Origin of the sequence: Staphylococcus ratti (assembly GCF_020883535.1) — a bacterium.
GTDB lineage: Bacteria > Bacillota > Bacilli > Staphylococcales > Staphylococcaceae > Staphylococcus > Staphylococcus ratti.
This window is the reverse complement of record NZ_CP086654.1, coordinates 1960832-2018502: the sequence shown is the minus strand read 5'-3', so window position 1 is coordinate 2018502 and position 57671 is coordinate 1960832. Positions and strand designations below refer to the sequence as shown.

Sequence of the window (57671 nt, the reverse complement as noted above, 5' to 3'; positions counted from 1 at the left end):
GTGCTCAGTTTGCTTTTCAAGACGTTTTCATTCTTAGATTCTGTTGTTTTAATTGCGATTATTTCGTTTCTTAGCTCTGTAACAATTTCGCGCTTCATTGAAGGGGGGAACGTGTTTAATGGAAACAACAAACGAAATCATTAAACTGTTCGCTGCTTTCTTGATTTTTGCAGGGAGTATTATTGCTTTAATAAGTGCGATAGGGCTTGTGCGTTTTCAAGATGTATTTTTGCGCATCCATGCAGCAACTAAAGCATCGACCCTTGCGGTATTGTTAACTTTAGTGGGCGTATTTATTTATTTTATTTTTGAACAAGGTTATGTTAGCGTCAGAACGATATTAGCATTAATGTTTATCAATATTACTTCTCCGGTTGGCGGACACTTAATTTCACGTGCTGCATATCGTACAGGTGCGTATATGTATCAAAAACATACAATTACGGATGATGACTCAGACCTTAATAAAGCAGATTTAGATCCTGAAGAAAGAAGAAAAATGCGTATTGAAAAGCGCGCTAAACGACGCAAAGAAATTTATTCACGATTAGATGATGATTGATACAGAGGATAGCGTCATAGATTTAAAGAAAATAGTAATAGAAAAGAGGTAAGGAATTCAAATTAAATTCCTTACCTCTTTTTATGTTTATTTCATGCTATCATGAATTGTTTTAATGTTCGACGCCATCATTTTGTAGTATGAGTCTCCGTCGCTACCTTCTTTACCTATTGAATCTGTATAAACAGTACCATATATTTTAGCACCTGTGTCTTCGCTTAAGCGTTTCATGGCTTTATCGCTAACACTTGTTTCTTGAAGGAGGTGTTTCATGTTGTTTGATTTTACAAAATCAATGGCTTGCTTCATTTGTTGTGGTGTACCTTGGTTTTCTGTGTTAATTTCCCAAATGAAACCTGGTTTGATGTCATATTGTTTAGCGAAGTATTTGAATGCACCTTCACTTGTAATCATGACGCGTTTTTCTTTTGGAATGTCATTAAATTCATTATGACTCTTCTTGTTAAGAGATTTGAGTTCATCTAGATATTTGTTACCTTGCTTTTGATAGTCTTTTTGATGTAATTTATCAGCAGCTTCTAAACCTTCTTGAATACGTTCAACATATTTAATACCATTTTCTAAGCTTAACCAAGCGTGTGGGTCAATGTGTGCTTCTGATTTTTCGTTACCATTTAAGTAAATCGGCTTTACTTTTTCTGATGCTTGAATAACATTTTTATCTTTTAAAGATTTATTTGCTTCTTTTAATGCTTTTTCAAACCAACCGTTACCACTTTCTAAGTTGAAGCCGTTATAAATAACAACATCTGCGTCAGCAAGTGCTTTAATATCTTTTGGTTTAATTTCATATTCATGAGGGTCTTGTCCAATTGGAACAATACTGTGAATTTCCGCACGATCGCCGGCTACATTTTTAGCCATATCGTAAAGAATAGAGTTCGTTGTCACTACTTTAAGTTTGTCATTTTTTTCTGTTTTGCCGAAGCCACAAGCTGTAAGCATGACTGCAACAAGTAAAACAGCAAGAATACGTTTAATCATGTTTGTGGGGTCGCTCCTTTATGTATTTTAGATTTGATTTTAATGTAAATAACACTCAACACGTAAAGTGTTGCTGCAATTAATACGATAACTGCACCACTTGGTAAATTCAGCTGGAAACTAATATAAATGCCAACCGTTGCACTAATCACACTACAAATACAAGAAATCAATAGCATTGTGGAGAGCTTATTCGCTACCAAATATGCAGTAGATGCAGGCGTGATTAATAATGCGACGACTAAAATGACACCTACAGTTTGAACACTTGTAACAATAACAAGTGCCAATAGCAACATTACTAAATAATGTATAGCGCGTGTAGGGAGGCCATTCATACGACTAAAGATTGGATCAAACGTCGATATCTTTAATGGACGATAAAGTAAAAGTATAAGAATGATGACACAAAGACTAATCCAAAGCGTCGTATTAAAGGCATCATCTGTTATCGCGAGAATGTTACCAAATAAAATATGGTAAAGGTCCGTAGTGGACTGTATCGCACTAATTAATATAATCCCTGTAGCAAGGAAGGTTGTAAAAATGATACCGATGGCGGCATCTTTTTTAGTTTTGGTTGTGTCTGAAATATAACCAATACATAAACTACTTAAAACACCTGTAACTAATGCTCCAATAAACATAGGAATATTTAGGAGGAATGAGATGGCTACACCGGGTAGCACCGCATGACTCATTGCGTCTCCCATTAAGGAAAGACCTCTTAACAATATAAAACACCCAACGACACCGCAAACAGCACCTACAAGTATGGCCGTTAATAAGGCACGCGTTAAAAAAGGGTATTCAACGAGATGTTGAAGGAATGCCATGATTAGAATGCTCCTTTAATTGAAATTGATGTGTTCTATTTTCATTTGCATGCAAAGATGCAAGAAATGTTTGCTCTATGTTTGCAGGCGTTAACACATCACGGGTAGGTCCAAAAAATTGGATACTTTGATTGAGTAATAAAACGCGATCAAAATAATTTGAAGCGGTAGATAAATCGTGATGAACGATAATAATTAATTTCCCTTCGCTTTTAAGGGCATTTAATTTTTGTATAATCATTTTCTCACTCTTAAAATCTATGCCTACAAAAGGTTCATCTAAAATGTAGATATCATGTGTACGCATTAAAGTACGTGCTAAAATGACACGTTGTAATTGCCCGCCACTTAATGTGTGGAGAGGACGTTTGCGTAGATCAAATAATTCTAATTCTTGCAATAATAGATGACACTGTTGACGTTTTTGGTTCGGGATACGCTTAAACCACCCTATTTCATCATAGCTCCCTGATAACACTAAAGATTCAACATCAATCGGAAAATCAAGGTCTAAAGTCATTTTTTGAGGAACATAAGCGATACGGCGTTTTTGATTGCTTAAAGGTTTCCCATTTAATTCGATGCGCCCTTGGTAGCGCAGTTCACCAACCAATGTTTTAACTAATGTTGACTTACCACTACCATTTGGACCCATTATACCTACTATTTCTCCTTTTAAAGGTAACTTTAAAGAAATGTTTTTAAGTACATGTTTATGTTGAAGGGTAAGGTTTAAGTTGTTGATTTCAATCATGTTAACACAACCTTTCAAATAATTTAGGTAACCCTAATAAAACTATATTATAAAGTGAAATTTGTCAAAGTCAAGTTGTTTCGTGATACAATAAGGTGAATATTTTTAAGAGGTGAAAATATGTTAACTGAGGAAAAAGAGGATTATCTCAAAGCGATATTGGGTCATGGTGGTAAAACGCACTACGTTTCAAATAAGACACTCTCTCAGTTTCTGAATATAAAACCCCCATCTGTAAGTGAAATGGTGGGGCGATTAGAAAAAGAAGGTTATGTTGAAACTAAGCCATATAAAGGTGTGAAGTTGTCTGCAAAAGGTTTGTCAGCAACACTTGATATTATTAAACGCCATCGTTTAATCGAGTTGTTTCTTATAGAAATTATGAATTATACATGGGAAGAAGTTCACGAGGAAGCGGAAGTTTTAGAACATCGAGTGTCAAACTTATTCGTCAAACGTTTAGATGAGTTGCTTAATTATCCAGAAACTTGTCCGCATGGCGGTACGATTCCGAGAAGTCATGATTTTGAAGAACGTTACAATACCCCTTTAATTGATTTTGAAGCGGGTGATAAGGTAATTTTAAGACGTGTAAGAGATAAATCAGAACTTTTAATTTATTTGTCTAGCAAAACAATTCAAATCGGCGATACGATAGAAATTGTAAGTAAAGATGACATCAATCAAATGCTTGAAATAAAAAATGGCCAACAAACAGTCATTTTAAGTTATCAAAATGCGCAAGTCATTTTTGCAGAAAAAATAGCATAACAATGAGGGGGACAACGAAATACATCAGATTTCGTTGTCCCCCTCGTTATTAAGCAAATAATTGTTGAAAAAGAAAATAGAGACTCGTGAAGTTCAGTATCACCCAAATACTTGAATAGAATAGTGTTGGAATGTGCGTCAATGCGCTTAACGCGCTACCATCCCAAGACGGTTTTGGCCTTGCGAATGTGAGTTGGGCAATCGATACAGTTGATTGTATCACTTCCCCTAATAATGTACCGAGTAAAAAATGATAAATTAACATATAAATGAAAGAATAATTCGTTAAGTTTTCAGATTGTATACCTAGATACGTCGTTAAACTTAAAAATAATATAATTAGGATAGGTGTTATTTTACGTGAAGTAACAAAGGTAAAATAAAGAAATATGAATATATAAAACAATATAAATAAAGCGCCGTAACCTTTACTTTGAAGAATTAATCCTACGCTTAACATAAATGGAGGCATGACATAGCCCCCTAAAGTGGTCCATATTTGGCCTAAACGTGAACGTGATTTTGTAATAGCGTAGCCTTGTTGGCCTGTAGCTTTTCTTTCGCTACGTTTCACTACCACAACAAAATCAACTGCTTTTCCGCCACTTAAACGATTAAAAAGAATGTGACCAAACTCGTGTGTTAAAACAGGAATATAATTTAAGACAATATCTATAACAGAAAATATTGGGCGATTTTGATAATAATGACTGATTAAATAGAGCAGTGTGACAACGAATAACAAAATGATAGATATTGGAACAGGTGAGATGAGCCATGTTTGTTCTGGCATGTAGCTCGTCCTTTCTAAACATAATTAGATTTAGTATATGAGAAATTAAAACATTTTGACTATAGACTTCAGACGTATTTTCTGGAAGCTTTATTAATTTAATATATCGTCCTTGATAGCTTCTTAAGACAGTAAGCGTGAACTTACAGTGAGTGTATTACGTCTTCTCATCATTATATTCAACTATATCATCAATTCAAAATAATTTTTAATCACTTAAAGCAGCGGCTTTAATCCATTTTTAGCGTTTAACAGAGAGGATAGTACAGTTTTTAGTTGATATGGATAAGATTGAATGAATTTGAAATTGTGATTAAGAGTAACAATAAACTTATAGACCTTTTATTTTAATAGCTCATACTTTAGTATTAAAAATGTTTATTTAACTTGATTTAAGTATAAAATATGTTAAAGTTACATAAATGATATGTAAAAATTATGTAAATATATCGAAGGAATGAAGGTGAGACTGTGGTGAAAGTGTTGCCAGATATAAAAAAAGAGCACGCTTTACCTAGTCATGAAATCGTTTCGACACAAAATGAATATCCACTTGAAAAAGCTAAAGCACAAGTTCAAGTATTAGATATCATGTTCGATAACGTCACATTACTAGATATGCGTGAACACATTTTACGGTACATGCACACATCTACAACACACAATCTTTTTGTAGTTACAGCGAATCCAGAAATTGTTCATTATGCTTCTGAAGAGCCGATGTACCAAAGTATTATTAACAAAGCAGATTATATTATTCCCGATGGTACGGGAATCGTAAAAGCTGCACGTATTCTAGGGCAACCATTGCAAGAGAGAGTGCCTGGTATTGAAGTGATGGAACATTGTTTAGACATAGCTGATATTGAACATCGAAAAGTTTTCTTACTTGGGGCAACATCTCCAGTAGTGGAGAAAGCGGCACGCCGTATTAAACGCAAGTATCCTAATTTAGAAATACAAACACATCATGGTTTTATCGATGTTACAGATTTAGAAGTTGTTGAAGCCATTCGTGCGTTTAATCCAGATTTTATTTTCGTTGGAATGGGATACCCTAAACAAGAACAATGGATTCAACATCATCGCCATCATTTTGATCATACAATGATGATGGGAGTTGGAGGCTCGATTGATGTCTTTAGTGGCGAAGTAAAGCGTGCGCCTTACATTTGGCGCGCATTAAACCTAGAATGGGTTTACAGAGGCATTACAGATATTAAACGAATCCATCGTTTTAAACGTATTCCAAAATTTGTACTCGCTGTTTTTAAACAAAAATATTTTAAAACATAAAAAACGTATTTCCGTTTAACTTTGTGGAAATACGTTTTTGTTATTGATGCTTAAATGTATGATCGTGACTGTTATAGGGTAAAGCGTAATAGATAAGGTGTATAGAGAGGCGAAGTGCGAAAACGCAATATGATGCGTCATTATCTTAGTTGCGCTTACGTATTCACCTTATTTGATTTCAAAACGATTTTCGTCTAATTGCTTTCTAAATGCTTTTTGTTCAGCAACGGATTTTTTCTTAAAGTCTTTCAAGAAAGCTTCATATTTAGGCAAGATATCATCTACTGAACCAAAATCTTTCAAGCGACCTGCCTCAATCCACGCAATCTTTGTGCAGAATTCACGGACTTGTCGGAGGTTATGGCTAACGAAAAAGATTGTTTTCTCAGCTTCTTTGAACTCATATATTTTCTTTAAACTTTTTTGTGTGAATGTTTGGTCACCTACAGAAAGGGCTTCGTCTATCACTAGAATTTCAGGATTAATGGTTACACTAATAGAAAAACCGAGTTTTGAACGCATACCGCTTGAATATTTTTTAACAGGTTGATAAATAAATTCACCTAATTCACTAAATTCAACGATTTGCGGTGTAAGAGCTTTAATTTGATGCTTATTAAATCCCATGCATAACATTTTAAACTCAATGTTTTCCATCCCAGTTAAGTTACCATTTAACCCTGCATTAATTGCGATGACACTGACATCGCCAGCTTTATCAATGCGACCATGCGTAGGGGTGAGTGAGCCACCTATCATGTTGCTGAGCGTTGATTTTCCGGAGCCATTAATGCCAACTAAGCCGATGACATCGCCAGCATACGCTTGTATAGAAATATTTTTTAAAGCATAAAAGGTTTTGTTTTTATTTTTTGGCCATAAAGCATCTTTAATACGCTCTTTATTGTTACGATAGATGCGATATTCCTTTGTGACGTGATCAATATTTACTGTTGGTTTCATTGTTCAACATTCCTAACTTAAAATGTTTAATCCGCGTTTGCACCTCGCGGATGAATTGTGAGTGAAATTGAATGCGGTGTGTCTCGTGTTAAGAGACCACATGGTCTAGTTGAAATGGTGAGAGAATGCATTGTACATAATTTTTACAATATCATGAATTTGATATATATAGATTTAATAATCTTTGTTTGTTTGACTTTCATCTAACATTAATTTTAGATTATAATCATATTACTAATTAGTTGTTTATTTTGTAAAGCTATTGTAAATTATTTAAGGATACAATGATTAATTTTACTTAAAGCAATTCATTATTTCAATTAAAGAATATGCGATATACACGAGTGGGTCAAACTAAAAATAAAGTGGGAGTTTATTTTTGTGTATTGGACGTCCATGCATTGTCGCATGTGAAAGCGTGGTCAGTTATGAAATCTGTTTTAACCGTGCTAACAGAGCACGTAAAGAGTTTTTATCTTGTTCAACGTTTAGCACAGTTCCAACTGAAAATCACAAACCATAATAATTATCTGGGTTTAGCGTGGGAAATCATAAACCCGGTTATTCAAATTATGGTATATTGGTTTGTCTTTGGTTTTGGAATTCGAAGCAATCATCCGATTGATGGCATTCCATTTATTTATTGGTTACTCGTTGGCATTAGCATGTGGTTCTTTATCAATCAAGGGATTTTAGAAGGGACAAAATCCATTACGATGAAGTATGGTCAAGTGGCGAAAATGAATTTCCCACTATCCATTATCCCGACTTATATTGTGACAAGTAAGTTATACGGACATCTTGTACTGGTGTTTGCGATTGTTGCATTATGTACCGTTGTTGGGATTCCACCTTCTATATATATTATCCAATTAATTATATATATCCCGTTTGCGTATTTGATTACAACTTCTATCGCATTGTTGACTTCTACATTAGGTGTCCTCGTGCGAGATACGCAAATGGCGATGCAAGCTTTATTAAGGGTTCTTTTCTATGCGTCACCGATACTTTGGGTACCTAAACCAGGTTCGTTGCCAGAAAAGATTATGATGTTTAATCCAATTTATTTCATTGCAGAGAGTTATCGTGCGGCAATATTATTCCATGAATGGTATTTTATTGAGCATGGGGAACTCGCTTTATATAACATATTTGTTACAGTAGTATTCTTTGTTGTTGGGTCGATGTTGCATATGCGCTACAGAGATCACTTTGCAGACTTTATGTAATGATACAAAGAAGCATAATAATGAGTAGGGATGGGTAGAAATTTTATTTATAAATGGAATTTCGTAATGCCATACCGGCAAGGATGACTCGAAAAAAAGAAATTTAAGCGCAATTTTGTTCAGTCATTCATTGTCAATACTTTAATGAAGGCTGGCGCACATGTTGTCCAGCTTTTTTCTATAAACAAATCATATAAGGCGGTGCATCGAAATGATACGCTATTGGCTTAAAGAGTGTTACATGAATGTGCTTCGTTTTTTGATGCTTTTCTTTCAAAAACGAAGTATAGATGCCAATCATGTCGTAGTATTAATGAGCTTTAAAGAGGATCTTTTTCCTCTCATTCAAAAATTAAATGAGCAAGGATTTCGAGTGACAGTATTTGCTAAACGAGAGCATCTGAATGCATTAAAAAATATTGAAGGTATATCGAGCTATAAAATGCGTCCAATTAATGTTTTAAGACAGTTATGTGCAATGGCAAATGCCAAAGTCATTTTTATTGATAATTTGTATTTATTAATGGCCGGTTTTGCGAAGAAAGAGGGTCAAACGGTTATTCAAACATGGCACGCAGCGGGCGCTTTGAAACAATTTGGTTTCAAAGATCGTGCAGTTAATCATGATAATGTTAAAATGGTCAGGCAATACGAAAAAGTCTATGAAGCGACGGATAAATATTTGGTTGGAAGCGCTCAAATGGCGACGTGTTTTCAGCATGCATTTGGTGCTAACTATGAACAACTTGTCAATTTTGGGGTCCCCAGGCTATCTCGATATTTCCAAACGGATATAGAAGCACATCAAGAACAGCTTAAGGCTGAATTGGGGCTTGGTGGAAAAATTGCGGTCTATTTGCCTACATATCGAGAAGACGGCATGACCAATCGAATTTTAAATAAAAAAGCGTTTGAAGCAGCGTTGCCAGAATATACACTTTTAACGCATTACCATCCAGCTGTTCAAACAGCGTCAGACGATTATGGATTGTCTGTGTTTGAGCTAATCGTACTCGCAGACGTTATCATTTCAGACTATAGTTCATTACCAATTGAAGCGAGTTTAATTCAAAAGCCGACGTTGTTTTATGTGTATGATGAACAAACTTATGAAAAGGCACGAGGATTAAATACGTATTTTTATAATATCCCTATCCGTTACAAAGTGTATAGAGAAAAGGATATTTACCAACGCCTTAAACAATATAACTTAAAACCATTATTTGAAGATTGGCATGAATATAACAAACCGTCTACATTGAACCAAATCGCAATTTATGTGGACCGTCTGACAAAAATATAAGTCGTGTAGATTCAAAATATGCAAAAGATTTCACGTGAATAGTATTGACTCGATTAAATAAATACTTACATGTAAAATAATATAATTATAAATAGAGATTTCTAATTGTGTATGTAATTTTCACATGCTATACTTTTATCATATGTAAAGATTAGATTAAAAATATTAAGGAGGCGTAAATGTGAAACGAGTCATAACTTATGGAACGTATGATCTTTTACACTACGGACATATCGAATTATTACGCCGTGCAAGGGAAATGGGAGACTATCTCGTTGTTGCACTATCTAGTGATGAATTTAATCGCATTAAAAATAAAAAATCTTATTATAATTTCGAACAACGAAAGATGATGTTAGAATCTATTCGTTATGTAGATTTAGTCATTCCTGAAAATGACTGGTCTCAAAAAGAAACAGATGTTGAAAAATATGAAATTGACACCTTTGTAATGGGACACGATTGGGAAGGTGAGTTTGACTTCCTTAAAGATAAATGTGAAGTTATTTATCTTAAACGTACAGAAGGTATCTCAACAACACAAATTAAAAAAGAATTATATGGCAAAGATGCAAAATAGAGTTAGGACGGGATTCCTGACTCTATTTTTTTATTAAAGATTGAAGTGTTATTCTTCGGAAAATATGTGAAAGATACGAAATAATTGAAGCAAAGGCATGTGAAAATTATAAACAATAATAGAGTGATATCATTATAGGTTAAATATCAATGAGGAATTTCTGGACCTGTTTACTGATGAGGAAACAAATAAAAGAATGAAATGTAGCAAGATTTGTTATTTAATTTATGATTAGAGAGTGAGTTAGTTATAATAAAAAGCCATCAAAATTTTGATGGCTTTTATTAGAATACGTAATAGTGTCCTGAGTAGACGTTATTTGCGACGATTAAATATTAAAGAGAGTAAATAATAAATGATAACAGATAAGAAACCGACTAAGAATAATGATCCGAGAATCGTTAAGATTGGATGAGCTTGCCATGAACTCATGACAAAAGACTTGGATTCATAAATAATAGGCTTTTCTACAGTTACTTTTGGTGGTCCGTACGCTTTCGAGATAAATTGTCGCTCATATTGTAAGTGCACTTCGCCTTGTTCAATCATAAGGTGATAAGGTTTGGACATATTTTTAGGGACGACGTCATATAAATCTTCGGTAACGTAATAGTTTTTGCCATTGATTTTGTGTTCGCCTTTAGACAAGATTTTCTTATATGCGTACTGGTCGAATGAAGCATTAATTGTACTGGCGCTCATCATGTTACGTTCTTTTTCTCCGCCAAGATTTTTGTAATCGCCAGCGCCCATAATGACATGGAAAATACGAAATTTTCCACGTTTAGTCGTTAATGTGTTATTGTAATCTGCAAGGTCACTTGAGCCAGTTTTGAGTCCATCAGTACCAGGGAGACTCATATCGCCACCCTCCAACAAGTCATTAAATGTGTAATAAGTCACGCCATGTTGTGTGGGTGCAATTTGTTTTGTAAAGTCTAATATCTTAGGTGTATCTTTTACTGTATGTTGGGCTAAAATAGCATAATCATGTGGCGTAGATACTGAGGAAGTTTCGTGTTTATATTTTTCAGGGACGAAGTCCAGTAAGCGATAGTTTTCTGCGCCAGTGGGGTTAACGAAATGCGTTTTCGTCATCCCTAGTTGTTTAGCAGTTTGGTTCATATCATCTACAAATTTTGACGTAGAGCCAGATACTTTTTTAGCAAGAATTAAAGACGCTGCATTACTTGAAGCTGAAACTGTAATTTGTAGCAATTCTGCAATCGTGTAAGTTTCACCAGGATAGAGTTTGGTATTGCTTAACTCTGGCAATGTAGACATTCGGTAATGTGTGTCCGTTATCTTTACGGTATCATTAAGGCTCAAGTCGCCAGCTTTCACGGCTTTTAAAGTGAGATACATCGTCATTAACTTTGTCATTGACGCAGGATACCATTTTTGTTGGTCTTGATATTGATAAAGAATTTGTCCAGTTTCGCTAATATTTACAAGACCTTCAGGCTGAAAAGCATAACTAACGCCGTAGCCATATTGATTAGCGATATCTACAGGTGAGGCTGTATTTGCTTTGGTAAAAGGTGTTATAATAGTTGTAGCGAAGAATACAACTAAAATACTCAGAATTACTTTTTTCATTATGTACTCCTTCAACGGTGATGGCACTTTTTTTATAACAACTGAAAGTCTATTTTACCACAGTTTTTTTGCAAGAGGTATGTCTCTAGAGAGATAGTTCGCAAAATAACATAGGGAGTAACATAGACATTGATTTTAAAGTAATTTTGTCGTCATAATCTAGAGCGCGATAGAGACGTATACTATTCGAAAGTATCACTTAGCTCTACGCGTAGGTTAGTTATAATAGGTGTGTACGGTACATTTCCTTTGATAGAAGCATACTTTCAACTAAGACAACGGCTACACATTTATAGCGCGATGAAGCGTGTTGAATCACTGGGCAGTAATATGAGATTCAAAATGTATGAGACGTCTGTTAGTGCGACGTCTGTGTGAGGGAAGACTTGCTCTCCTATGAAAAATTATTGACGAGGTATTGAGTTATGAATAAAAAAAATCCACTGATCTATTTACTAAAGAAAATTTCCTGGCCAGTAGGTTTGATTATTGTGGCGGTGGCAATTGCATCATTGGGAAGTTTGTCAGGGTTACTCGTGCCTTGGTTTACAAAGCGCATGGTAGATGATTTCACCTTTACTTCACTTGATCCAAAGTTTATTGTCACGCTCGTGTTCGTTTTTCTTCTCAATGCGATATTAAGTGGTCTAGGTTATTATTTATTAAACAAAATAGGTGAAAAAGTGATTTATGCTATCCGTTCAGTATTGTGGAGACACATCATTCACTTAAAAATGCCTTTTTTTGATAAAAACGAAAGTGGCCAATTAATGAGTCGTTTAACAGATGATACAAAAGTAATCAATGACTTCATTTCGCAAAAATTACCTAGTTTCTTTCCAGCGGTTATCACAGTGATTGGTTCTTTAATTATGCTGTTCGTCTTAGATTGGCAAATGACACTTTTAACATTTATTACTATCCCACTTTTTGCATTAATCATTACGCCATTAGGTAAAATCATGCAAAAAATTTCAACGAGCACCCAAAATGAAATTGCAAATTTTAGTGGTTTGCTTGGACGTGTATTAACGGAAATGCGTTTAGTCAAAGTGTCTAATACAGAACACTATGAGTTAGATAAAGCGCGTCATAATTTAGATGAAATTTATAAACTTGGTTTAAAGCAAGCCAAAATTGCGGCGATAATTCAGCCGATTTCTGGAATTATCATGTTGATCACACTTGGCATGATTTTAGGTTTTGGTGGTTTACGTATTTCATCAGGGGCGATTTCTGCAGGGTCACTTGTAGCCATGATTTTTTATGTGCTTAACCTGTCTATCCCTTTAGTTAATCTTTCAACATTAGTGACAGATTATAAAAAAGCGGTAGGGGCAAGCAGTCGTATTTATGAAATACTACATGAACCTTTAGAAATCATTGAAGCTAAAGATAAAACGTATCAATTAGCTCATGGTGATCTCACTTTTGAACATGTATCATTTCGATATGATGTCAAACCAATATTAGAAGATGTTTCATTTAATATTCAGCGTGGTGCGGTAACAGCGTTTGTAGGGCCATCAGGATCAGGGAAGAGTACTTTGTTTAGCTTGATTGAACGAATGTATGAAATTGAAGCTGGTGACATTAAATACAATCAACAATCCATTTATGATATTAGTTTAAGTGATTGGCGCCATAAAATAGGCTACGTCATGCAAACTAATGCCATGATGAACGGCACAATTCGAGATAATATGTTATATGGCGTAGAGCGAGAAGTATCGCAAGAAGAGCTTGAACATTATGCGAAACTTGCCAATTGTCACGAATTTATTTCTGCATTTGAACAAGGCTACGACACGATTGTAGGAGAACGAGGATTGAAGTTGTCGGGAGGACAAAGACAACGTATTGATATTGCTCGAAGTTTTATTAAAGACCCAGATATTTTATTATTAGATGAAGCAACGGCCAATTTAGACAGTGAAAGCGAGCGTAAAATCCAAGAAGCACTAGATGTTTTAATGGAAAATCGTACGACTGTGGTTATTGCTCATCGCTTATCAACGATTAAAAAAGCAGGTCAAATTATATTTTTAGACCAAGGTCGTGTGACAGGAACAGGAAAACACGAAGAACTCATGAAAACTCATGAGAAATACCAACATTTTGTAGAAACACAAAACTTAACAACTTAATTGAAAAGAGTGATGATTGCATATTGAATTTTGCTGGTAAATTCAAAGATTACAATCATCACTCTTTTTATTTTTGTAGATGTTTAGGCAATGAGGAGGTGTCACAGTGACCATCCATATCGCAAGCACGACAGTGGCCTTGTTTGGCTTTTTTAAAGTGACGTACTAAAACGTAAATAGAATAACTGATGATGACAAGAACGAATAATAGATTAATTAATACAGTCATTGTAATAACCTCCTAAAAAATGAGTGTACTTACTTGATAAATAATGAAAGATAAGAGATAGGCGATAGTGATCGGGTAAATAACGCCAAGTAATGTCCATTTCCAAGAAGTCGTTTCTTTACGAATTGCTGCTACTGTAGCTAAACAAGGTGTATAAAGTAAAATAAAGACCATAAAGCTATAAGCAGAAAGTGCTGTAAAATGTGATGAAACTGTGGAAACTAAAGCGTCGTCATTGACGGCATAAATAATGGCCATAGCGCTAACAATAACTTCTTTTGCAAGGAAACCTGGAATTAACGTTGCAGCCGCTTGCCAACTGTTAAAGCCTAAAGGTGTTAACAGAGGGGAAAGTATTGTGCCGATGGAATGTAAAAAGCTCTGGTCTACTGGAACATCTAAACCGTGCGGACCTACATAATTTAATAACCAAATAATAACCGAACCTGCAAAGATAAATGTGCCGGCTTTTTTAACAAATCCTTTTCCTTTTTCCCATGTACTTCGCCATAATGTTTTAATCGATGGCATGCGATAAGGGGGGAGTTCGACGACAAAAATAGATGTATCTTTTTTCAACAGTGTTTTGGACAAGATATAACTCACGACTAATGCCGCAACAATCCCCAAAACGTAAAGACTTAAGACAATGAGCGCTTGATGTTGTGCAAAAAATACAGCTACAAACAAACCATACACCGGTAAACGCGCAGAACATGACATAAATGGTGTAATCAATATCGTAATCAATCTCTCTTTTTCTTCTTCAATGCTACGTGCTGCCATAATTCCTGGGACGTTACAACCAAAGCCGATAATCATAGGAATGAATGATTTTCCATTTAAACCAAAATTTTCCATAATTCTATCCATAATGACTGCAATACGCGCCATATAACCGGAATCTTCTAATAATGAAATAAAGAAAAACAAAACGAGTATTTGAGGAACGAAAACAAGGACACTTCCGACACCTGCGATAATTCCATCTGTAACCAATGCTTGAATCGGTGCATAAATGCCTAGAGTCTCCATTGAATGTTTCACGAAATCAGTTAATGGCCCTCCAAAAAATTCATCTAATTGATCTGAAAGTGGTGTTCCAACCCAAGTAAACGTAATTTGAAAGATTAACCACATTAAAGCAAGAAATATAGGGATGCCTAGAATTTTATGCGTTAATAATGCATCGATACGTTCAGTAAGATGATATTTTGATTGTGTAGGGTAGGCTACAACATCTTGTAGTAAGGCTTCAATATAGTTTTGGCGTTTGGATAATATTTCTTTTTCGACATCAATAGCGTGTGTTTGCACAAAAGATGAAATATGTTGATCTAACTTATTTTGAAGCGGCTGATCAAAAGAATTTTTAATAATTGGATTGTCTAAGATGTACTGGATGGCTATGAAACGATAATGTTTACGTTCCAATGGATAATTTTCTGGGATGTGTGCGATAACTTCTGAAATTAGAGCTTCAAGTGTAGGACCATATTGGATGACTAACGGACGACGTGGCGTCATATGTGTATCGGTTAATGCGTGCAGCATGTCACTACTTCCTTTTCCTGTACGAGCAATAACAGGAATGACAGGAAGATGGAGTTTGCGCATAAGCTTTTGATAATCAATTTGAATTCCACGCTGACTTGCGACGTCCACCATGTTCAATCCAATGATTAAAGGTGCGCCATATTCTAAGAGCTGTATTGTTAAATTAAAATTTCGTTTAATTTGAGCGGCATCAATAATATTAATCATACCGTCAAACGTGTCATTGAGGAGCGATTCAGTAACTACAGTTTCATCACGTGAAATAGGTACAAGATCATAAAGCCCTGGTAAATCAATCAGATGACCCACATGGTCTTTTAATTGTCCTACTTTCTTTTCGACAGTAACACCGCTCCAGTTGCCTACGTAGTCGTAGGAGCCTGTTAGTGCGTTAAATAATGATGTTTTACCTACATTTGGGTTGCCTAATATATAATATGCATTAGTCATGACAGTACTCCAAACAGATTTTACACGCATCACAATGACGTATAGAAATATGTTGTCCGTTGATATTGATTGTACAAGGCCCTTTAAAAAGGCCTTTTTGATGAACTTGTAATTGGCATCCTTCGATACAACCTAAAGCACGTAGGCGGTGCTTCAAATTAGTATTGTTCATATTCAATGTGGTTACTTTATAAGATACGCCAATTTCGGCGTTTGCCACATGTGTCATAAAAACCACCCATTCCATAAGTGTTAATGATAATCATTTTCAACAAAATTATATACGCATTGATACTTTTTTACAATAGCTTTTGTATGGAATGTTAGTGACAGTTTTTTCTCTTTATGTATTTGTAACGTGTCTAATTTTATTTGGTCTTAAAAATGTTCTCTAAATTGTCAAGTATTAAAAACCCATACATTTAAAAAGATATTCTCAGTAATAAAAGTGCGTGGTATACTTGAAGTGTTTAAAAACATAGAAAGGATAGGGTTTAAACCTATGTATTTAATTATCAACATAATTGGGTTATTGGTATTTATAGGTATAGCCGCACTGTTTTCAAGAGATCGCAAAAATATTCAATGGGGTTCAATTGGAATTTTAGTGCTTTTGAATTTATTCCTCGCTTGGCTATTTGTGTATTTTCCAGCAGGAACGAAGGCGGTTGAATTGGCAGCAGCAGGTATTTCATGGGTCATTGATGCAGCATTTTCTGGTGTTGGCTTTGCTTTCAAGAGTTGGACGGTAGGCGATATGGATATGGCTGTAGCTGCGCTGTTTCCAATACTTTTAGTAGTACCATTATTTGATGTTTTAATGTATTTACGAATTTTACCATTTTTTATGCGTGGTGTAGGTTGGGTTTTAGCCAAAATTACACGGCAACCTAAATTTGAGGCTTTTTTTGGTATTGAAATGATGTTTTTAGGAAATACTGAAGCAATCGCAGTATCGAGTGAACAGGTTAAACGCATTAATGATGCACGTGTGCTCACGATTGCAATGATGTCGATGAGTTCAGTTTCAGGTGCTATTGTAGGAGCTTATGTCACAATGTTACCGGGAGAACTTGTGTTAACAGCAATTCCTTTAAATATTATTAATGCGATGATTGTAGCTTCTATTTTAAATCCAGTACATATTGACGTAGATGAAGATGTCATTTATGAGTTGCGGACGAACGAAAAACGACAACCGTTCTTCTCGTTTTTAGGAGACTCGGTCTTAAATGCCGGTAAATTAGTGTTAATCATCATTGCTTTTGTAATTAGTTTCGTAGCGTTAGCAGAACTTATCGATCGTTTAATTCATCTTATTTCAGGTGGTATCGCGACGTTATTCCATGTTAAAGGGAGTATTGGTTTAGACCAAATTCTTGGTTTATTTATGTATCCTTTTGCTTTATTACTTGGTTTACCATTCGATGAGGCTTGGGTGGTCGCACAACAAATGGCGAAAAAGATTGTAACGAATGAATTTGTAGTTATGAGAGACGTAATGGGACATATTCAAGATTACAATCCTCATAGACGTGCTATTATTGCAACATTCTTAATTTCATTCGCAAACTTCTCAACAGTCGGCATGATTATTGGAACGTTGAAAGGTATCGTTAAAGAATCTACATCCGACTTTGTCTCAAAATATGTACCAATGATGTTACTTTCGGGAATTTTAGTTTCGTTATTAACTGCAGGATTTGTAGGTTTATTTGCTTGGTAAAAGCAATATAAAGCGTGTGACAGAAATCAAATAGATTTCTGTCCCGCATCATAGGTAGAGCGTTAAAATAAAAGAGCACAGTAGCTGACTGGATTGAACTGCGCTTGCTAGCTTCTTCAATCCTAGTCAGCCTTGTGGGGGCGGGACGACGAAATCAAATAGATTTCTGTCCCGCTCCCTTATTTTTACATAAAAAAGACAGCTCAGCTATTGCCGAACTGCCTTGACGGGAAATGAATAATTGGTTGATACTCGAGCAAAATATCAACTAATGAGCAAAAATCTCTCTTACTATAAACAACACAAAGGAGATGGCCTCTTGTTGACTTGCAACAAATAAGGTAATTCTTATTATACAGAAAAATAGTCTATTAGTAAACTAAAAATTCAGAAATTTATAAAATTTTTTAATCTTATCATTAAAGTATGATGTAATATTAGTGTTGATAGCTAATTAGCGCTTAGATTTTCGATGGAGATATTTAAACGAAATGAAGTGTAAAGGATATATTTTGCATGATTAAGCGTGCTTTATGTTTGGCATCATATTTACCTCTATCGCCACTGTAGTAACTGGGGTACGCTAATGCGCGAAATTGTGATAATATGGCTAGTGTTAATAGATATGAAAAATGAATAAGGGGATGATGGTGTGAAAAGAACGGTAAGGGACTTGATTTTAGTTATTATTGGCAGCTTTATTTTTGCGGCAGGTGTCAATGTGTTTATCATTTCGGGGGACCTTGGTGAAGGTGGCGTCACAGGTTTAGCAATCATTTTATACTATGCTTTTGACATCTCACCTGCATGGACTAACTTTATTGTAAATGCGGTACTGATTGCGATTGGATATAAGTTTTTAAGTAAACGAAGTATGTATTTAACTGTTTTCGCGACGGTATTGATTTCTGTCTTTTTAAGTTTAACGGAAACGTGGCATGTGAAAGCAGACGATATTTTAGTTAATGCTGTGTTTGGTGGATTAACAGTGGGTTTAGGCATTGGTGTCATTATATTAGCAGGAGGTACAACAGCGGGAACAACAATATTAGCGCGTATTGCTAATAAATATTTAGATGTAAGCACACCTTATGCGTTACTTTTTTTCGATTTCATTGTTGTAATGATTTCACTCACTGTCATTCCTTTAGATCGCGTCCTCATTACATTAATTAGTTTATATATTGGGACAAAAGTGATTGATTTTGTTATAGAAGGTTTAAATCCTAAAAAAGCGGTCACAATTATTTCTAAAGAACCTGATCGTGTTGCTAAAATGATAGACGAAGATATCGGTCGTGGTGTCACAATTTTAAACGGACGCGGCTATTTTTCTAAACAAGAAACAGACGTACTTTATGCAGTGATAAGCAAAACACAACTTTCAAGAACAAAACGATTGATACGCAAAATCGATCATAATGCGTTTGTAGTAGTTCATGATGTACGTGATGTTTATGGGAATGGTTTTTTAGTGGAAGATTAACGGTTTATAATTAACAATAGCAAATATAATGATCATTGAACTGAAAAGATATGAATATAGGATGACGAAGTGAAAGTGCACACTATCGTCATCCTATACTTTTTTATATTGACAAATTTCAAATAGAAAAGCATGTTAAAAAATGATATAATGAACAAACGTGAAAATGATTCTCAATTAGTGCTATAAATACTGATATTATATAAATGAATGCTAAATCAATAGCAAGTATAGAAAGAAGGATGACGATGAGTAGATTAACAGGAAAAGAAGTGACAATAGGATATGGCGACCGTGTCATTGTCGACAATTTGGATGTTGCGATTCCTGATGGGAAAATTACGTCAATCATCGGACCGAACGGATGTGGGAAATCCACATTGTTAAAAGCTTTATCTCGCTTACTTCATACTAAAAGTGGTGAAGTTTATTTGGATGGTAAAAATATTCAATCACAAGCAACTAAGGAAATTGCGAAAAAGATTGCGATTTTACCACAATCTCCTGATGTCGCAGACGGACTTACTGCAGCTGAACTCGTTTCATATGGACGCTTTCCACATCAAAAAGGATTCGGCCGCTTATCAGAAGAAGACAAAAAGGAAATTGAGTGGGCGATGCGTGTTACAGGGACGTATGATTTTAAGCATCGTGCGGTGAATGATTTAAGTGGTGGCCAACGCCAACGCGTATGGATTGCTATGGCGCTTGCGCAAAAAACAGATATTATTTTTCTTGATGAGCCGACAACTTATTTAGATATTTCACATCAACTTGAAATTTTGGAGTTGGTACAGGAGCTTAATCGTGAGCATAATACAACGATTGTGATGGTTTTACATGATATTAACCAGGCGATTCGCTTTTCTGATTATTTAATTACAATGAAAAAAGGCGATATTGTTAAGCAAGGTGAAACACACGATGTTTTAACGAATCAAATTCTTGAAGAAGTGTTTAACATAGATGCGGAATTAAGTATAGATCCGCGTACAGGAAAACCGATGCTTGTGACGTATAATTTACTGTGCAAACATTATGAAAAAGTTAAGTAATTTAACGAAAGAGGAATAAAAATGAAAGAGACGGTCAACCATCAATTTCGATTTACTTTTTATCTCGTTATTGCGCTCAGTTTATTGTTTTTCGCTTTTATTGCTTCTATTTTATTAGGAGAGACACATGTCGGAGTACAAACGATATGGCATGCAATTTTTCATTATGATGCTTCTAACCCAGCGCATAATGTGATAGTAGAAATTCGTTTACCTCGAGATGTTGGAGCTATGCTAGTAGGTATGGCTTTGGCAGTATCAGGTGCTGTCGTTCAAGGTGTGACGAAAAATGGACTCGCAGACCCAAGTTTAATCGGTTTAAACGCTGGGGCTGCGTTTGCTTTAGCAGTGGCTTTTGCTTTTTACCCAGGGGCACCTTTCATCGTTTTAATCATGATTAGTTTTTTGGGAGCTATTTTTGGCGGTACTTTAGTTTTAACTATTGGTTCTGCAAGACGCGATGGCTTCAATCCGATGCGTTTGATTCTTGCAGGCGCTGCAGTCAGTGCGCTATTGACCGCGCTAAGTCAAGGCGTAGCTTTATTATTCCGTCTTAATCAGTCCATTAATTTTTGGAATGCAGGCGGAATTTCTAGCACAACTTGGCACCATTTGTATATAAGTGTCCCTTTGGTCATCATAGCGATGATTGCGTTAATGTTCATGCGACGTCAATTGACGATATTGAGTTTAGGTGAATCGATAGCCAAAGGATTGGGGCAAAATACTAAAATGATAAGTATTGTTGCTTTACTGCTAACGATGTTATTAGCGGGAATTTCTGTTGCGATGGTAGGACAAATCGCATTTGTAGGTCTTATCGTCCCGCATTTGGTACGCTTTCTCATTGGAACTGAGTACGAGAAAATATTACCTCTCTCAGCTGTCTTAGGGGGGCGCTCGTTTTAGCGGCCGATATATTAGCGAGATTGCTTGGAGAAGCACCTATGAGTGCCATCATCTCGTTTATTGGTGTGCCTTTCTTTTTATACCTTATTAAAAAAGGAGGGCGTCTATATTGATTGAATCAAAAGTGAAAGTGAAGCGACGTGTAGCTTTGTTAATAAGTAGCGTCATATTATTGATATGTATCATCCTCAATCTTATGACTGGTGAGTATCGTATGACATTTCAACAAGTATGGCAAACGTTGCTAGGGTTCGGTGACAGTGCTTCACAATTGATACTTGTCGAATTTCGTTTGCCTCGTTTAATGATTACTTTATTTGCAGGTATCGCGCTTAGCTTAAGTGGTGCGATTTTACAAGGGGTCACGAGGAATGCGCTTGCGGAACCTGGTATTTTAGGTATTAATGCAGGAAGCGGTTTTGCGATTGCGTTATTTATTGCGATTGGTCAAATTAAAGCCGACGACTTTGTATATATGTTGCCTCTTGTAAGTTTAATTGGAGGATTGGTCGTCACATTATTTCTTTTTTACTTTAGCTATGAAGGTAAAAAAGGCCTATCGCCTGAGAGTATGGTATTAGTGGGTATAGGTCTTTCTGCAGCACTTTCAGGAGGCGCGCTCACATTAGTTTCATCTTTTGATAAAAGCCAGTCTGAATTTATTTCGGCTTGGCTAGCAGGGAATATATGGGGCGACACTTGGCCATTTGTGTGGGCATTTTTACCTTGGTTAGTCATCATCATTCCAGTGATATTATATAAAGCAGAAACACTTAATATATTAAATACAGATGATACCATTGCCGTTGCTTTGGGGGTTTCGCTCAATCGTCAACGTGTAATATTAGTTTTAGCAGCAATTTTATTATCTTCTGTTGCAGTTTCAGTTGCTGGCGCGATTGGTTTTATTGGATTGATGGGGCCACATATTGCAAGGTCTATCATTGGACCGAGACATCAAAGTTTCTTACCTCTTGCGATGATAATAGGAGGGATCTTGCTTGTGGTGTCGGATAATATTGGTCAAGTCTTATTGCAACCTAATGGCCTCCCAGCTGGTGTCATTGCTGCGATTATCGGTGCACCTTACTTCTTATATTTAATGTATCGTGTTCGTCAATTTTGATAAAATATGTTGTTTTTACACTAAACGCTATACGGTTCTAACTTAAGATGTTATGATGATTTCCTGAAAGACAATTTAAAAAATTAATATCATACAAACAAGCAATTTGTTTAAATTTATGTTAGAATAAATGTAATTATTATGAGGTGCAAATTCAGGAGGACAAGCTATGCAAGAATTAATTCAAAAACACGTCTTAAACGGTGAATTTTCAGCTGTTAAAAGCTTAATGTCCGCGACTGATTTCTTAGCGTTTGAAGAAGCTTATATCTCTAGTGCCCATGAAGACGAAAGCGTGATGTACTACACATGTCTTTTAGATATGATCAAACAAGAAGAAACGTCAGAAATTCATGACCTTGCGTTTTTACTCCTTGTATATCCTTTAAGTGAGGTACCTGGCGCTCTAGATGCAGCTTACTATCATGCAGAGTCATCGATTAAGTTGACTGAAGGAAAAGAAGTTAAAAGCTTACTTCAAATGTTATTACTACACGCGATTCCTGAACCAGTCATTTCGGATAAAAAAGCTTTTGATATTGCCAAGCAGATATTAAAAATTGACCCTGAAAATAAAGTGGCGCGTAATGTACTTAAAGAAACAGCGAAACGTATGGACCAAGTCGTTGTTGATTTCGGCGACTTAAGTCACTATAAAGATGCAAAATAATATCACTCGAAATAAAGAGACTAGGACATCAATGTCCTAGTCTCTTTATTTCGTGCAACATTATAGAAAATGTAAGAACAGTCACTTTTCAATTCTGAACAAATGGGTAATGTATAGTGTGTAATCAGTTTTGAAAATGGGGGAAATGTATGGAAAAAAACAACTATTCCAGAATAGTTATGACAGTATTTTTGATGGGCGCTTTTTTTATGATTTTAAACGAAACATTGTTAAACATTGCCCTTCATGAATTAATGAAAGATTTTGGTATATCCCGTACTACGGTTCAATGGATGGCCAGTGGTTTCATGATGATTATGGGGATCGTATCGCCTTTATCAGCATTAATTATTCAGTGGTTTTCAACACGACGTTTATTTTTAGGATTGGTTGTTATTTTTACAATAGGGACGTTAATTGCAGGCTCGGCAGTCAATTTTCCTATGTTATTGACAGGTAGAATGATTCAAGCGATTGGTACCGGCTTGATGATTCCTTTAATTATGAATGCGATGTTGCTACTGTTTGACGAAAGTATTCGAGGAAAAGTAATGGGAGTATTTGGTTTTGTAATTATGTTCGCGCCAGCGATTGGACCGACATTATCTGGATTTATTGTAGATTATCTTGGATGGCGTTGGCTCTTTTTTATTATGGTTCCATTTATGATTTTTACATTTATCTTTGCGATGTTGTTTCTTAAAAATGTAGGTGAAGTGACAAGACCTAAAATTGATTTTCTTTCAGTCATTCTTTCTACGGTTGGGGTTACCGGTATTATTTTCAGTATTTCTAAAATGGGCGCAACTGAAGGTGGCCTTTTTAATCCACTTATATTTGTGTCTATGATAGTGGGTATCATTTGTGTTTTCTTTTTTATTCGACGTCAATATCAACTCGAAACACCTATTCTTGATTTCAGAGTCTTAAAGTATCATAACTACACTAAAGGAATGATTATCTTTATTATCGTCATTATGGCGATGTTTGCTTCTGAAATTGTAATGCCGATGTATTTACAAGGACCGATGGGATTCTCAGCTAAAATAGCCGGCCTTATTTTATTGCCTGGTGCTATTTTAAATGGAATACTTTCACCATTTATGGGAAATCTTTTTGATAAATTTGGGCCCCGAAAATTAGTGATTCCCGGGCTTGTGTTATTGTTAGGCGTGACGTTTTTCTATACTACGATTCATCCTGGCCTTTCCGTATTGGTATTTGTTGTAGCATATATTGTCTTAATGATTGGTATTGCAGCGATTATGATGCCCGCGAGTACAAATGGACTGAATGCTTTGCCGAAAGAAAAATATCCGCATGGGACAGCGATATTCAATGTGTTGCAACCTATCGCTGGAGCAACCGGGATTGCGATATTTGTTGGCATTGTTACAGGTGTCCAAAATATGTCTATCGCTCAACATTCAAATGTTACAAAAGCAGTTCAAGATGAAGCAATGACGACAGGAATGCATGTAGCCTACTATGTTGCGCTTGTTTTAATCCTTATTGCACTTGTCTTAGCATGGACATTGACAAATGCTTCAAAAGAGAAAAATGAAAAACCAGAAAAGTAATCATAACTTCGAAAGTAAGCTTATTGCTATTTCGTACGTCTCAAAGATTGAACTATTGAAAGTTATAATTAACGCTTTTTCATATATTAAGGAAAAAGATGGCTACTGCTACGATTTTTTTGGATTATATTTAATAAAAATTTCGAATATAGCACGAAATTATAGTAATATATGTATAAACATACAAATAAAGCGTTATCATTAGTTGTTATTATTCTCTTTAGTGAATAATTACATTCATAAAATTAGTTTTATGATACGCATAACCCTTGTAATAACAAGGGTTATAGCGTTTTTGAGTTAGATTGTAAATTTGAAATAAAACGTATAATATGGTTTAATGTTTAACGTGTTTTGCAAATGAGGAGGTCAAAACAAATGCGCAAATATTCTGAAGCAATTAAAATTGCTTTCGCTTATGTTGGCGTTGTCGTAGGTGCAGGATTCTCGACAGGTCAAGAAGTTAAACAATTCTTTAGTATGTACGGAATTTATTCTTATATTGGGGTTATCATTTCAGGTCTGATTTTAACGTTTATCGGACGTCAAGTGGCTAAAATTGGTACAGCATTTGATGCAAATAACCATGAAACAACATTAGAATATTTATTCGGCAGAAAATTAGGATTAGTTATCGATTATATTTTAATATTATCCCTTTATGCTGTAACAATAACGATGATTGCAGGTGCGGGTTCTACATTCTTTGAAAGTTTTGGCGTACCAGTTTGGCTAGGGGCATTAATTATGTGTGCGATTGTATACCTCACTTTATTAATGGACTTTAACAAAATTGTTGGCGCCTTAGGTGTTGTAACACCGATTTTAATTATTTTAGTTGTCATTATTGCAGCAACTTATTTATTCAAAGGATCAATTGGTTTTTCAGAAGTGAACAGTGTAGTAGAAAAACCAAGTTTAATCCAAGGGATTTGGAATGGCTTTAACTATGGGGGCTTAGCATTCGCCGTAGGATTCAGTACACTCGTTGCAATTGGCGGAGATGCTTCTAAACGTAACGTTTCTGGTTTAGGTGGCCTTATTGGTGGGGTTGTCTATCTTGTATTGCTTGGACTCATTAACTTTGCTTTACAATCAGAATATCCACATATTCAAGATTCAGCTATTCCAACACTCGTATTAGCGAATCAAATTTCACCAATATTAACGTTTGTATTCTCAATCGTCATGTTAGCTGTAATGTACAATACGATTTTAGGTTTATCTTATTCCTTCGCAGCACGCTTTACAAAACCGTATACTAAAAAGTATTACATTATGATTAGTTTAATCATCCCTATTGCTTACGGTTTAAGTTTTGTAGGATTTGAAGGATTAATTGCATTTGTTTATCCGATGATGGGTGTAATTGGTTTGTTTATTGTACTAGCAGTTGTTGTTAAATATTTTTATAGAAAATCTCAAGATAAGAAATACATTGCTTAATTCATAAGATATGATAAAATTTTTCCGAAAGGGAAGATTGATATGAAAAAACGTAAAAAGAGTTGGCTTGTGATTGCATGTATTATCATTCTTGTTATAGCCGGCCTTATCGCTGGCTATTTTTTGGGTATAAAGGGTGAAAAAACGAAGTCCAACCATAAAAAGGTGGCACTTCAAAACAAAAATATTACAGCATTCACAGACATCACTTATATGAAAAGCTTGCCCAACAGTCAATTAGACATTTTGATGCCTAAAAATATTAGTGCGAATGAAAAATTACCAGTTATTTTTTGGGCGCATGGAGGCGGCTTTATTGCAGGAGATAAACAGTATAAAAATCCGCTATTAGCTAATCTTGTAGAGAGGGGTTATGTGGTAGTTAATGTAAATTATGCATTAGCTCCAGAGTATCGCTACCCTACACCACTCATTCAAATGGATCAAGCAGTGCGTTTTATTAAGGACAATCAGCATAAGCTTCCAGTAGATTTAAACCAAGTTATTTTTGGTGGTGATTCTGCAGGCGCACAAATTAATAGTCAATATACAGCGATACAAACTAACCCAAAATTACGCCAAGAGATGGGGTTTGAGCGACAGTTTACACCAGATGAAATAAAAGCAGCTATATTTTTAGGGGGCTTTTATGATATGCATACTGTACGTCAAACAGAATTTCCACGTATTAATTTATTTATGAGCAGTTATACAGGGGCAAAAGACTGGGAAAGCCATTTGAAAACAATCAATCAAATGTCAACAGAGCGCCAAATTACAAAACGTTTCCCATCGACTTACTTATCTGTTGGCGACGCAGATCCTTTTGAAACACAAAATGAGTCATTTTTACATGCGTTAAAACAACATGATGTCCCAGTAGATGCGTTGTTTTATGATGGTACACATCATTTAAAACATCAGTATCAGTTTCATTTAGAAAAGCCAGAATCTAAAGAAAACATTCGACGTATTTTAAGTTTTTTAAGCCGAAACACATCGCAAAAAAATTTAAAGTCGGATATTGATGAAGCATCCCAAACAGAAATTAATCTCAATCCCTACGAAGAAACGTTATAATATAAAGCATGATGCGGCGTGGACAGAAATCGATGTGATTTCATGGACTTACGTCGCATCATTTTTAAGTAGTATAGGGGCATGTCTTAATCTGCTATAAAAGATGTGTAGAGGCACACCATAGTTATCTTAGGTATTTTACAATGAGAATGATAAAATAAAGTGGTATTAGTTTATGATGAATGCCATCATGTATTCATTGAAGTATTGGCCATCAATTTTAAGGGTGTGACGCATTTCGCCTTCAATTTTGAAGCCGGCACGCTCATAAAGTCGAATTGCACTTTTATTTTCTGTGACTACTGTAAGTTCAATACGTGTCATTTGATGTGTTTTACACCAATTTTTGCATGCATCTAAGAGTTTCTGGCCAATGCCAAATCCTTGCTCTTGATTTAATACCCCCATAGAAATTCGTGCCTTATGTTCGATACGATGGAGATTTTTAGAAACAATTGTCAAATAACCTACAAGCATGTCGTTTTTTTCTGCTACAAGTACAGCTAAGTGAGGGGATGTAATGATTTCTTCTAAATGTGAAATTGCATATTCTAGAGACGGAACATATTCGCCAGGATCATAAAGCATGTAATCCGATTCATCGAAGATTTTTTGCATCAATGTTGTAAAGCTTTCAACATCATTGATACTGATTTCTCTTATCTCTAAAGACATGCTTTCAACTCCAATCCATTAATTAATAATTTTTTAAAATTGAGTTAGATATCAATAGTTATTGTAACGCACTTCATTAAGTATAGAAAGTGATTAGAAAGGAGTAGCACAACCTATGAGATTGAAAATTTTATTAGCTGGTGGCACTGGAACGATTGGTAAATCACTCATTCATGCTTTAACTCCTGAGTACGATATTTATACGATGTCGAAATATCCTAAAAAGCATTCAAATAGTCAAGTGACGTGGATTAAAGGAGACATTTATAATTATTATGATGTGCTTCAAGCAATGGAAGGTATGGATATTGCGGTATTTTTTATCGATCCTACGAAGCATTCTGCTAAAATGACACGCGCACTCGCGAAAGAACTGAATATTATTGCTGCAGATAATTTTGGACGTGCAGCTCAAGCGTGTGACATTAAAGAAATATTATACGTACGTGGCAGTAAATTTGACCAAGAAACGATAATGCAACTCCAATCTCATGGCGTGCATGTACGTGCGACAAGTAAACGCATTAATAGACCACATATTTCTGTAGAGTTTCAAGCGGCTAAATATGATGATATACGTATTGCACATCATATTCCTAAGCCACCCCATTGGGATTTAAATATATTGATTAATGAAATGAGTCGTTGGTTGTCGCAAACGACTGGGACACGGGTAAAAATTGTTCGAGAAGATAATCACTTTAAATTTTATAAAAAGAAAAATAATAAATTGTTATTTATTTTTGAATTAGAGCGCATTGATCAGCATTTCTTTAGACTAGTAACGATAGAGAGTACGATTTCTTATACAAAAGAAGGCAAGCGAGCGTGTATCGAGTTCAGATATATCCCTCAATTTAATTGGGTCATTGTCCATTTATATGACTATATTCCGAAAGTGTTATGGCCGATTGCTTATATGTTACAAGTTCCTTTTTATCAAATGCTGATTCGCGGCTTCGATACAAAATGTAGGATTCAAACGTTACAACATCGTCAACTTAACGGGGAATTGACGAGCTACACTGAAAAAGATAAAGAATAAGCAATAATGGATAAAATATTAAGAGAAGTAGTTCAATTTAAGATGTTTAACTTGAAGCGCTATTTTAAAGGAGTGAGACAGTGAAATCATCGTGATTTCTTGCTCGCTTTTTTTGTTGTGTGATAAGTTTTTGTTATTAAAAATATTAATCATTATAAGATAAAAAGGTTAATTGACAGCATATTTTGAAAAGTTTGGTTGTTATGTGGAAACGATGTAATTATAGTTATTTACGTTAAATACATGCTTTTATTTATATGGAGATTTTAAGGTTTTTTACATTCAAAGGTATAAAAATCTATGAAAATAAGGCGATAATAAATTAGAAATGTTAAGGTTTTGTAAATTTAATTGTGGTAGTATAAAATTTATGCTATTTTCAAATAGGACTTATGAAATTTTAGTGAAAACTTGTAATCTCAATCATTCTTCTTAAATGTAAATGAATGACAGGTAGGTTAATGCCAAATAAGTTAACAAAGAATTAACATTGTTTTATAATAAAATAAACAATGTTTTTACAAAAGGGATAGGACGATAGTTGAACGGAGGATTTCAAATGATTAGAAAAAAGAAGGATAAGTTTATGGAGCGCCTAGAGGATATGATTTATAACCTTGACCGTGCTGCAGTAGAATTCGGTAAGATGGATTTTAATACGCATTTAGATTTACGCACATATGCGGACAATATTAAAACGTACGAATCTCATGGTGATGATTTAATGCATCAAGTCATTACTGACTTAAACCAAACGTTCATCACACCAATCGAACGTGAAGACATTATGGCATTATGTAATGCGATTGACGATGTTTTAGATGCAATGGAAGAGACATCAGCGATGTTTGAGATGTATTCCATTGAATACACAGATGATTTCATGGCCGAATTTGTAGATAATATCCAAAAAGCCATTGGCGAAATGAAATTAGCGATTGGCTTAATGTCAGAGAAAAAACTATCTCATATGCGTGTGCATTCTATTAACATTAAAGAATTTGAAACAAATTGTGACGGTATTTTACGTCAATCGATTAAACATATTTTCAACAGTGAAACAGATCCTGTCACTTTAATCAAAATTAAAGACATTTATGAAAGCTTAGAAAATATTGCTGACCGTTGTCAGGCAGTAGCGAATAATTTTGAAACAATTATAATGAAAAATAGCTAAGGAGTATCAATTTTATGGAATTTTTAGTGCTGATAACGGTGGCTATTGTTATATTTTCATTAGTGTTTGATTTTATAAATGGGTTTCATGACACAGCGAATGCTGTAGCCACTGCTGTTTCGACGCGTGCATTAACACCGAGGCATGCCATTTTATTAGCGGCAATTATGAACTTTATTGGCGCATTGACATTTACAGGTGTTGCAACAACGATTACGAAAGATATTGTGGATCCGTTTACGATACACAACGGGTTAGTGGTAGTTCTCGCGGCCATTTTAGCAGCGATAGTATGGAACTTGGTGACATGGTATTTTGGGATTCCAAGTTCATCTTCTCATGCGTTAATCGGTGCAATTGCAGGTTCTGCTGTTGCTTCTGCAGGCTCGTTTAGTGTTTTACATTTTCAAGGTTTTACTAAAATTGTACTCGTATTATTACTTTCACCAGTGATTGCATTTATCGTTGGTTTTACGATTTATTCTATCGTGAAAAAAGTCTTTAAAAACGCGAACCTTGCGCGTACAAATCAAAATTTCCGTTTCTTCCAAATTTTCACAGCAGCGCTACAATCTTTTTCACACGGAACAAACGATGCTCAAAAATCAATGGGGATTATTACGATGGCTTTAATCGTCGCCAATCTTCAATCGGATGTAGAACCTGCATTGTGGGTTAAAGTTTCCTGTGCTGCGGCAATGGGATTAGGAACTGCAGTCGGTGGATGGCGTATTATTAAAACAGTCGGTGGAAACATTATGAAAATTCGTCCGGCAAATGGGGCAGCTGCAGACTTATCTTCTGCATTGACGATTTTCACAGCTTCTTATTTGCATTTTCCACTTTCAACGACACATGTTGTTTCTTCATCGATTTTAGGGGTTGGTTCTGCTAACCGCATTAAAGGTGTTCATTGGAATACAGCTAAGCGTATGATTGTTACGTGGGTAATTACTTTACCAATTACTGCAGTGATTGCTGCAATATTCTATCTCATTTTGAATATCTTTTTATAAATCAAACACCACATACGTCGACATCCACGACGTATGTGGTGTTTTTGTATAGGAACACATTTATAACGACACAGTAATAAAGTAAGGTCTTTACATAAAATAACCCTCGCTTAGCGTATGTGATCTCATAGACTAAACGAGGAATTGATTAAAATTAATGAATATAATTGTAAGATGATGCAATTGATGCTGGAATTGTACGATAATCAGGTGTTCCAGGTGGTGTATTGTAGTTTGTTTCAGAAATTAAAATACTACCATCAGGATTTACACGCTCTACGTAAGCAACATGCCCAACTGGGCCTTCATAGTTTTGCATTATAGATCCAACAGTAGGGTTATGATCAATCGTATAACCATCAGCTGAAGCATTTGTTGCCCAATGGTCTGCATTCCACCAGTACGTGCTAATCGGTTGACCAGCTTCCGCACGCTTATTGAATACGTACCAAGTACATTGTCCCCAATCGTAAAGATTTTGATGATTAAATGTTGGAGAGTTATAGCCGCCATTTGGTGTTGAACCATCAGGTGTACTTGAACCAGCTGAGCCATTACCGCCAGAACCACCAGGGATTTTTAATGTTTGATTTGGGAAAATAAGGTAACCATTTAAATTATTCGCGTTCATAATATCTTGTGCAGTTACCCCATATTGTGCGGCAATAATGTCTAATGATTCCCCAGCACGTACAGTATGTGTATTACCTTGAGAAAGGTTTGGTGCCGTAGTATTTTGTGTGTTACCGCTATTTCCTGAGCCAATTGAAAGCACTTGACCTGGGAAAATAATATGATTCGAAAGATTGTTATCTTGTGTAATTTGATCCACAGAGATATTGTATTTTTGTGCGATAGTCCAGATTGACTCACCAGATTGAACGGTATGTTGTGTTGAAGCATCCGCATCTTGGTGAGCTAATAATGCTGCAGCGCCAGAAGTAAATGTAAGTGCAAAAGCGAATTTTTTCAAAGTATTGCCTCCTTATTTTCATAGTTTGTTTAAATAAGTTACTACTTTATTAGATTCCACTTCATGGTAACAAAAATTAACCATGATTTGTGACATGTTACAAAGGTGTAATGTTGTGGTAAATAAAAAAGTGATCGAAAAACACTTGAAATGTTTTTAGGAATGGGACTTAAGTCCTATACCCGAATTTCATATTTTTTAAATATTAAAATGGTTGTAATAATTCATTTACTGTTTTAGCATTGAATTTATAAAGACAACCTCAAAAAGGAGGGGGAATGGATGACATCGATTTCTGAATCCGGTAATGTTAAAAAGCATCCATTTCAATATGGAAAAGTGTGGCTTTTCTTTACGTATTATTGGATTATTTTTGGCATTGCGACGTATTTTGGTCAGTTTTTACCTATGGAATGGCGTCAACCACTTTCTATAGGGTTGCTATTGCTCATACTCGTAACGATGGTCGTTCAACGTGCGCGTTTTAGCGGTCCAATTATGTCGCATGTGTATACCATTGTTTCTGGTTTATTATCTTATGCGACTTTTACTGCGACATTACAAGATTTAGGACCTAGTGTTTTCTTTAAAAATGTTTTATTGGCAATTATTGGTTTTGTCGTATTTGGTTTCATTGGTTTTTTTATGATTAAAGATGCTTCGAGTTTAGGAAAGTACCTATTTGTCACGCTTGTAGCATTAATTGTTGCTAGTCTTGTAGGATGGTTTATTCACAATCCGTTGTATCACACCATCATTGCTATTGTTGGGCTATTGCTTTTTCTCCTTTATACGTTGTATGATTTTAATAGGATGAAACGAGGCGCTTTCTCTCCGAGAGAAATGGGTTTTAATTTATTCTTGAATCTATTTAGAATTATTCGTTACGTGCTTCATATTGCACGTTACGTTCGCAGATAAAATTGAATATTAAAGTACCACTGGAAGTGCCATCATCTAATGGCTGAGATTAAAATAGTGATTTTGAAATTCCTGTACCTGATCCAGATAATGCTGGCGTAGGAAAGTGGCGTATATCTTTTTGGAGACTACAGGTGTGGAACAAAATCTTATTTGAAAGATTCATTCCCCTGTATAAGATGGATTGAAATCGAAATGTCATTCATTTCAATCATCTGTCGCTACTTTTTAACTTAACTCTGATATTAAAGACGAGGACAGCATGCTGTCCTCGTTTTTTTATGTTGTTTGGATAGAAGATGGAACCCTAATTGCAACGACTTAAGGAGGTTTAGAAATGATTATTGCTGTTACCCCTTATGAAATATTAAATGATAGGCATATAGACAGATTAGTAAAAATTGAACCATGGATTAATGGAGTGATTATACGTGTGCCAATGTCTCATGAGTCACTGAAAAAATGGCTTGGAATACTGATGGATAAAGGGTTCCCTAAGCAAAAGGTTATTATCCATACCAATATTTTATTGGCGCAAGAAATGGGAATGAAGCGTATTCATTTTAGTGAGTATCAGCTCCCGAAGCAACTAGATATGGCGTATTGGGAAGTGAGTATGTCGATCCATTCTCAAGAGATGATTCGCAAGATAAAACAGACAGGGGTGCGTTGGGGGCTTTTTGGACATTTGTATATGTCCCGCTCAAAACCAGGGAAAGCGCCACGTACGTTTAAAGAAGTGAACGATGCTTTAAGGGAGGACTTCCCCCTCGTAGGGATAGGGGGGATAAACGTGGAAACCATTGCGCACGTACCTAAAGCATTTCAAGGTGTAGCGATGATTGATGGGGCATTTAATCAAGATGTAAAGGGATTTTTAAAAATGGTGCAGAAATGGAATGGATAAGGAGGTGAGTCGATTGAAGGTGAAAGTGAATGGCGAAACGCAATGTTTTGATAAAGAGATATCGATAGCAGAAATGATTCAACATTTTGGAATTGAAAGCAAACGTATGGCAGTAGAAGTGAATGGTCAAGTAATCAAACGTTCATTATGGACTGCACATATGATTTCAGAAAATGATCAAATTGAAATACTTGAATTTGTAGGAGGCGGTTAACATGTTGAAAATTGGACAATTTACATTTAAATCTAGATTATTGCTCGGTACAGGGAAGTTTGAAAATGCTGACATTCAAAAGCAAGCGATTGTCGCTTCTGGAACTGAGGTGTTGACATTTGCGGTAAGACGTATGAATTTATATGACAATGCACTTCCAAATCCGCTAGCAGATATTGATTTAGAAAAATTTATAACTTTTCCGAACACAGCAGGAGCTAAAACAGCAGAAGAAGCAGTACGTATTGCTGAAATAGCCAATGAAGCAAGGGTCTGCGACATGGTTAAAGTAGAAGTGATAGGAGACGACGCGACGTTATTACCAGATCCTCTTGAAACATATAAAGCTTGTGAAATTTTGCTTGAAAAAGGGTACATTGTATGTCCGTACATTTCAGATGATGTCGTATTAGCCAAACGCTTAGAACAATTAGGCGTACACGCAGTGATGCCACTTGCTTCCCCAATAGGTACAGGTCGAGGCATCAGTAATCCATTAAATTTACGGTACATTATTGAAAAGAGCCAAGTGCCTGTAATTGTTGATGCAGGGATAGGTTCAGCCAAAGATTGTGCCGAAGCTATGGAATTAGGCGCGGATGCCATTTTGTTGAATTCTGCAATATCTAGTGCGAAAGACCCAGTTAAAATGGCAGAAGCAATGAAAAAAGGGATCGAAGCAGGGCGTCTGAGTTATGAAGCGGGACGTATCCCTATTCGTTACAATGCGGTTCAATCAAGCCCTTCAGAGGGAATCGGTTTTCTTTGATGAAACGTTATGATAGGCAAGAAAAATTCCATGCTTTTGGCAATACAACTCAGAAAAAATTACAAAACCTATGCGCACTGATTATTGGTGTAGGCGCGCTTGGAAGTGGTATTGCAGAACAACTTGTACGCAGTGGTATAGGCAAACTCATTATCGTCGATAGAGATATCGTGACGTTGTCTAATTTGCATCGTCAAAGTGGTTACCTTGAAGTAGATGCAAATGAAATGAAACCGAAAGTATTTGCGCTAAAAGAACGCCTTCAAGCTATGAATAGTGAAGTGAAAATTGAAGCGATGAATATGGAAGTCTTACCACAAAATATTTTAAGCATTTTAGAAACACATCAACCAGATGTTGTGTTGGATGGTTTGGATCGTTTTGAAACAAGATATCTAGTTAATGAAGCAACAAATAAAATGCGCATTCCTTACATTTATAGTGCTGTTTTGGGAAGTCAAGTTAGTGTGTTTCCAATTGATAGCAACGGCCCTTGTCTACAATGTATTATGCCTGAGCCACCTGAAACAATGGAAAGCTGTGCGTTACATGGTGTGCTACCACCAGCAGTGCATATCGCAAGTAGTTTTGCTGTAGCAGAGGTGTTCAATTATTTAATGACAGGCATGTTTTCTTATGATATGAAATGGATTGATATTTATAAAGGGGAAATGAAATCTACGCATATTGTTAATTTAAAAGAAGAAGATTGCCCAGTATGTCGCCAACATCACTATCAGCGATTAAAGCAATCAACAATAGAAGGAGAATACTATTGTGGTAACGTGATTCAAGTGCGTTATGCGCCTGAGGATTTTGATAAATTATTATCTCCAAATGTCAATGTCATCAAACAAAATCAATTTGTAAAACTGCTTGAATACCGACATTATAAAATGACGTTTTTCCAAGATGGACGTTTATTAATATATGGAAGTGAAAATAAAAATGATGCGCTTGAAGTTGCGCAACTTATTTTTGTGACGACTTAGCACGGTCAGTTGATAATACAGAAATAAAAGCGGTATAATAAAAGGTGTTCATTAGCAACTGAAAGTGAGATGGAAATAATGGGACGTAAATGGAACAATATTAAAGAAAAAAAGGCGCAAAAAGACAAAAATACAAGTCGCATTTACGCGAAGTTTGGTAAAGAAATTTATGTTGCAGCAAAATCAGGAGAACCTGATCCTGAGTCAAATCAAGCTTTAAAGCTTGTACTTGAACGTGCGAAAACATATTCAGTGCCAAATCATATCATCGACCGTGCGATAGATAAAGCAAAAGGTGGCGGTGATGAAAACTTTGATTCATTACGTTACGAAGGTTTTGGTCCAAGTGGTTCAATGGTCATTGTGGATGCATTAACAAACAACGTAAACCGTACTGCCTCTGACGTGCGTGCTGCATTTGGAAAAAATGGTGGGAACATGGGCGTGTCCGGTTCTGTGGCCTACATGTTTGATCCTACTGCGACATTTGCATTTGAAGGTTCTGATGCAGATTCTATTTTAGAAGGATTAATGGAAGCGGATATCGATGTTCGTGATGTGATTGAAGATGGAGGTCTTACAATTGTATACGCTGAACCAGACCAATTTGCGACAGTTCAACAAGCGTTAAAAGGTTTAGGTATTAGCACATTTGAAGTGGCTGAGTTTGAAATGCTACCACAAACAGAGGTGCAACTTTCGCCAGATGATCAAGAAACTTTTGAAAAATTAATCGATGTTCTAGAAGATTTAGAAGATGTCCAACACGTTTTCCATAACGTTGAGTTATAATCAGCATAACCTGAAACTGATGCCTTCCTTAGTAAGTGCATCAGTTTTTTCCTTTTAAAATGCTATATTTACATTTAATCGTTTTCCTGAATAGGAGATGGGCGTTAAATCTTTCTTTAGTGACATCATAGTGAACTTTATATATAATGAACAAAAGGGAGTTGGTGACTGTGAAGATAAAGTATATTGATAAACGTCACTGGCGTCGCCTCATAGATCGGGATTATATCGAAGTCAAAGTTAATAATAATAAATTTAAAGGTATTATCGGTTTGATAACGATGAATAAGGTGAGAGAACCTTTGGAGGTGACTGTTGTTGGAAAACGAATGGTTGTAGCAGACGACCATTTTCAGTGGCTACAGATTTTACCCGAAAAGAAACGTTATAGTATGACCGTCATGTTTAACGATAAAGGAGAACCTTTACAATATTATTTTGATATTAACTTAAAAAATATTACGCAAAAAGGGAAAGCACGCACAGTCGACTTATGCCTTGATGTACTTGCGTTGCCTGATGGAAAGTATGAGCTTGTTGATCAAGATGATTTAGAACGTGCACTAAAGACAAATCAAATTACGCGAAAGCAATATCATGAAGCCTATGTGATCGCACACCAGCTTATGATTCAAATTGATGAAGATTTTAAAAGTATCAATGACAAAGCGATGTATTGCTATAAAAAAATAAATCGAAAATACCAAAAAAAAGAAAAAAGTACGCAGCTATAAGCGTCACATACATCTTAAATTCATACGACATAATTTATGTGATGATGACTTCTGCACACTGGACATACGATGTCTAGTGTTTCTTTTTATTTATAAAGGAGGTTGACTATGAAAATTGATGATTACCGATTGTTGATTACATTAGATGAGACAAGAACTTTAAGAAAAGCTGCAGAGCGTTTATATATTTCACAGCCTGCAGTTACACAACGTCTTAAATCTATTGAACGCCATTTTGGAGTCGAAATTTTTATACGTACGAAAAAGCAATTGATAACAACAATAGAAGGCGCAATGGTCATCGAACATGCGAAAACGATGTTAAACCGCGAACGGCTTTTCCAAGATAAAATAAAGGCGCATATCGGTTCGGTAAGTGGTACACTTTCTATTGGATGTTCATCTCTTGTAGGACAAACGGTTTTACCTAAAGTATTATCGAGATATACAAGTGAATTTCCATATGTTGAGATTCAACTTCAAGTGGGGTCGAGCGAACATATTAAAGCGCATCATAATGATTACCACATCATGATTGTTCGTGGGAACCAATTACTTAACCTCCATAATGATCATTTAATGGATGATCAACATTACTTTATTTATCCTAAAAATAAAGAAGAAGAACTTCAAAAGCTTCCATTTATAGAATTCCAAGCTGATCCGGTTTACATTAACCAAATTAAAACGTGGTACCATCATCATATGTCACAAGATTATCATGCACGAATTAAAGTGGATCAGGTGGCGACATGTAAAGCACTACTTTTAAGTGGGGTCGGCGTGACCATATTGCCTGAGATTATGGTAAAAGATTTAGACGAGACAAAATTTGAACTTGTGAAAGTAGATATCGAAGAAGAATCATTAGTTCGCTCAACTTATTTGAGTTACGAGGTAAGCATGGTACAACTTCCCCAAGTCAGTTCTTTCATTAATATTTTAAAAGAACATGTCGGCGCGTCATCATCATTGTAAAGAAAGGAGGCACTTATGTTTCGAGAGCTATTACACATTAAAAATTACAAATTATTTGTAGTTAATATGATGTTAATTGGTATGGGGATTGCGGTAACTGTACCCTTTTTTGTGTTGTTTGCGACCAATAAATTAGGGATGACAACCAATCAATTTGGTTTATTATTAGCATTGGCGGCAATTTGTCAGTTTTCAATTAATACAGTTGTTGCGCGCTTTTCGGATACACATCCAATTAATAGAAAAGTGATTATCATTATTGCATTATTCATGGGCGCTTTAAGTTTTGCGTTGCCATTTTTTATAGAAAATATCACATTGTTTATTATTTTATATGCGATTTTTCAAGGTTTATTTGCGCCTGCAATGCCACAATTATACGCTTCGGCGAGAGAGTCTATTAATCAATCTACCTCAAGTAGCCGAGCGGTTTTTGCCAATTCAGTATTAAGATCGATGTTTTCATTTGGCTTTCTTTTTGGCCCACTTGTAGGAAATGTTTTGAATCAATCTTGGGGTTATGACGGTTTATTTGGTGGAACAGTAGCTATTATTTTACTGACTTTACTGCTACAAATTTTCTTCTTTAAAGAAACAAAAGAACACCAACCGCTTCGGGGGACGCAAATGACGGAAGATAACGCCCCATCCATGTTGAAACATACATACTTAATTATTCCGTTTTTAGCCTTTATTCTCCTTCATATTGGCCAATGGATGTACACTTTAAATATGCCATTATTTGTAACGCAATACCTTAAAGAAGATGAAAAATATGTGGGACATCTTGCAAGTCTTTGTGCAGGTCTTGAAGTCCCATTTATGATTATTTTAGGAATGGTCGCCAGTAAAATTGAAACAAAAACCTTACTTGCGTTTGCGGCGATTTGTGGTTGTCTATTTTTTGGAAGTATCGGTATTTTTGAAAGTGTTAAAATGATGCTTGTAGGTCAACTATTTTTAGCAGCATTTTTAGCAGTGTTATTAGGCATTGGTATTAGCTACTTTCAAGATATTTTACCGCAGTTTCCAGGATATGCTTCAACGCTTTTTGCGAACGCAATGGTTGTAGGTCAATTGATGGGGAACTTATTAGGTGGTGCAATGAGTCAATGGGTAGGACTCGGTAATGTTTTTTATGTATCCGCTGCTTCATTGGCGATAGGATTTATTTTAATCATTTTGACTCAAACTAAAGTAAGCCCTACTGAACATTAGAAAGGATTTTTAAATGATGGAAATTGTTTTATGGTTATTGGTTATCGCGGCGTTTATTGTTGCGTTTATCGGTTTAATTAAACCTATCATTCCCGCAGTGCTCGTATTGTGGATAGGATTTTTAATTTATCAATTTGGCATTAATAATGAAACGTTGTCATGGTTATTTTGGCTTGCGATGGTATTTTTTACATTATTAATATTTATCTCTGATTTGTTAATGAATCGTTATTTTGTCAATCGCTTTGGTGGAAGTAAGAAAGGGGAATGGGCGGCACTGATTGGTGTGATTATCGGCTCATTTGTTTTCCCACCTTTTGGTATACTTATCGTACCATTTATACTTGTTATCATTGTTGAAATGGCCCAACAACGTCGCTTTGATCAAGCGTTAAAAGCAAGTTTTGGCTCGCTTGTTGCTTTCTTTTCAAGCACATTGATGCAGGCCATCGTCATGTTGATTATGGTGATATGGTTTTTCGTCGATGCATTATTAATCAATTAAAATTTGAAAAGTGTAATCATTTGAAAAAGAGCGTGTGACATTCAGCTGTCACACGCTCTTTGAGTTTTGATGGCACTTGATTTTTACCATTGCTCTACGCAATTCACTTCTTATTACGGGTAATTATTAAGAAATGATAAAATAAAAAGGGGTGAATTCAGTGGAGAAAATAGGTCGAAAAATACTATTGTTACTCATACTCCTATTTTTAGTGTTTAACATATTGATACTCTTTAATATTATTCAATTTGAATCAAGATACTACGGGATAATTGTAATCATTTTCATGATATTAAACATCATCTATTTCAAAAGTAAAGATGGGAGTGAGACATAAATCAAATAGATTTCTGTCACACTCCCTTTATATATAATGAACAGAATTATGTGCCTTTATAGCGCCAAGAAGCGGTTTGCGTGTTTTTCTTCTTTTCTTGACGTTCATTGAGATATAGGCCGATAGATATGATAACAAATGAAATTAAAATAAATGTCCAATTGCCGATATTAATGTACGGCCCCCATTGTAAACTGTTTTGTGGAAAAAAGAAAAGTAAAAACAGCGCTAAAAAAAGGGCGATGATGACGGCATATCCAAAGAGCCAAGCGAACCTCGAATAATTAAAAGCTTGTAATTGTACCATTTTGTAGCACGCCCATATAAATAAAAATAGCACAAATAACCCGATTAAAAAGGTGATAGGAAATGTGTACAAATAAATACGTGTATCATTAATAAAAAAGCCTATAAAGCCCTTTAAAAAAGAAAAGACGCCAAGCAATAGGACAAGGTGTTTTAAAATCGTTTGAAAGATATTAATGATGGTATGATTAGGTAATGTTTTAATGGTGTGTATGGCATGTTTTTTTGGATCATGATTGAAAAAGTCCATGGCATGTGTCCCTTTATCTTCTGCTTTTAACAAATGATCCAAAATATGTTGTAACATTTTTTCAGAATCATATGCGTTGACGCGCATGTCGGCACGTACATAGGTCATATAGCTTTCAAAAATTTGTCTATCCGTATTATTTAAGCGTAGCGATTTGACATTATTATCACGCGTTAGTTGTTCAACAGATTTCATCCTACACACCTCCACTTCGTTTATGGCATAATTTAAGTTGATTATATTATGACGACTTTGTGAGTACAAATCAATATTAAAGGAGGAAATGTCATGAAAATAATTACAATGGAAGATCAAGCTTTCATACGTCAAATTGCATCATACCACGTCCAGATGCTTCAACATGACCCTTTAATAGTGACACAATCTCACACGATGGCATGTGCTTTATACGAAGAAATGATACAGCGACGTATTGAACTTAATGGCGATTACATCGAAGCAACAGTAGAAGGTGACAAAGTAATCGCATACATATGGGGGCATCATGATGTATCATCACAGACTGTCACGATAGAATCGTTGTATGTATCGCCAAATGTACGACATAAAGGACTTGCTACGATTTTAAAACAACATATTGAAACATGGGCGATGCATCAACAAGCACGTCAAATCGTCGGGACCGTATTAGAAAATAACGATGCGATGCGTGCGTTAAACGAAAAATTAGGCTACAGTGTTCAAAAAGTGGTTATGCAAAAAATGCTAAAATATGACTAAAAGTGCGTAAGTATTAGAACCATGATAAAATAGGAATAGTAATTCAGTAATGGAGAGAATACATATGAAAAAAATACTCTGTACTTTAGCGGCAGGCGCGCTACTATTATCAGGTTGTGGACAAAGTGAAAAAGAGAAACTTCAAAATGAAATTAATGCTTTAGAGCAAGATCAAAAAAAGTTGCAAGATGAAAATAAAAAGTTGAAAGATCAGAGTAAAAAATTAGATGATCAAGTGAAACAGTTAGAAGAAGATATAAAAAAACCAGAACCTTCTTCAAAAGATAAACATAAAGACAAATCATCAAAGTCTGATCACGACACAACAGAACATGACTCAAAAGACAAAGAAGAAACGTTAGGGAAAGACGAAAAAACGAAAAAGACACCAACCACAAAAGAAGAAGCATCAAGTACAACTAAAGATAAAAAAGATAAAACAGAGTAGTGAAATGTATAGCATCGGACGTACAACATATGCGTTTGATTCGTGATAGATTAGGGTAAAAAAACACATAATTGATCGTAGAGAAAAGAGGGACTGCACTATGTATGAAAAAGAGTTTAATTTAATCGAAGGTCGTGACATGTCACTAGTTGAATTGGGACGTGAAATTGAAAATATTACGGGATATAGCATTGTTGATTCAACTGGAGAATTGAACCGTTACATCGCTTTAAAGCCTAACTTTAATCATGATTGGGAAACGTATACGGCAACGTATCGTTTAAATCACAAAAATGATTTTGTTGATGCGATTTTTACTACAAAAAAAGGTCAAGATATAAGTAGACTGAAAGACAAATCGGTAAAAATTCAACTTATAAGCTACATTTCAAGAGCATAAGTTCAAACGTATGATGCGCGTTTTTTAGCCAATGTAGCTAAGGCGCGCTTTTTTATGAGATTGTCGATAGGAGGTGTATCAATGACTGTATATATTGAAACAGAACGTCTGATTTTAAGAGATTGGGAAGATTCGGATTTGTTACCACTTCAAAAGATGAATGCCAATCGTCAAGTGCGGCGTTATTTTACCAGTTTATTGAGCTATCAAAGGTCAAAATTAGATTTTGAATCTATGCGTCAAACGTTAAAAGAACAAGGCATTGGATTGTTTGCGGTAGAATTAAAAGCAGTGCATAGTTGGATTGGGTTTATAGGATTAAATTATATTTCAAAAGACAGTCATTATCCATTTAAAGAACGTCCTTTTTACGAAATTGGTTGGAGATTAATTCCAGAAGTGTGGGATAATGGCATCGCACAAGAAGGCGCAGAAGCAGTTTTAAATTATGTTAAAGATCAAACCCTCGGACCTATATACGCCATTGCTGCAAAAGCGAATAAACCCTCTATTCGGGTAATGGAGAAAATAGGCATGACCTTTGTCGACACTTTTGAACACCCTGAATTAAGCGAATATCACGAATTAAAAGAGCATGTACGTTATGTTTGGCAACCACAATAAAATGTCTAAAAGGACGAAGCTTATTGTAGCTTGTTCCTTTTAGACGTTTTATATTTTAATCATAAGTTCGTGTAGAGATAGGGGTGCTATGTTTTAGTCCATGAATGAGTGTTTGTGGACTATCATAAGGTTGAGCTAATGTTTCATATTTTTTATCGATAAAGCCTTCATTAATCATATGTTGGATTAACAAAATGAGCGGTTTGAAAAAATCATTCGTATTGAATATGCCAATTGGTTTTTGATGAAGTCCAATTTGTGCCCAGCTATAAATTTCGAAAAATTCTTCTAGCGAACCAGCGCCACCTGGTGCCATAACAAATGCGTCTGCAAGTTCTGACATTTTTTGTTTGCGTTCATGCATCGAATCTACAAGTATGAGCTCCGTAACGTTTTGGCTAGTAATCTCACGTTCATCTAAAAATCTAGGCATGACACCGATAGCCTTGCCTCCGTGATCTAATACACCATTTTGTATTGCGCCCATAATACCTACTGAACCAGCGCCAAAAATAAGTTCGATATCTTGTTCTGCGAAATACTTCCCAAGTTGATAAGCTTCTTTAACGTAAATGTCATTATATCCTTTGCTTGCACCACAAAAAACAGCCATACGTTTAACCATAAAATTACTCCTTTTCTCTTTCTTGATTGATTACAGATTGAAATGTTTTTTCGAATTGAAGACGTTGTTCATCTTTAAAGGGTTTGGGGCCTTTAGAATGACGTCGAGATTTACGACGCTCTTGTTGACTATAAAAGCGTTGTAACAGCAGTTGATCAATATTTTCTTTAGTATAGAGGTAACCAAGATGGTGTAAGACATAAGGCGTTTTTTGAATAGCAATGCTTGCAAGGCCATAATCTTGTGTCACCACGATATCATTAAGTTGTATTGCTTTGATTATAGCAAAGTCGACAGCATCACGTCCGCCGTCAATATAGATGCTTTCAACATGTGGAGGGAAAACTTGATGTGAAAAGTGTGCGTAACTACGATAAATATATACAAAAATGCTTGTCTCTACAGTTAATTCAATAATTGAATCTACTACAGGACAAGCATCTCCGTCTATAAGAACGCGCATTTTAGCGTTTTAATTTATTTAGTGCGTCTTTAGAAACATGATTAAGTGTATCGTCGTTACGTTGCTTATCACTATTTTTCACATGTTGTTCCATTTGTGCGTACTGTCGCTTAAATAAAGGTGCTTTTTCCAAGCTTTCATTGATTTGTGTGTTTAAACTTGTTTTTTTATCTTTTGGCCCTTTTGAATTGGATTCAGTGTGGCTTGTAGAATGTGCGTCAGTTTTAACTTGTTTGTCTTTAGAAACGATGCCAGTTTGAGCTTCAAATGATTGCACTTCCGCCATAGACTGAATGCGCGGAGGTAATTTGTCCGGTGAAGGCGCTTGTTTTGCCAAATCTACATTTTTAGCACTTTTTTGTATTTTTTTATTCAACTTTTCTGCTTGTTTCTGACGTTTTTTAGCGTCTTTCTTTTGTTGTTTCTGTGCTTTTTTAGAAGTGTTATTATTTTGATGTGACGTTGTTTCGCCACTTTTCATTGCGTGATTACTTGCAGTAGCACCTAAAGTGTCGACTTCAGTAGGTTTATTATCATTTTTCTGAAGTTTTTTCATTTGTTTTTGGCGTGCTTTTGCTTCTTTTTTTGCTTGTTTCTCTTCTTCTTTATGGCGCTTATCGATATTTTTTTGGAGCTTTTTATTCAACTTTTTTGTTTCTGATTGCTTCTCTTTTTCTAAGCGCTGACCTTCAGTAATGATTTCTGAGCGATCGTTGTAACCTTGTAAAACTTTTTCATTAGAAGGAGAAGCGAGTTCAAAATCACTGGCAACATTATTTCCAGGGACATGTCCAGCTTTTTCTTCGTATTTTTGTAATTTATCTAAGTTTTTCACCATTGTTTTTTGGCGTTTTTCAAGCGCTTTTTCTTCTTCCTTATGGCGCTTATCAATCGTTTTTTGAAGTTTCTTATTCAATTTGTTAATTTCTTTGCGATTTTCTTTTTCAAGTGTTTTGCCACGTGCACGGACATTTTCTTCTCTTCTGTAGCGTTGTGCTTCGGCTTCTTTTTTCATCGCCTTATTGTAATCTCGGCGTCGCTTTTTAATCTCTAAATTGTCTTTAAATTGACTGGTATTTGAAGCCACAGAATGTGTGACGTGACGCGTTGCGGTTTTAACATGGTTTGCGGCATGAGATGTCTTTTGTGCTACAGCTTTAGACGTGTTCACTGTTGCGTTTGTCATTTTTTGAACATCAGGATGCGCTTTGAATTTTTGTCGTTCAGTAATTAATGGCACGATAAAAATAGGTAATACGTTGATAATTGTTTTAATCGTTTTATTCATGCACGTTGCCTCCATTTAAGAATATACTTAAGTCCTTTTACCCTATGATACTAGAAGATAAACGCGCAATACAATTCATATGAAGTGCGATATAGTAGGAAATATTTCAATATTAAACGGCGAGAACATTCAATGTCCCCGCCGTTCTATTTAAATTAATAAAATTGCATCCATTTATTCCATTTGTAGCTACAAATACACGCTAAATTCATAACGATGTGAATGATTTCAAATTCAAATCCACTTACATATCCACGGCCGAGTTTAAGTGTGAAAATAGAGCCTAACATGACACTGATATAAAAAACATTGACATAAGGTGTCAGTATACCTGCAATAAGCATAACGCCGCCCACTACTTCTCCAATAGACATTAAAATGGCGAGGGTTGGTGGCAAACCGAGTGAACCTAAAAAGTGAATCGTTCCATCTAAATCAACAAATTTAAGTGTGCCGTGTACTAAAAATGAAGTTGCAAGCATCCAACGAATAAGTAACATACCTAGTTTCATAATAACGTTTCCTTTCTTGTGATTCATGTGTTTTTAAATGAAAAGTGTACTTATAAAATTATTTAAAAAGTGAACGAGTATCGCCGTTTCGATGCGTTTCGTTTTTAAATAAATGAGTGTGAATAAAATGCCAGAATAAAAATACGGCAAGTATCCAATTAGTGAATCTGCACTATGCAAAGAAGCAAAGATTAAACTTGAAATAATCATACCCAAAAATAAATGATTTCTGAAAAATACACGTAAAACGATACCGCGTATGAGTATCTCCTCAGCAAGTGCTGGAATAATGGCTAAACTAATGATAGAAGCCCATAATGGAACATTTTTAAAATCATCTGCTATGCTAGAATCATTTACATTATTGGAATCTACGAAGTAATCAAATAAACCATCTAAGCCGAAATTAAGTAGTAAAACAGCAAGAATCAATAAAAGTTCTGAGCGTTTTAATGGTTTGAAAGACATAAGACGTATGCCTAAAAGGTGCATACCTATGAGGATAATAATGACAAGTACTAATGAAATGACAGACCATTTAGCGTGAAGAGGGGTGAAATTGCTAATTTCAAATGCAAAAACAAGTAATACGGCAAAAAGAATGCCTTTAACAAACGAACGGACTGTTGAATCTTTTGTGACTGTTAAATCATCCTTGAAAAAATTAGAGATGTAATTCATTTTATTTTAATTCCCTTTCAATGCGAGTGTATATTGACATAGTAAAGGGGAATGATAAAAATAAACATTAAATGAAACTTAAAAGTAAAAATATGATTTAAAATTAAGTTATATTTAAACTTGGTTAGAAGAACATAAAAAAGAAACAACGCGCATCCATTTCAGTCATGCGCGTTGTTTCATACAATAGTGGAATTAATTTATAATGGCGTAATATACGATAGCGATAACGACTACGAGTACAATACGGTAAATTGCAAATGGCAATAGTTTTACACGTTGAATTAACGTTAAGAATAATTTGATGGATAACAAACCAAAAATAAACGCTGCGATAAATCCAACGATGTAAAACGGCACATGTGAAAGATGGATATGGTCAAAGTTTTTAATGAGCGATAAGCCACTTGCTGCCAACATAATTGGGACAGCCATCATAAACGTAAAATCAGACGCTGATTTATGATCCATTTTCATTAATACCCCTGTTGAAATCGTTGACCCTGAACGTGAAAAACCAGGCCACATAGCAATAGCTTGAGATAAACCAATAACAAAAGCTTGGAAATAACTGATTTCATCTACTTTTATTGGATTGCGTACATTGCGACTAAACTTATCCGCAATAATCATATAAATTGCACCTAAAAATAGTCCGATTAAAACGGTTGGGAGACTGAACAAATGTTTTTCAATGAAATCATCAAATAAAACTCCAAGAATCCCAGCAGGAATCATCCCGACTAAAATGTGTGTAATCTTCAAACGTCGTGGTTTTGAACGACGTCCACTTTGTACTTCAGGAGCGTATTTTCCAATGTGTAGCATTTCAAAATATTTATGTCTAAAAACCCATGCTGCTGCAAATACCGAACCTAACTGAATCACAACTTTAAATGTAAAGGCAGATTCAGAACCTAAAAATTGTGTTGATTTTAACCACATGTCATCTACTAAAATCATGTGACCTGTTGAAGAAACTGGCGCGAACTCAGTTAATCCTTCAACAATACCAAGCACTAATGCCTTAAGTAATTCGAAAAATAGCATAACATTAACCCTCTTTATGTTTATTTTTACTTTATAACTTAGCATATCATAGCACATGTCGTATATGCATGTCTCAACAAAATAACGCTATCGGGCAAAAGTATGAGAAGAAGTGTTGTAAACAAACTGTCACAACTTTACACAAATTTAAGTATATTCAAATGCACCCAAAAAGCTATCATTATATACTAGCACTATCGGTCACAATGGGGATACATAAATTACCTTTGAGGAAAGGAGGTTTATTATGAAATGGCTTTATAGTTGGTTAAAGGATTATCGCCGTTTTGTCATATTTTTAGGTATTGTCAATATAGGATTAGCACTTACCATCATTACCCAAAATGTTACGATAGCGATGATTTTAAATGCACTGTTGTTTAAAGAAAATAATCAGTGGCACGTATTACTGGGGTTATTGGCAGGGTCCTTAGTTTTTAGAGCGCTTTTTATGATGTTTAACGACTGGATAGGTGAAAGATTAAGCTACCACATTCGTTGTAATGTGAGACAACGCTTACTCAAACAACGTTCGAGTCAATCAGTAGGAGCACAACTGACTACGGCTACAGAAACATTAAAAGAAATGTTGCCGTTTTTTAGAACGTACTTGCCACAATTATTTAAATCAATGCTAGTGCCGTTTACCATTATTATGGTCATGTTTTGGGTACATGTTCCGACAGCGTTGATTATGATTGTAACCGCGCCCTTTATCCCGTTGTTTTATATTATATTTGGTCTAAAGACGCGCGATGCAGCAAAAGACCAAATGACATTTTTAAATCATTTCAGTCAACGTTTTGTTAATTTAACGCGTGGATTAGTGACATTAAAATTGTTTCAGCGTTCGGACGATGCGATTAGGAAAATTGAACATGAAAGTACGCAATTTCGTGATAAAACAATGGTGATTTTAAAAAGTGCCTTTTTGTCAGGCTTAATGCTTGATTTTATCAGTATGTTAGGTATCGGTCTTGTAGCATTAGAGGTAGGTTTGAGTTTGATTGTTTTTAATAATATCTCATTTTTAACAGCAGTTATAGCACTTATTTTAGCGCCTGAATTTTATAATGCGATTAAAGATTTAGGACAAGCGTTTCATGTTGGTAAAGAAAGTGAAGGAGCGAGCGAAATTATTCGAAATGCACTCGCTGAAACACCTGTAAAAGATATTGATAGCGTTGTAGTCTCTCACCAACAACCGCTAATCCAGTTTAATCAAGTTACTTATCAATATCCTAATGCTACAGTCGATGCGCTACACAATGTTTCTGCACATATTTTTGAAAGGGAGCATATCGCGGTAGTAGGTCCTAGTGGGGCAGGTAAAACAACACTGATTCGATTGTTGTTAGGCGAGCACCGTCCAACTAAAGGTACGATCACGTTTTCTAAGACATTAAACATAGGATATTTATCACAAACACCGTATATATTTAACGCAACTATTGCTGAAAATGTAACATTGTTTAAAGACATAGATGATAATGACGTTATAGAAGTGTTAGAGCAAGTCGCACTAGGAGAGAAAATCGAGCAACTTAAAGAAGGGATTCATACGTTAATTGGAGAAGGTGGCGAAATGTTGTCCGGTGGCGAAATGCGTCGCATTGAATTGGCGCGTGTATTGTTATTAAAACCACAACTTATCGTATTAGATGAACCGACCGCTGGATTAGATCATGTAACGGAAAATAAAATTCATGAGACATTGCAAGCGCACTTTGCACATATTACAAGGATAACCATTGCGCATCGACGTGCTTCAATCAGCTCAGCAACCCGACGTTGGTATATTAAAAATGGACGTTTAATTAGAGATGATCGTACGATTGAAACTGAATTTTAAATATTACTGCATTTCTACGTGAAACAGTTTAAGAAAGGAGGAAAATGATGCCAAAACGAATTAATGCAACTTTAAATATTAAGTGGAACCGAGATATTGTGGGGGCTATTGTATTAAGTGTGCTTGGGAGTAGTGTAGCATTGGCGATGTTCTTTTTAAGTGGATATATGATTACGCAAAGTGCACTCGGCGCACCATTATTCGCATTAATGGGATTAATCGTAAGTGTGAAATTATTCGGGTTTACACGTGCTATTACGCGTTATTATGAGCGACTTTTATCGCATCGAGCGACATTTACGATGTTAAAGGATGTTCGCGTTCATTTTTATCAGTCCTTAATTCCAATTGTTCCTAATGTCTTTCGTCAATTTAAAACAAGTGATTTATTAGGGCGTATGGTGTCACAAATTGAGTCGTTACAAAATATTTATTTACGCGTTTATTATCCGCCTATTGTTATTGGATTAACAAGCGTATTGACGGTATTAGCAGTCACGTTTTTTTCAATATGGCATGCACTTATTATTGTCATTGTCGTAATATTATCACTTTGGATTGTACCTTGGTTAAGTGTTAAACGCGCCCGCATGATAAAACGAAAGTTAGATACGAATTATACACGTCTGATGCATCAATATTTCGATTATGTTTTAGGGTATGAAGAGTTAAAACGTTTCAATCAAGTTCATTCCTATGAAAACCTACTACTTGAATCGGAAAGTGACTTAAGTGAAACCGAGCACAAAGAGCAATTGTTCCATATTTTCTATCAGTTTACGTTAAATCTTATAAGTATGTTTGCGATCTTTTTAACAGTTGCTTTTATTACAATTCAAGTCCAGCAAGGAAAGTTTGATCCTATCCTTGCTACGAGTACAGTGTTGATGTTATTAACCTTATTTGAACAACATGTAATGATGAGTCAAGTGGCTTATTATAAGAGTGAAACAGATCAAGCGAAACAACAACTAGAGAGTGTAATGAAGATGGATTCATTAAGCGAAGGAAAGCAAAAGGTTGATGTTTCAAAGATAAAAAGTCAAGAAGTGCTTTTCGAGTTAAAACATGTAGGACATCGCTTCCCAACACAGCAACGTGATACCCTTAAAGAGATTCATCTCGAAATTAAAAAAGGTGAACATATCGCAATATTAGGCGCTTCGGGTTCTGGGAAATCTACGCTATTAAATGTGTTGATGGGTGTGTATCCCGTCTCAGAAGGGTCCTTCGAAATAGGGGGCGTGTCTGATTTTCACCGCTCACATTGGTTGACACAAATTAACCCATTAATACAAGAAGCGCAATTTTTTGACGGTACAGTGAGAGAAAATTTACTAACGTCACACTCTGACGAGGCGTGTTTAGAGGCGTTGCAACGTGTCGGTTTAGAAAATATCCCATTATCACGGGCGGTCACATTAAATCGCACTGCCTTATCTGGTGGAGAGTTTCAAAGGTTAGCGATTGCTCGTTTATGGTTAAAACAAGCGCCAGTATGGATTTTAGACGAGCCTACACGAGGAATAGACAGGCAGAGAGTTTCAGACATTATGAAGCAAATTCATAGGAGCGCAGAAACACTTATTGTTGCAACGCATGATTTAGAGATACTAGAAGCATTCGATACAGTATATGTGATGGTTGATGGACAACTGAAGCCATATATAACAGACGAAATAGACTAATCGAAAAATGGGTGAGACGCAAGCGTACATTTCACTTCAACACGATCCCATAAAAAAGCACGTAATGTCTTTAATGATTTAAAGACGTTACGTGTTTTTTATAGGTGTGGAATAATGCTTAAAGTTCGTGTACGCTTTGTTCCACGCCGAGCGCTTAAAGCATTTTCCTTGCTTTAAATATGGCGGAAGAAGCAAGGTTGTTTTACTTCTTCGTCAATATGCTAAATAATCTTATTTTAATCCAATTAGTTAGAATAGGGTGCATAAGTCGAACATTATACACCTTCACTGAAGTTAATCTGCACACTCAATTATTTTGATTCACTAAAAGCAGTAATGATTTTATCAAGTAAACGGTTCAATTCCTTAATTTCATCGGGGTCTAGTGAAGATGCCTCAGCTACTGTTTTAGAAGCATTTTCCAATTCAGGTTTGATGCTTTCGCTTTTTTCAGTAAGATGTACATAAACTTCACGTTGATCAATTTCAGAACGTTCTCGTTTAATTAAATCGATTTGCTCCATTCTCTTTAATAATGGCGAGACAGTACCTGTATCTAACGCTAGGTCAGTTACAACTTTTTTAACGTTAACAGGTGACTGATTCCACAAAATTTCTAAAACTAGAAATTGTGGATACGTTAAGTTGTACTTTTTGAATATTTTGTTTGAATAATAACGATTCACTTGACGTTGTGCATTATACAAACTGAAACATACTTGCTCTTTTAAATTAAGATGATCAGACATAATATTTTTTTCCTCCAGACATTCTATCCGTATTTCTCTCTCTCGGATGGGAATCCGTCCATAATTAGAGTGGATTTAAGTCGCTCTACTTAAATCTATGCTATGCTAAAAATAAAGCATGCAGTAATTTTAGAAGATTCTCCCCACTTAATCAAGCTAAAAGAGAGATTTAAACATACATTCTTGAAAATTTGTTGTGTATTTAAGAGAAAGGTTAGATTTTATGTTAAAAAATAAAGTAAAAGTTACAATTGTAAACGGCTTTCTTGGAAGCGGTAAAACCACATTCTTAAACAAGTATATGCCCCAAATATTAAAAAATGATGAGAAAGTCGCGCTAATAGTAAACGAATTTGGCAACTTTGATATGGATGGGCAACTTTTAACCTATTTAGAAACCAAAGTGTCTTTAATGCATGGGTGTGTTTGTTGTGACTTACAAAGTGAACTAGTGAGTACCATACAACATTTAATAGCCACTAATCAAGTGGAACACATCGTAATAGAGGCGACAGGTATTGCCAACCCAATTGATATGTTACTTGCATGTGAAGATCCTAGCCTTGTTAATTTAGTTTACGCACCTCAAGTCATTACAATTGTGGCTGCCCCTGATATTTTAAAAAAGGTGAGTTATCGTCGGGATAAACAACGATTATTAGAAGATCAAATGCGCGCAAGTCATTACGTTATAATTAATAAAATTGACTTGTTAGAGGGCGAAGCTCAGCGTGAGGAAATAGAGAAGACAATTCAAGAATATGCGCCTAACAGTGAGCGTGTATGGACCTCTTTTGGAGAAACGGCGCAACCTTTTACATATGAAAGTGAAGCGATATCTTTAGATTTAGAGCAATCTCAAGGACATCCTGTCTTCCAAAGTATGACGTACACATTTCAAGGTCCTATTGCTCACGAGGCGTTTGTCGCATTTATTTTAAAATTCCCTGAAACATTACTAAGGGTCAAAGGATTTATTAAATTCAGAGAACAGCCTGGCGAAACGATGGCTTTTCAATATTCGCATCCGGTGCCATCGTTAGAAAGTATAGGTGAGGTAGCAGTTCCACTCACACTTGTATTTATTGGGGAACAATTAGACAAGCCGAAATTAAGAAATCAGTTAGATGTGTTACAATTTAGCTAACAGTAGAAATGTGGTGCCTTACATACAAAAGAATTGCAATCACTCAATATGACTCATATTTACAATATACGAAGATTTTATGATATCAAGACTTAAAGGTTGATTTAATATTTATACTGCTATGCAAAAGTATGACATTTTGTAAGTAAAGAAAAGGAGAATGAAGCATGGCTCATAATTCCAAACGACAACAATTTATTTTTATTCGTAATATGATCGCATTACCTTATGTTATTTTTGCGATTGTGATGATGACGGTACTACTATTTTCACCGCAGCTCATTTGGTTTGTTGCCACGATAGGTGTATTTATGGTGTATCACGTCATAGCAACATTTATTGCTTTCTTGTTGAAATATGGCAAATTAAGTTTATTACTATGTGTTATGACATTGTGTATCGTAGGCATATTTGCAGTCATTTTAAACGTATTTTTCGCACTCCATCGCTAATACCGAAACATGACTATCGGATGACTGAGAGGCCAGCGCCTTGTTCATTTATCCGATTTTATTTCTTTTTATAAAAAAGCGCTTACATTTTTGCATACCATTTAAGATGTTCAGTGCTATAATGAAGTTGAGCATACAATAAGGGGGAGAACTTAAATGAAGCGTAAAAAAGTATCAATCATAGGTTCTGGGCATACGGGTTCGACACTTGCATTTATTATTGCGTTACGTGATATTGCAGATGTTATTTTAGTAGATCGTGAAAAAAATAAAGATAAAATTAAAGGGAAAACACTTGATATTTTACAAAGTGGCTCGATATTAGGATTTGATACACATGTAAAATCAACAGTGGATTACAGAGATACAGCGGGCTCTGATGTAGTAGTGATTACAGCTGGCGTTCCTCGATTACCGGGAATGACACGTGACGAATTAATTCAGACAAACGAACAAGTGATGATTGAAGTTACGGAACAAATTGTCCAGTATTCACCGGAGTGTAAGATTATTGTTTTAACTAATCCGGTCGATGCAATGACGTATACAGTTTATAAAAAATCAGGTTTTTCAAGTGAACGTGTGATGGGGCAATCTGGCATTCTTGATTCAGCGCGCTTTAATACATTTGTAGCAGAAGCTTTAGGTATCGCGGTTAACGATGTGCATGGCTTAGTTTTAGGCGGTCACGGAGATACTATGGTGCCTTTAATTCGTCATAGCCAAGTGAATGGCATTCCTTTAAATGAATTATTGCCTCAAGAAAAAATTCAAGAAATCGTTAAACGTACGCAAAATGGTGGTGCGGAAATCGTCAAACTGCTTGGAGACGGCTCGGCTTATTATGCACCTTCTGCAGCAGTTTATGAAATGGTCGAAGCCATTATTTTAGATAAAAAACGTGTCTTACCAAGTATTGCTTATTGTGATGGCCCATACGACTTAGAGGATTTATATATTGGTGTCCCTACATTGTTAGGGTCTCGCGGCGTCGAAAAAATAATAGAATTAGATTTAACAGAAGAAGAGCAACAACAATTTAAACATTCTGCGGAGGCAGTGCGTGAATTAAAGTCGACTTTAAAAGGTTAACATAGCTTCAGAAATGATCAAAACTAGAGTAAACGGTTAGGACAGCCAAATTTCTAACTTTACTCTAGTTTTGCGTATTATGAAACATTTTGTAGGATGATGGATAAAAACGAGATGCCATTAACAATCATATGTAAGACGATAGAAACAACTATGTTGCAACGCGTGTAAATATACATAAAAACAAATAGTAATGCCATCATTAAATAAGGAATTGCTTCAAAAGGAGTTGCAGCAGTTTGGACGTGAAGCAATGTAAAAATCAAGACGGAGAGGCTTCCCATTGTGATGAACCCAAATTTTTTGCCAAGTTCTCCGATAAGGATATGTCTAAAGAGTAATTCTTCAGTAATCGGCGTCAGCACAACTAAGACAATAAATACTAACGGCAACCAACTTTTATCTTGAAATAACATTAATAACGCTTTTTGATTTGCCGTGTTATTAAACTGCCAAGTTTTTGGCAAATAATTTAAAGCACGAACAACAAAGGCGTTTATAATGATATATATGACATAGGAAAGGAGAATGGCGCGTGCATAACCTTTCAATGTTTTCAATTGATGAACGATTTTGGATTTTAATTGATGTCGATGAGACCACGCGAGAAAACCAATCACGCATAATGAAGTAAGCGCACTAACCAAAAGAAAAGCCATTGGTTGCATGGCTTTAGAGTGATGGAACGCTGGGAAGAAAAAGGTTAGCGCAGTGAGAAGGACTTGTGAAAAAACAAAATAAATCAAAAAGGCCCACAAGTCTCTCCACGTGGGATGTTGCATTTGACGTGCCTTCATACTTTGCCTCCTAGGATGTAATATCTCTATTTAACCACAAATAAAAGTAAATACAAAAAGACAAATTCAAAGAAAGTGAGAATATACATATATTTCAGGCGTAATTTTGTTGAGAAAGATACGCGCCAATCTGGGAAGCGACGTTCATAATACAACAATTGTATTAAAAATAAACCGATTCCAAAAGGTAAGAAGAATAGGGCAATAGACCATGGTAATGTCCACTGGAGTTGATACAGTAGGACAGCCATAATGCATTGAGAAATAATAATGAGTAGAATGAGTAATATCATGGTCGTGCTCTAACTCCTTTCAAACAAAGCAATAACACACTTTGAATCGTAGCCATTAACAAAATAAATGCTATAGCTGGCCCATCAATAGACTTTAATGTAGATAAGATGACTGAAAAAGGATTATTAATGACATGCACGCTATGAAAACGTAAAAAACGTCCTACATAAATACCTAAACCGTTTAAGAGCGTCATTCCAATTAAAATGAAATAGCGTATACCTAGCGGGAAGGGTAAGTGAAAAAGCTCTAATGAAATTAATATAAAGCAGTAAAGTGCGAATAAGACACCTAAAATGAGCAAGCTGAAATGTAGCCATTCTATTAATACAAGCCCTGATAAAAAGCTAAATGAAAACTGATTTAAATGAATGAGATCTGTTACCATATAAAATGTGTTTGGAAGCATTAATATAAAAATAGCAAGGTAGACGATAAAGAGTGGCCATTCAAAAAGTCGTTTAGGTATGAACAATTTCAATAGGTAAGCAAGTTCTAAAGGAATGTATGCCAGCGTCATATTTAATAAAAGAAACTTAAAATAGTTTGGAGCTATTATGGTTATTATCAATAAAGTAAGATATAGCAATCGAGCGATACAGCGCGCCTGCATGCGAAACCTCCTTTGAAATTAAATATTAGAGTTTATGGTAAAATTGAATCAATTATATACATTGAATCATTATTTTCATATGAAACTTTCTCCGTCAAATACACTACGTAAATTCATCATAGAATTCAACTCAAAACCCTTTTTGTATTTGTGTTGCCTGTTATATAATGTAAAGACTATTTTTATTGCAGGAGGTTATTTGAGCTTATGACAAAACAACTTGTTGTTTTATATATGAATATATTTTTAATCTTTTTAGGAATTGGTCTGGTCATTCCAGTGCTACCCATTTATTTAAAAGATCTTGGGTTAACTGGGGCAGATTTAGGTGTTTTAGTTGCTGTTTTTGCCTTAGCTCAAATGGTAATTTCTCCATTTGGAGGTACGTTAGCTGACAAATTGGGGAAAAAGTTAATCATTTGTATTGGGCTCGTACTTTTCAGTGTATCTGAATTTCTTTTTGCGGTCGGTCATACATTTCCAACACTTATCATTTCTCGTGTGCTTGGAGGCTTTAGTGCAGGTATGGTTATGCCAGGGGTTACAGGACTTATTGCAGATATTTCCCCAGCAAAAGATAAAGCGAGAAATTTTGGTTATATGTCTGCCATTATTTCGGCTGGCTTTATTTTAGGACCAGGGATAGGTGGCTTTTTAGCTGAAATTTCACATCGAACACCATTTATATTTGCAGGGGTTCTAGGAATATTTGCATTTTTAGGTACAGTAGTGTTAATTCACTCACCAAAACAGAAAACAGCACATGGCTTTACACATGTAGAAGGCCAAAATTTGAACGGCGTAAATTTAAAAATGTTTATCACACCAGCGATACTTACATTAATTTTAGCCCTTGGATTATCAGCGTTTGAAACATTATTCCCACTTTATACGGCGGATAAAATGAATTTCCAACCTGCAGACATTTCAATTGCGATTACTGGCGGAGGGGTATTTGGAGCAATATTTCAAATTTTCTTCTTTGATAAATTAATTCGCCATTTTAGTGAATTAACATTTATCACTTATTCGCTCATTTATTCTGCAATCGTATTGGGGCTACTCATTTTTGCGCATTCATATTGGTACGTTATGTTCATTTGTTTTATCGTATTTATTGGTTTTGATTTAATTCGCCCTGCATTGACAAATTATTTTTCCAATATTGCAGGAAATAGACAAGGTTTTGCG

Annotated in this window: 60 protein-coding genes, 2 pseudogenes and 1 riboswitch (2 of these 63 running past the window's edge); of the genes and pseudogenes, 40 read left to right on the top strand and 22 right to left on the bottom strand. The window is 35.5% G+C overall.

Translation table 11 applies throughout. The features are described 5' to 3' along the window. On the top strand, positions 1-144 hold the 3' end of the coding sequence (mnhF2, locus tag LN051_RS09820; RefSeq protein WP_229292351.1) for a Na+/H+ antiporter Mnh2 subunit F. 159 nt of this gene lie to the left of the window's left edge; 144 of the gene's 303 nt are visible here — the last part of the coding sequence; the start codon falls outside the window, past its left edge; the stop codon is at positions 142-144. After that, on the top strand, positions 119-562 hold the full coding sequence (locus tag LN051_RS09815; RefSeq protein WP_229292350.1) for a Na+/H+ antiporter subunit G: 444 nt from the start codon (positions 119-121) through the stop codon (positions 560-562). The genes mnhF2 and LN051_RS09815 overlap by 26 nt, the downstream gene beginning before the upstream one ends. An 87-nt stretch (positions 563-649) precedes the next feature. On the opposite strand, the gene mntC is transcribed toward LN051_RS09815, so the two are convergent. Genes mntC through LN051_RS09800 form a run of 3 tightly spaced genes read right to left on the bottom strand, consistent with a single transcriptional unit; the run spans position 650 to position 3157 of the window. Next, on the bottom strand, positions 650-1564 hold the full coding sequence (gene mntC, locus LN051_RS09810) for a manganese ABC transporter substrate-binding lipoprotein MntC (protein WP_229293668.1): 915 nt from the start codon (positions 1562-1564) through the stop codon (positions 650-652). Then, positions 1564-2403 carry a metal ABC transporter permease gene (locus LN051_RS09805; protein ID WP_229292349.1) on the bottom strand — a complete coding sequence of 280 codons (840 nt, stop codon included), beginning with the start codon at positions 2401-2403 and terminating at the stop codon, positions 1564-1566. The genes mntC and LN051_RS09805 overlap by 1 nt, the downstream gene beginning before the upstream one ends. Further along, complete coding sequence (locus tag LN051_RS09800) at positions 2378-3157, bottom strand: metal ABC transporter ATP-binding protein (protein ID WP_229292348.1); 780 nt, start codon at positions 3155-3157, stop codon at positions 2378-2380. Before LN051_RS09800 ends, LN051_RS09805 begins: the two co-directional genes overlap by 26 nt. 120 nt (positions 3158-3277) lie before the next feature. On the opposite strand from LN051_RS09800, the gene LN051_RS09795 reads away from it, so the two are divergent. Then, positions 3278-3928 carry a metal-dependent transcriptional regulator gene (locus LN051_RS09795; RefSeq protein ID WP_229292347.1) on the top strand — a complete coding sequence of 217 codons (651 nt, stop codon included), beginning with the start codon at positions 3278-3280 and terminating at the stop codon, positions 3926-3928. Positions 3929-3977: 49 nt separating this feature from the next. Here LN051_RS09795 and LN051_RS09790 read toward each other — a convergent pair whose 3' ends face one another. Then, on the bottom strand, positions 3978-4721 hold the full coding sequence (locus LN051_RS09790) for a M50 family metallopeptidase (RefSeq protein ID WP_229292346.1): 744 nt from the start codon (positions 4719-4721) through the stop codon (positions 3978-3980). Between the two features lie 525 nt (positions 4722-5246). Here LN051_RS09790 and tarA point away from each other — a divergent pair. Beyond that, positions 5247-6017, top strand: a complete 771-nt coding sequence (tarA, locus tag LN051_RS09785) for an N-acetylglucosaminyldiphosphoundecaprenol N-acetyl-beta-D-mannosaminyltransferase TarA (RefSeq protein ID WP_338061517.1) — start codon at positions 5247-5249, stop codon at positions 6015-6017. A gap of 168 nt (positions 6018-6185) precedes the next feature. Here the strand turns inward: tarA and tagH are convergent, their stop codons facing one another. Next, complete coding sequence (tagH, locus tag LN051_RS09780; protein WP_229292345.1) at positions 6186-6980, bottom strand: teichoic acids export ABC transporter ATP-binding subunit TagH; 795 nt, start codon at positions 6978-6980, stop codon at positions 6186-6188. 428 nt (positions 6981-7408) lie between these two features. On the opposite strand from tagH, the gene LN051_RS09775 reads away from it, so the two are divergent. The 3 genes from LN051_RS09775 (at position 7409) to tagD (ending at position 10095) form a co-directional block, all read left to right on the top strand. Further along, complete coding sequence (locus tag LN051_RS09775) at positions 7409-8212, top strand: ABC transporter permease (RefSeq protein ID WP_229292344.1); 804 nt, start codon at positions 7409-7411, stop codon at positions 8210-8212. Positions 8213-8423: 211 nt separating this feature from the next. Next, entirely contained in the window at positions 8424-9515 is a 1092-nt protein-coding gene (tarB, locus tag LN051_RS09770) for a teichoic acid glycerol-phosphate primase TarB (RefSeq protein WP_338061512.1), read from the top strand. Between the two features lie 181 nt (positions 9516-9696). Next, the gene (gene tagD / locus LN051_RS09765) at positions 9697-10095 is read left to right on the top strand and encodes a glycerol-3-phosphate cytidylyltransferase (RefSeq protein ID WP_229292343.1); all 399 of its coding nucleotides are present in this window, start codon (positions 9697-9699) and stop codon (positions 10093-10095) included. Positions 10096-10410: 315 nt separating this feature from the next. On the opposite strand, the gene pbp4 is transcribed toward tagD, so the two are convergent. Beyond that, positions 10411-11694: a penicillin-binding protein PBP4 gene (gene pbp4 / locus LN051_RS09760; RefSeq protein WP_229292342.1), complete on the bottom strand. Its 1284-nt coding sequence runs from the start codon at positions 11692-11694 to the stop codon at positions 10411-10413. Between the two features lie 425 nt (positions 11695-12119). On the opposite strand from pbp4, the gene LN051_RS09755 reads away from it, so the two are divergent. After that, positions 12120-13841: an ABC transporter ATP-binding protein gene (locus tag LN051_RS09755; protein WP_229292341.1), complete on the top strand. Its 1722-nt coding sequence runs from the start codon at positions 12120-12122 to the stop codon at positions 13839-13841. A 67-nt stretch (positions 13842-13908) separates the two neighbouring features. Here LN051_RS09755 and LN051_RS09750 read toward each other — a convergent pair whose 3' ends face one another. Genes LN051_RS09750 through LN051_RS09740 form a run of 3 tightly spaced genes read right to left on the bottom strand, consistent with a single transcriptional unit; the run spans position 13909 to position 16306 of the window. After that, positions 13909-14070: a FeoB-associated Cys-rich membrane protein gene (locus tag LN051_RS09750; RefSeq protein ID WP_229292340.1), complete on the bottom strand. Its 162-nt coding sequence runs from the start codon at positions 14068-14070 to the stop codon at positions 13909-13911. Positions 14071-14082: 12 nt separating this feature from the next. After that, on the bottom strand, positions 14083-16077 hold the full coding sequence (feoB, locus tag LN051_RS09745; protein WP_229292339.1) for a ferrous iron transport protein B: 1995 nt from the start codon (positions 16075-16077) through the stop codon (positions 14083-14085). Further along, positions 16070-16306, bottom strand: a complete 237-nt coding sequence (locus LN051_RS09740) for a FeoA family protein (RefSeq protein ID WP_229292338.1) — start codon at positions 16304-16306, stop codon at positions 16070-16072. Before LN051_RS09740 ends, feoB begins: the two co-directional genes overlap by 8 nt. 273 nt (positions 16307-16579) lie before the next feature. Between LN051_RS09740 and LN051_RS09735 the strand changes: the two genes are divergently transcribed. The 9 genes and pseudogenes from LN051_RS09735 (at position 16580) to LN051_RS09695 (ending at position 27155) form a co-directional block, all read left to right on the top strand. Further along, positions 16580-17803, top strand: a complete 1224-nt coding sequence (locus LN051_RS09735; protein ID WP_229292337.1) for a NupC/NupG family nucleoside CNT transporter — start codon at positions 16580-16582, stop codon at positions 17801-17803. Positions 17804-18455: 652 nt separating this feature from the next. Beyond that, positions 18456-19289: a YitT family protein gene (locus tag LN051_RS09730; RefSeq protein WP_229292336.1), complete on the top strand. Its 834-nt coding sequence runs from the start codon at positions 18456-18458 to the stop codon at positions 19287-19289. A 248-nt stretch (positions 19290-19537) separates the two neighbouring features. Continuing rightward, entirely contained in the window at positions 19538-20344 is an 807-nt protein-coding gene (locus LN051_RS09725; RefSeq protein WP_229292335.1) for an ABC transporter ATP-binding protein, read from the top strand. Between the two features lie 21 nt (positions 20345-20365). Next, positions 20366-21366: pseudogene (locus tag LN051_RS09720) on the top strand (FecCD family ABC transporter permease). Continuing rightward, positions 21363-22379, top strand: coding sequence for a FecCD family ABC transporter permease (locus tag LN051_RS09715; protein ID WP_229292334.1), 1017 nt, complete (start codon positions 21363-21365; stop codon positions 22377-22379). The pseudogene LN051_RS09720 and the gene LN051_RS09715 overlap by 4 nt, the downstream one beginning before the upstream one ends. A 169-nt stretch (positions 22380-22548) precedes the next feature. Continuing rightward, a complete protein-coding gene (locus tag LN051_RS09710) occupies positions 22549-23049 on the top strand; it encodes a hypothetical protein (protein ID WP_229292333.1) in 501 nt (166 codons plus the stop codon). A gap of 149 nt (positions 23050-23198) precedes the next feature. Then, complete coding sequence (locus LN051_RS09705) at positions 23199-24629, top strand: MDR family MFS transporter (RefSeq protein ID WP_229292332.1); 1431 nt, start codon at positions 23199-23201, stop codon at positions 24627-24629. 378 nt (positions 24630-25007) lie between these two features. Further along, entirely contained in the window at positions 25008-26075 is a 1068-nt protein-coding gene (locus tag LN051_RS09700; protein WP_229292331.1) for a YkvI family membrane protein, read from the top strand. A 42-nt stretch (positions 26076-26117) separates the two neighbouring features. Then, positions 26118-27155 carry an alpha/beta hydrolase gene (locus LN051_RS09695; protein ID WP_229292330.1) on the top strand — a complete coding sequence of 346 codons (1038 nt, stop codon included), beginning with the start codon at positions 26118-26120 and terminating at the stop codon, positions 27153-27155. 168 nt (positions 27156-27323) lie between these two features. Here LN051_RS09695 and LN051_RS09690 read toward each other — a convergent pair whose 3' ends face one another. After that, positions 27324-27830, bottom strand: coding sequence for a GNAT family N-acetyltransferase (locus LN051_RS09690; protein ID WP_229292329.1), 507 nt, complete (start codon positions 27828-27830; stop codon positions 27324-27326). A 115-nt stretch (positions 27831-27945) separates the two neighbouring features. Between LN051_RS09690 and LN051_RS09685 the strand changes: the two genes are divergently transcribed. The 3 genes from LN051_RS09685 to LN051_RS09675 all read left to right on the top strand — a co-directional run bounded on the left by LN051_RS09685 (position 27946) and on the right by LN051_RS09675 (position 31068). Further along, entirely contained in the window at positions 27946-28875 is a 930-nt protein-coding gene (locus LN051_RS09685; protein WP_229292328.1) for a Rossmann-fold NAD(P)-binding domain-containing protein, read from the top strand. Between the two features lie 559 nt (positions 28876-29434). Further along, positions 29435-30052 (top strand): DUF47 domain-containing protein, encoded by a 618-nt coding sequence (locus tag LN051_RS09680; protein WP_229292327.1) that lies wholly within the window; start codon positions 29435-29437, stop codon positions 30050-30052. Positions 30053-30066: 14 nt separating this feature from the next. After that, complete coding sequence (locus LN051_RS09675) at positions 30067-31068, top strand: inorganic phosphate transporter (protein ID WP_229292326.1); 1002 nt, start codon at positions 30067-30069, stop codon at positions 31066-31068. 154 nt (positions 31069-31222) lie between these two features. Here the strand turns inward: LN051_RS09675 and LN051_RS09670 are convergent, their stop codons facing one another. After that, positions 31223-32041: a LysM peptidoglycan-binding domain-containing protein gene (locus LN051_RS09670; RefSeq protein ID WP_229292325.1), complete on the bottom strand. Its 819-nt coding sequence runs from the start codon at positions 32039-32041 to the stop codon at positions 31223-31225. A gap of 282 nt (positions 32042-32323) precedes the next feature. On the opposite strand from LN051_RS09670, the gene LN051_RS09665 reads away from it, so the two are divergent. The 10 genes from LN051_RS09665 to LN051_RS09620 all read left to right on the top strand — a co-directional run bounded on the left by LN051_RS09665 (position 32324) and on the right by LN051_RS09620 (position 40071). Next, positions 32324-32962 carry a Bax inhibitor-1 family protein gene (locus LN051_RS09665; protein WP_229292324.1) on the top strand — a complete coding sequence of 213 codons (639 nt, stop codon included), beginning with the start codon at positions 32324-32326 and terminating at the stop codon, positions 32960-32962. Between the two features lie 12 nt (positions 32963-32974). Further along, positions 32975-33084: riboswitch (TPP riboswitch) on the top strand. Positions 33085-33299: 215 nt separating this feature from the next. Beyond that, positions 33300-33869: a thiamine phosphate synthase gene (locus LN051_RS09660; protein ID WP_229292323.1), complete on the top strand. Its 570-nt coding sequence runs from the start codon at positions 33300-33302 to the stop codon at positions 33867-33869. Between the two features lie 19 nt (positions 33870-33888). Continuing rightward, the gene (thiS, locus tag LN051_RS09655) at positions 33889-34083 is read left to right on the top strand and encodes a sulfur carrier protein ThiS (protein ID WP_229293665.1); all 195 of its coding nucleotides are present in this window, start codon (positions 33889-33891) and stop codon (positions 34081-34083) included. Between the two features lies 1 nt (position 34084). After that, positions 34085-34852, top strand: coding sequence for a thiazole synthase (locus tag LN051_RS09650; protein WP_229292322.1), 768 nt, complete (start codon positions 34085-34087; stop codon positions 34850-34852). Continuing rightward, the gene (locus LN051_RS09645) at positions 34852-35844 is read left to right on the top strand and encodes a ThiF family adenylyltransferase (RefSeq protein WP_229293664.1); all 993 of its coding nucleotides are present in this window, start codon (positions 34852-34854) and stop codon (positions 35842-35844) included. The genes LN051_RS09650 and LN051_RS09645 overlap by 1 nt, the downstream gene beginning before the upstream one ends. Positions 35845-35922: 78 nt before the next feature. Further along, positions 35923-36636, top strand: a complete 714-nt coding sequence (locus tag LN051_RS09640) for a YebC/PmpR family DNA-binding transcriptional regulator (protein ID WP_229292321.1) — start codon at positions 35923-35925, stop codon at positions 36634-36636. Between the two features lie 170 nt (positions 36637-36806). Beyond that, positions 36807-37370, top strand: coding sequence for a ribonuclease FAU-1 family protein (locus tag LN051_RS09635; RefSeq protein ID WP_420853975.1), 564 nt, complete (start codon positions 36807-36809; stop codon positions 37368-37370). Positions 37371-37478: 108 nt separating this feature from the next. Then, on the top strand, positions 37479-38348 hold the full coding sequence (locus LN051_RS09630; protein ID WP_229292319.1) for a LysR family transcriptional regulator: 870 nt from the start codon (positions 37479-37481) through the stop codon (positions 38346-38348). Positions 38349-38363: 15 nt separating this feature from the next. After that, a complete protein-coding gene (locus tag LN051_RS09625; protein WP_229292318.1) occupies positions 38364-39566 on the top strand; it encodes a sugar efflux transporter in 1203 nt (400 codons plus the stop codon). Between the two features lie 16 nt (positions 39567-39582). Then, on the top strand, positions 39583-40071 hold the full coding sequence (locus LN051_RS09620) for a DUF456 domain-containing protein (RefSeq protein WP_229293663.1): 489 nt from the start codon (positions 39583-39585) through the stop codon (positions 40069-40071). A gap of 383 nt (positions 40072-40454) precedes the next feature. Here LN051_RS09620 and LN051_RS09615 read toward each other — a convergent pair whose 3' ends face one another. Continuing rightward, positions 40455-41159: a DUF1129 family protein gene (locus LN051_RS09615; protein WP_229292317.1), complete on the bottom strand. Its 705-nt coding sequence runs from the start codon at positions 41157-41159 to the stop codon at positions 40455-40457. A gap of 93 nt (positions 41160-41252) precedes the next feature. Here LN051_RS09615 and LN051_RS09610 point away from each other — a divergent pair, with 93 nt between their 5' ends. The 4 genes from LN051_RS09610 (at position 41253) to LN051_RS09595 (ending at position 43177) form a co-directional block, all read left to right on the top strand. Beyond that, on the top strand, positions 41253-41705 hold the full coding sequence (locus LN051_RS09610) for a GNAT family N-acetyltransferase (protein ID WP_229292316.1): 453 nt from the start codon (positions 41253-41255) through the stop codon (positions 41703-41705). Between the two features lie 64 nt (positions 41706-41769). Continuing rightward, positions 41770-42153 (top strand): SA0632 family lipoprotein, encoded by a 384-nt coding sequence (locus LN051_RS09605; RefSeq protein WP_229292315.1) that lies wholly within the window; start codon positions 41770-41772, stop codon positions 42151-42153. A gap of 100 nt (positions 42154-42253) precedes the next feature. Beyond that, positions 42254-42553, top strand: coding sequence for a hypothetical protein (locus tag LN051_RS09600; protein WP_229292314.1), 300 nt, complete (start codon positions 42254-42256; stop codon positions 42551-42553). Between the two features lie 81 nt (positions 42554-42634). Then, on the top strand, positions 42635-43177 hold the full coding sequence (locus LN051_RS09595) for a GNAT family N-acetyltransferase (protein WP_229292313.1): 543 nt from the start codon (positions 42635-42637) through the stop codon (positions 43175-43177). Positions 43178-43232: 55 nt separating this feature from the next. Here the strand turns inward: LN051_RS09595 and LN051_RS09590 are convergent, their stop codons facing one another. The 6 genes and pseudogenes from LN051_RS09590 to LN051_RS09565 all read right to left on the bottom strand — a co-directional run bounded on the left by LN051_RS09590 (position 43233) and on the right by LN051_RS09565 (position 47796). Next, entirely contained in the window at positions 43233-43802 is a 570-nt protein-coding gene (locus LN051_RS09590) for an LOG family protein (protein ID WP_229292312.1), read from the bottom strand. Between the two features lie 4 nt (positions 43803-43806). After that, positions 43807-44265, bottom strand: a complete 459-nt coding sequence (locus LN051_RS09585) for a YaiI/YqxD family protein (RefSeq protein ID WP_229292311.1) — start codon at positions 44263-44265, stop codon at positions 43807-43809. A gap of 541 nt (positions 44266-44806) precedes the next feature. Further along, positions 44807-45553 (bottom strand): annotated as a pseudogene (locus LN051_RS09580) (hypothetical protein); the annotation flags it as partial. A 155-nt stretch (positions 45554-45708) separates the two neighbouring features. After that, positions 45709-46065 (bottom strand): DoxX family protein, encoded by a 357-nt coding sequence (locus LN051_RS09575; RefSeq protein WP_229292310.1) that lies wholly within the window; start codon positions 46063-46065, stop codon positions 45709-45711. A 33-nt stretch (positions 46066-46098) separates the two neighbouring features. Beyond that, on the bottom strand, positions 46099-46746 hold the full coding sequence (locus tag LN051_RS09570; protein WP_229292309.1) for a CPBP family intramembrane glutamic endopeptidase: 648 nt from the start codon (positions 46744-46746) through the stop codon (positions 46099-46101). 195 nt (positions 46747-46941) lie between these two features. Continuing rightward, complete coding sequence (locus tag LN051_RS09565) at positions 46942-47796, bottom strand: undecaprenyl-diphosphate phosphatase (protein ID WP_229292308.1); 855 nt, start codon at positions 47794-47796, stop codon at positions 46942-46944. Between the two features lie 247 nt (positions 47797-48043). Here LN051_RS09565 and LN051_RS09560 point away from each other — a divergent pair, with 247 nt between their 5' ends. Together LN051_RS09560 and LN051_RS09555 are read left to right on the top strand one after the other, a co-directional pair. Beyond that, the gene (locus tag LN051_RS09560) at positions 48044-49648 is read left to right on the top strand and encodes an ABC transporter ATP-binding protein/permease (RefSeq protein WP_229292307.1); all 1605 of its coding nucleotides are present in this window, start codon (positions 48044-48046) and stop codon (positions 49646-49648) included. A gap of 47 nt (positions 49649-49695) precedes the next feature. Further along, positions 49696-51336, top strand: coding sequence for an amino acid ABC transporter ATP-binding/permease protein (locus tag LN051_RS09555; RefSeq protein WP_229292306.1), 1641 nt, complete (start codon positions 49696-49698; stop codon positions 51334-51336). A 311-nt stretch (positions 51337-51647) separates the two neighbouring features. Here the strand turns inward: LN051_RS09555 and mgrA are convergent, their stop codons facing one another. Further along, on the bottom strand, positions 51648-52085 hold the full coding sequence (mgrA, locus tag LN051_RS09550; RefSeq protein ID WP_229292305.1) for a global transcriptional regulator MgrA: 438 nt from the start codon (positions 52083-52085) through the stop codon (positions 51648-51650). Positions 52086-52308: 223 nt separating this feature from the next. On the opposite strand from mgrA, the gene LN051_RS09545 reads away from it, so the two are divergent. The 3 genes from LN051_RS09545 to mdh all read left to right on the top strand — a co-directional run bounded on the left by LN051_RS09545 (position 52309) and on the right by mdh (position 54776). Continuing rightward, positions 52309-53232, top strand: a complete 924-nt coding sequence (locus LN051_RS09545; protein ID WP_229292304.1) for a CobW family GTP-binding protein — start codon at positions 52309-52311, stop codon at positions 53230-53232. Positions 53233-53399: 167 nt separating this feature from the next. After that, entirely contained in the window at positions 53400-53684 is a 285-nt protein-coding gene (locus tag LN051_RS09540) for a hypothetical protein (RefSeq protein WP_229292303.1), read from the top strand. Positions 53685-53840: 156 nt separating this feature from the next. Continuing rightward, entirely contained in the window at positions 53841-54776 is a 936-nt protein-coding gene (gene mdh / locus LN051_RS09535; RefSeq protein WP_229292302.1) for a malate dehydrogenase, read from the top strand. Positions 54777-54853: 77 nt separating this feature from the next. On the opposite strand, the gene LN051_RS09530 is transcribed toward mdh, so the two are convergent. Genes LN051_RS09530 through LN051_RS09520 form a run of 3 tightly spaced genes read right to left on the bottom strand, consistent with a single transcriptional unit; the run spans position 54854 to position 56480 of the window. Continuing rightward, positions 54854-55573, bottom strand: coding sequence for a CPBP family intramembrane glutamic endopeptidase (locus LN051_RS09530; protein WP_229292301.1), 720 nt, complete (start codon positions 55571-55573; stop codon positions 54854-54856). A 26-nt stretch (positions 55574-55599) separates the two neighbouring features. Then, positions 55600-55866: a hypothetical protein gene (locus tag LN051_RS09525; RefSeq protein ID WP_229292300.1), complete on the bottom strand. Its 267-nt coding sequence runs from the start codon at positions 55864-55866 to the stop codon at positions 55600-55602. After that, positions 55863-56480 (bottom strand): DUF1361 domain-containing protein, encoded by a 618-nt coding sequence (locus tag LN051_RS09520; protein ID WP_229292299.1) that lies wholly within the window; start codon positions 56478-56480, stop codon positions 55863-55865. Before LN051_RS09520 ends, LN051_RS09525 begins: the two co-directional genes overlap by 4 nt. A 207-nt stretch (positions 56481-56687) precedes the next feature. Here LN051_RS09520 and norA point away from each other — a divergent pair, with 207 nt between their 5' ends. After that, positions 56688-57671 carry the 5' portion of a multidrug efflux MFS transporter NorA gene (norA, locus tag LN051_RS09515; RefSeq protein WP_229292298.1) on the top strand. It continues 177 nt past the right edge of the window, so the window shows 984 of its 1161 coding nt (coding positions 1-984); it begins with the start codon at positions 56688-56690; its stop codon lies off the right edge, out of view.

Coding starts and splice junctions, on each gene's coding strand:
- LN051_RS09790 (WP_229292346.1), bottom strand. CDS start 4,721: ATGCCAGAACAAACATGGCTCATCTCACCTGTTCCAATATCTATCATT.
- LN051_RS09705 (WP_229292332.1), top strand. CDS start 23,199: ATGGAAAAAAACAACTATTCCAGAATAGTTATGACAGTATTTTTGATG.
- LN051_RS09815 (WP_229292350.1), top strand. CDS start 119: ATGGAAACAACAAACGAAATCATTAAACTGTTCGCTGCTTTCTTGATT.
- LN051_RS09735 (WP_229292337.1), top strand. CDS start 16,580: ATGTATTTAATTATCAACATAATTGGGTTATTGGTATTTATAGGTATA.
- LN051_RS09685 (WP_229292328.1), top strand. CDS start 27,946: ATGAGATTGAAAATTTTATTAGCTGGTGGCACTGGAACGATTGGTAAA.
- LN051_RS09650 (WP_229292322.1), top strand. CDS start 34,085: ATGTTGAAAATTGGACAATTTACATTTAAATCTAGATTATTGCTCGGT.
- LN051_RS09645 (WP_229293664.1), top strand. CDS start 34,852: ATGAAACGTTATGATAGGCAAGAAAAATTCCATGCTTTTGGCAATACA.
- LN051_RS09675 (WP_229292326.1), top strand. CDS start 30,067: ATGGAATTTTTAGTGCTGATAACGGTGGCTATTGTTATATTTTCATTA.
- pbp4 (WP_229292342.1), bottom strand. CDS start 11,694: ATGAAAAAAGTAATTCTGAGTATTTTAGTTGTATTCTTCGCTACAACT.
- LN051_RS09525 (WP_229292300.1), bottom strand. CDS start 55,866: ATGATATTACTCATTCTACTCATTATTATTTCTCAATGCATTATGGCT.
- LN051_RS09800 (WP_229292348.1), bottom strand. CDS start 3,157: ATGATTGAAATCAACAACTTAAACCTTACCCTTCAACATAAACATGTA.
- LN051_RS09610 (WP_229292316.1), top strand. CDS start 41,253: ATGAAAATAATTACAATGGAAGATCAAGCTTTCATACGTCAAATTGCA.
- LN051_RS09755 (WP_229292341.1), top strand. CDS start 12,120: ATGAATAAAAAAAATCCACTGATCTATTTACTAAAGAAAATTTCCTGG.
- LN051_RS09795 (WP_229292347.1), top strand. CDS start 3,278: ATGTTAACTGAGGAAAAAGAGGATTATCTCAAAGCGATATTGGGTCAT.
- LN051_RS09665 (WP_229292324.1), top strand. CDS start 32,324: ATGACATCGATTTCTGAATCCGGTAATGTTAAAAAGCATCCATTTCAA.
- tarB (WP_338061512.1), top strand. CDS start 8,424: ATGATACGCTATTGGCTTAAAGAGTGTTACATGAATGTGCTTCGTTTT.
- LN051_RS09600 (WP_229292314.1), top strand. CDS start 42,254: ATGTATGAAAAAGAGTTTAATTTAATCGAAGGTCGTGACATGTCACTA.
- tagH (WP_229292345.1), bottom strand. CDS start 6,980: ATGAAACCAACAGTAAATATTGATCACGTCACAAAGGAATATCGCATC.
- LN051_RS09630 (WP_229292319.1), top strand. CDS start 37,479: ATGAAAATTGATGATTACCGATTGTTGATTACATTAGATGAGACAAGA.
- LN051_RS09725 (WP_229292335.1), top strand. CDS start 19,538: ATGAGTAGATTAACAGGAAAAGAAGTGACAATAGGATATGGCGACCGT.
- LN051_RS09575 (WP_229292310.1), bottom strand. CDS start 46,065: ATGAAACTAGGTATGTTACTTATTCGTTGGATGCTTGCAACTTCATTT.
- LN051_RS09545 (WP_229292304.1), top strand. CDS start 52,309: ATGTTAAAAAATAAAGTAAAAGTTACAATTGTAAACGGCTTTCTTGGA.
- LN051_RS09605 (WP_229292315.1), top strand. CDS start 41,770: ATGAAAAAAATACTCTGTACTTTAGCGGCAGGCGCGCTACTATTATCA.
- LN051_RS09690 (WP_229292329.1), bottom strand. CDS start 27,830: ATGTCTTTAGAGATAAGAGAAATCAGTATCAATGATGTTGAAAGCTTT.
- LN051_RS09570 (WP_229292309.1), bottom strand. CDS start 46,746: ATGAATTACATCTCTAATTTTTTCAAGGATGATTTAACAGTCACAAAA.
- LN051_RS09595 (WP_229292313.1), top strand. CDS start 42,635: ATGACTGTATATATTGAAACAGAACGTCTGATTTTAAGAGATTGGGAA.
- mdh (WP_229292302.1), top strand. CDS start 53,841: ATGAAGCGTAAAAAAGTATCAATCATAGGTTCTGGGCATACGGGTTCG.
- LN051_RS09560 (WP_229292307.1), top strand. CDS start 48,044: ATGAAATGGCTTTATAGTTGGTTAAAGGATTATCGCCGTTTTGTCATA.
- LN051_RS09565 (WP_229292308.1), bottom strand. CDS start 47,796: ATGCTATTTTTCGAATTACTTAAGGCATTAGTGCTTGGTATTGTTGAA.
- LN051_RS09805 (WP_229292349.1), bottom strand. CDS start 2,403: ATGGCATTCCTTCAACATCTCGTTGAATACCCTTTTTTAACGCGTGCC.
- LN051_RS09540 (WP_229292303.1), top strand. CDS start 53,400: ATGGCTCATAATTCCAAACGACAACAATTTATTTTTATTCGTAATATG.
- LN051_RS09620 (WP_229293663.1), top strand. CDS start 39,583: ATGGAAATTGTTTTATGGTTATTGGTTATCGCGGCGTTTATTGTTGCG.
- LN051_RS09530 (WP_229292301.1), bottom strand. CDS start 55,573: ATGAAGGCACGTCAAATGCAACATCCCACGTGGAGAGACTTGTGGGCC.
- LN051_RS09740 (WP_229292338.1), bottom strand. CDS start 16,306: ATGACACATGTGGCAAACGCCGAAATTGGCGTATCTTATAAAGTAACC.
- LN051_RS09585 (WP_229292311.1), bottom strand. CDS start 44,265: ATGCGCGTTCTTATAGACGGAGATGCTTGTCCTGTAGTAGATTCAATT.
- LN051_RS09695 (WP_229292330.1), top strand. CDS start 26,118: ATGAAAAAACGTAAAAAGAGTTGGCTTGTGATTGCATGTATTATCATT.
- mgrA (WP_229292305.1), bottom strand. CDS start 52,085: ATGTCTGATCATCTTAATTTAAAAGAGCAAGTATGTTTCAGTTTGTAT.
- LN051_RS09640 (WP_229292321.1), top strand. CDS start 35,923: ATGGGACGTAAATGGAACAATATTAAAGAAAAAAAGGCGCAAAAAGAC.
- LN051_RS09520 (WP_229292299.1), bottom strand. CDS start 56,480: ATGCAGGCGCGCTGTATCGCTCGATTGCTATATCTTACTTTATTGATA.
- LN051_RS09660 (WP_229292323.1), top strand. CDS start 33,300: ATGATTATTGCTGTTACCCCTTATGAAATATTAAATGATAGGCATATA.
- LN051_RS09615 (WP_229292317.1), bottom strand. CDS start 41,159: ATGAAATCTGTTGAACAACTAACGCGTGATAATAATGTCAAATCGCTA.
- LN051_RS09710 (WP_229292333.1), top strand. CDS start 22,549: ATGCAAGAATTAATTCAAAAACACGTCTTAAACGGTGAATTTTCAGCT.
- LN051_RS09680 (WP_229292327.1), top strand. CDS start 29,435: ATGATTAGAAAAAAGAAGGATAAGTTTATGGAGCGCCTAGAGGATATG.
- LN051_RS09750 (WP_229292340.1), bottom strand. CDS start 14,070: ATGACTGTATTAATTAATCTATTATTCGTTCTTGTCATCATCAGTTAT.
- LN051_RS09775 (WP_229292344.1), top strand. CDS start 7,409: ATGAAATCTGTTTTAACCGTGCTAACAGAGCACGTAAAGAGTTTTTAT.
- LN051_RS09625 (WP_229292318.1), top strand. CDS start 38,364: ATGTTTCGAGAGCTATTACACATTAAAAATTACAAATTATTTGTAGTT.
- LN051_RS09700 (WP_229292331.1), top strand. CDS start 25,008: ATGCGCAAATATTCTGAAGCAATTAAAATTGCTTTCGCTTATGTTGGC.
- LN051_RS09590 (WP_229292312.1), bottom strand. CDS start 43,802: ATGGTTAAACGTATGGCTGTTTTTTGTGGTGCAAGCAAAGGATATAAT.
- feoB (WP_229292339.1), bottom strand. CDS start 16,077: ATGACTAATGCATATTATATATTAGGCAACCCAAATGTAGGTAAAACA.
- LN051_RS09555 (WP_229292306.1), top strand. CDS start 49,696: ATGCCAAAACGAATTAATGCAACTTTAAATATTAAGTGGAACCGAGAT.